Annotated in this window: 59 protein-coding genes and 4 pseudogenes (1 of these 63 running past the window's edge); 21 read left to right on the forward strand and 42 right to left on the reverse strand. The window is 35.7% G+C overall.

From position 1 onward, the window contains the following. Positions 1 to 124: 124 nt before the first annotated feature. Both ACTQ5K_RS10150 and ACTQ5K_RS10155 read right to left on the reverse strand, forming a co-directional pair. Entirely contained in the window at positions 125 to 589 is a 465-nt protein-coding gene (locus tag ACTQ5K_RS10150) for a hypothetical protein (RefSeq protein WP_109768765.1), read from the reverse strand. A gap of 280 nt (positions 590 to 869) precedes the next feature. Further along, positions 870 to 1445: a recombinase family protein gene (locus ACTQ5K_RS10155; RefSeq protein ID WP_026677826.1), complete on the reverse strand. Its 576-nt coding sequence runs from the start codon at positions 1443 to 1445 to the stop codon at positions 870 to 872. A gap of 318 nt (positions 1446 to 1763) precedes the next feature. On the opposite strand from ACTQ5K_RS10155, the gene ACTQ5K_RS10160 reads away from it, so the two are divergent. Further along, positions 1764 to 2588 (forward strand): hypothetical protein, encoded by an 825-nt coding sequence (locus ACTQ5K_RS10160; RefSeq protein WP_201781405.1) that lies wholly within the window; start codon positions 1764 to 1766, stop codon positions 2586 to 2588. Positions 2589 to 2602: 14 nt separating this feature from the next. Beyond that, positions 2603 to 3526 carry a multicopper oxidase family protein gene (locus tag ACTQ5K_RS10165; RefSeq protein ID WP_201781406.1) on the forward strand — a complete coding sequence of 308 codons (924 nt, stop codon included), beginning with the start codon at positions 2603 to 2605 and terminating at the stop codon, positions 3524 to 3526. 227 nt (positions 3527 to 3753) lie between these two features. On the opposite strand, the gene ACTQ5K_RS10170 is transcribed toward ACTQ5K_RS10165, so the two are convergent. Both ACTQ5K_RS10170 and ACTQ5K_RS10175 read right to left on the reverse strand, forming a co-directional pair. Then, positions 3754 to 4284 (reverse strand): DUF6944 family repetitive protein, encoded by a 531-nt coding sequence (locus ACTQ5K_RS10170; RefSeq protein WP_031538325.1) that lies wholly within the window; start codon positions 4282 to 4284, stop codon positions 3754 to 3756. Between the two features lie 298 nt (positions 4285 to 4582). Then, the gene (locus tag ACTQ5K_RS10175) at positions 4583 to 5188 is read right to left on the reverse strand and encodes a recombinase family protein (protein ID WP_031538326.1); all 606 of its coding nucleotides are present in this window, start codon (positions 5186 to 5188) and stop codon (positions 4583 to 4585) included. Between the two features lie 173 nt (positions 5189 to 5361). Between ACTQ5K_RS10175 and ACTQ5K_RS10180 the strand changes: the two genes are divergently transcribed. Together ACTQ5K_RS10180 and ACTQ5K_RS10185 are read left to right on the forward strand one after the other, a co-directional pair. Next, positions 5362 to 5676, forward strand: coding sequence for a helix-turn-helix domain-containing protein (locus ACTQ5K_RS10180; RefSeq protein WP_031538327.1), 315 nt, complete (start codon positions 5362 to 5364; stop codon positions 5674 to 5676). Between the two features lie 183 nt (positions 5677 to 5859). Next, the gene (locus tag ACTQ5K_RS10185) at positions 5860 to 6144 is read left to right on the forward strand and encodes a hypothetical protein (protein WP_031538328.1); all 285 of its coding nucleotides are present in this window, start codon (positions 5860 to 5862) and stop codon (positions 6142 to 6144) included. A gap of 137 nt (positions 6145 to 6281) precedes the next feature. On the opposite strand, the gene ACTQ5K_RS10190 is transcribed toward ACTQ5K_RS10185, so the two are convergent. From ACTQ5K_RS10190 to ACTQ5K_RS10225, 8 genes are all read right to left on the reverse strand, one after another. Next, the gene (locus ACTQ5K_RS10190; protein ID WP_441993901.1) at positions 6282 to 9230 is read right to left on the reverse strand and encodes a Tn3 family transposase; all 2949 of its coding nucleotides are present in this window, start codon (positions 9228 to 9230) and stop codon (positions 6282 to 6284) included. Positions 9231 to 9300: 70 nt separating this feature from the next. Beyond that, entirely contained in the window at positions 9301 to 9885 is a 585-nt protein-coding gene (locus ACTQ5K_RS10195) for a recombinase family protein (RefSeq protein ID WP_031538330.1), read from the reverse strand. A 204-nt stretch (positions 9886 to 10089) separates the two neighbouring features. Then, a complete protein-coding gene (locus tag ACTQ5K_RS10200) occupies positions 10090 to 11427 on the reverse strand; it encodes a glucose-6-phosphate isomerase (protein WP_031538331.1) in 1338 nt (445 codons plus the stop codon). 240 nt (positions 11428 to 11667) lie between these two features. Continuing rightward, positions 11668 to 12159, reverse strand: coding sequence for a hypothetical protein (locus tag ACTQ5K_RS10205; protein ID WP_031538332.1), 492 nt, complete (start codon positions 12157 to 12159; stop codon positions 11668 to 11670). A gap of 346 nt (positions 12160 to 12505) precedes the next feature. Next, entirely contained in the window at positions 12506 to 13399 is an 894-nt protein-coding gene (gene gnd / locus ACTQ5K_RS10210; protein ID WP_031538333.1) for a phosphogluconate dehydrogenase (NAD(+)-dependent, decarboxylating), read from the reverse strand. 198 nt (positions 13400 to 13597) lie between these two features. Beyond that, positions 13598 to 15070, reverse strand: coding sequence for a glucose-6-phosphate dehydrogenase (gene zwf, locus ACTQ5K_RS10215; protein WP_031538334.1), 1473 nt, complete (start codon positions 15068 to 15070; stop codon positions 13598 to 13600). A 96-nt stretch (positions 15071 to 15166) separates the two neighbouring features. Continuing rightward, positions 15167 to 15331: a hypothetical protein gene (locus ACTQ5K_RS10220; RefSeq protein WP_155986760.1), complete on the reverse strand. Its 165-nt coding sequence runs from the start codon at positions 15329 to 15331 to the stop codon at positions 15167 to 15169. A gap of 474 nt (positions 15332 to 15805) precedes the next feature. Continuing rightward, positions 15806 to 16171: a winged helix-turn-helix transcriptional regulator gene (locus tag ACTQ5K_RS10225; protein ID WP_031538335.1), complete on the reverse strand. Its 366-nt coding sequence runs from the start codon at positions 16169 to 16171 to the stop codon at positions 15806 to 15808. Between the two features lie 203 nt (positions 16172 to 16374). Between ACTQ5K_RS10225 and hxlA the strand changes: the two genes are divergently transcribed. The 5 genes and pseudogenes from hxlA to ACTQ5K_RS10250 all read left to right on the forward strand — a co-directional run bounded on the left by hxlA (position 16375) and on the right by ACTQ5K_RS10250 (position 23018). After that, positions 16375 to 17007, forward strand: a complete 633-nt coding sequence (gene hxlA / locus ACTQ5K_RS10230; protein ID WP_031538336.1) for a 3-hexulose-6-phosphate synthase — start codon at positions 16375 to 16377, stop codon at positions 17005 to 17007. 8 nt (positions 17008 to 17015) lie between these two features. After that, complete coding sequence (hxlB, locus tag ACTQ5K_RS10235; RefSeq protein WP_031538337.1) at positions 17016 to 17573, forward strand: 6-phospho-3-hexuloisomerase; 558 nt, start codon at positions 17016 to 17018, stop codon at positions 17571 to 17573. A gap of 358 nt (positions 17574 to 17931) precedes the next feature. Continuing rightward, on the forward strand, positions 17932 to 18918 hold the full coding sequence (locus ACTQ5K_RS10240) for a Gfo/Idh/MocA family protein (RefSeq protein ID WP_031538338.1): 987 nt from the start codon (positions 17932 to 17934) through the stop codon (positions 18916 to 18918). An 856-nt stretch (positions 18919 to 19774) separates the two neighbouring features. Beyond that, positions 19775 to 22223, forward strand: a pseudogene (locus ACTQ5K_RS10245) (Tn3 family transposase); the annotation flags it as partial. A gap of 354 nt (positions 22224 to 22577) precedes the next feature. Further along, positions 22578 to 23018 (forward strand): Hsp20/alpha crystallin family protein, encoded by a 441-nt coding sequence (locus tag ACTQ5K_RS10250; RefSeq protein ID WP_031538339.1) that lies wholly within the window; start codon positions 22578 to 22580, stop codon positions 23016 to 23018. A gap of 156 nt (positions 23019 to 23174) precedes the next feature. On the opposite strand, the gene ACTQ5K_RS10255 is transcribed toward ACTQ5K_RS10250, so the two are convergent. Both ACTQ5K_RS10255 and ACTQ5K_RS10260 read right to left on the reverse strand, forming a co-directional pair. Then, complete coding sequence (locus tag ACTQ5K_RS10255) at positions 23175 to 24908, reverse strand: IS1182 family transposase (protein ID WP_236691830.1); 1734 nt, start codon at positions 24906 to 24908, stop codon at positions 23175 to 23177. Between the two features lie 319 nt (positions 24909 to 25227). Continuing rightward, positions 25228 to 25446: pseudogene (locus ACTQ5K_RS10260) on the reverse strand (IS66 family transposase); the annotation flags it as partial. A gap of 22 nt (positions 25447 to 25468) precedes the next feature. Between ACTQ5K_RS10260 and ACTQ5K_RS10265 the strand changes: the two are divergent. Continuing rightward, a pseudogene (locus ACTQ5K_RS10265) lies at positions 25469 to 25603 on the forward strand (transposase domain-containing protein); the annotation flags it as partial. On the opposite strand, the gene ACTQ5K_RS10270 reads toward ACTQ5K_RS10265, so the two are convergent. Further along, positions 25560 to 25892 (reverse strand): DnaB-like helicase N-terminal domain-containing protein, encoded by a 333-nt coding sequence (locus tag ACTQ5K_RS10270; protein ID WP_031538341.1) that lies wholly within the window; start codon positions 25890 to 25892, stop codon positions 25560 to 25562. The pseudogene ACTQ5K_RS10265 and the gene ACTQ5K_RS10270 overlap by 44 nt on opposite strands. A gap of 738 nt (positions 25893 to 26630) precedes the next feature. Here ACTQ5K_RS10270 and ACTQ5K_RS10275 point away from each other — a divergent pair. The 4 genes and pseudogenes from ACTQ5K_RS10275 (at position 26631) to ACTQ5K_RS10290 (ending at position 28623) form a co-directional block, all read left to right on the forward strand. After that, positions 26631 to 26840, forward strand: coding sequence for a YuzF family protein (locus ACTQ5K_RS10275; protein ID WP_031538343.1), 210 nt, complete (start codon positions 26631 to 26633; stop codon positions 26838 to 26840). Between the two features lie 24 nt (positions 26841 to 26864). Next, entirely contained in the window at positions 26865 to 27755 is an 891-nt protein-coding gene (locus ACTQ5K_RS10280) for a manganese catalase family protein (RefSeq protein WP_031538344.1), read from the forward strand. Positions 27756 to 27773: 18 nt separating this feature from the next. Beyond that, positions 27774 to 28031, forward strand: a pseudogene (locus ACTQ5K_RS10285) (cell wall hydrolase); the annotation flags it as partial. A gap of 55 nt (positions 28032 to 28086) precedes the next feature. After that, positions 28087 to 28623: a DUF3888 domain-containing protein gene (locus ACTQ5K_RS10290; protein WP_031538345.1), complete on the forward strand. Its 537-nt coding sequence runs from the start codon at positions 28087 to 28089 to the stop codon at positions 28621 to 28623. A gap of 253 nt (positions 28624 to 28876) precedes the next feature. Here ACTQ5K_RS10290 and ACTQ5K_RS10295 read toward each other — a convergent pair whose 3' ends face one another. From ACTQ5K_RS10295 to ACTQ5K_RS10340, 10 genes are all read right to left on the reverse strand, one after another. Next, complete coding sequence (locus ACTQ5K_RS10295; protein ID WP_340906144.1) at positions 28877 to 29137, reverse strand: YetF domain-containing protein; 261 nt, start codon at positions 29135 to 29137, stop codon at positions 28877 to 28879. Positions 29138 to 29244: 107 nt separating this feature from the next. Next, complete coding sequence (locus ACTQ5K_RS10300) at positions 29245 to 29682, reverse strand: hypothetical protein (protein WP_160549868.1); 438 nt, start codon at positions 29680 to 29682, stop codon at positions 29245 to 29247. A 294-nt stretch (positions 29683 to 29976) separates the two neighbouring features. Next, the gene (locus ACTQ5K_RS10305) at positions 29977 to 30564 is read right to left on the reverse strand and encodes a YitT family protein (protein WP_116354726.1); all 588 of its coding nucleotides are present in this window, start codon (positions 30562 to 30564) and stop codon (positions 29977 to 29979) included. Positions 30565 to 31178: 614 nt separating this feature from the next. Further along, on the reverse strand, positions 31179 to 32039 hold the full coding sequence (locus tag ACTQ5K_RS10310) for a DUF421 domain-containing protein (RefSeq protein WP_235252726.1): 861 nt from the start codon (positions 32037 to 32039) through the stop codon (positions 31179 to 31181). A 16-nt stretch (positions 32040 to 32055) separates the two neighbouring features. Further along, positions 32056 to 32262 carry a DUF1657 domain-containing protein gene (locus ACTQ5K_RS10315; RefSeq protein ID WP_235252725.1) on the reverse strand — a complete coding sequence of 69 codons (207 nt, stop codon included), beginning with the start codon at positions 32260 to 32262 and terminating at the stop codon, positions 32056 to 32058. An 11-nt stretch (positions 32263 to 32273) separates the two neighbouring features. Next, positions 32274 to 32624 carry a stage V sporulation protein AE gene (gene spoVAE / locus ACTQ5K_RS10320; protein ID WP_235252724.1) on the reverse strand — a complete coding sequence of 117 codons (351 nt, stop codon included), beginning with the start codon at positions 32622 to 32624 and terminating at the stop codon, positions 32274 to 32276. Between the two features lie 2 nt (positions 32625 to 32626). After that, positions 32627 to 33640 (reverse strand): stage V sporulation protein AD, encoded by a 1014-nt coding sequence (gene spoVAD, locus ACTQ5K_RS10325; RefSeq protein ID WP_284561640.1) that lies wholly within the window; start codon positions 33638 to 33640, stop codon positions 32627 to 32629. Further along, positions 33640 to 34119, reverse strand: a complete 480-nt coding sequence (gene spoVAC, locus ACTQ5K_RS10330) for a stage V sporulation protein AC (protein ID WP_017695333.1) — start codon at positions 34117 to 34119, stop codon at positions 33640 to 33642. The genes spoVAD and spoVAC overlap by 1 nt, the downstream gene beginning before the upstream one ends. A gap of 17 nt (positions 34120 to 34136) precedes the next feature. Beyond that, the gene (locus tag ACTQ5K_RS10335; RefSeq protein ID WP_441993902.1) at positions 34137 to 34592 is read right to left on the reverse strand and encodes a YhcN/YlaJ family sporulation lipoprotein; all 456 of its coding nucleotides are present in this window, start codon (positions 34590 to 34592) and stop codon (positions 34137 to 34139) included. Between the two features lie 74 nt (positions 34593 to 34666). Further along, the gene (locus ACTQ5K_RS10340; protein ID WP_017695330.1) at positions 34667 to 34873 is read right to left on the reverse strand and encodes a DUF1657 domain-containing protein; all 207 of its coding nucleotides are present in this window, start codon (positions 34871 to 34873) and stop codon (positions 34667 to 34669) included. A gap of 287 nt (positions 34874 to 35160) precedes the next feature. Here ACTQ5K_RS10340 and ACTQ5K_RS10345 point away from each other — a divergent pair, with 287 nt between their 5' ends. Both ACTQ5K_RS10345 and ACTQ5K_RS10350 read left to right on the forward strand, forming a co-directional pair. Then, on the forward strand, positions 35161 to 35334 hold the full coding sequence (locus ACTQ5K_RS10345; protein WP_162837599.1) for a hypothetical protein: 174 nt from the start codon (positions 35161 to 35163) through the stop codon (positions 35332 to 35334). Between the two features lie 141 nt (positions 35335 to 35475). Further along, complete coding sequence (locus ACTQ5K_RS10350) at positions 35476 to 38472, forward strand: Tn3 family transposase (RefSeq protein ID WP_031538352.1); 2997 nt, start codon at positions 35476 to 35478, stop codon at positions 38470 to 38472. A gap of 178 nt (positions 38473 to 38650) precedes the next feature. On the opposite strand, the gene ACTQ5K_RS10355 is transcribed toward ACTQ5K_RS10350, so the two are convergent. From ACTQ5K_RS10355 to ACTQ5K_RS10405, 11 genes are all read right to left on the reverse strand, one after another. Continuing rightward, positions 38651 to 39112 carry a DUF421 domain-containing protein gene (locus tag ACTQ5K_RS10355; protein WP_226793820.1) on the reverse strand — a complete coding sequence of 154 codons (462 nt, stop codon included), beginning with the start codon at positions 39110 to 39112 and terminating at the stop codon, positions 38651 to 38653. 29 nt (positions 39113 to 39141) lie between these two features. Then, positions 39142 to 40722: a recombinase family protein gene (locus ACTQ5K_RS10360; protein ID WP_031540295.1), complete on the reverse strand. Its 1581-nt coding sequence runs from the start codon at positions 40720 to 40722 to the stop codon at positions 39142 to 39144. Between the two features lie 250 nt (positions 40723 to 40972). Next, a complete protein-coding gene (locus ACTQ5K_RS10365; RefSeq protein WP_155986800.1) occupies positions 40973 to 41119 on the reverse strand; it encodes a hypothetical protein in 147 nt (48 codons plus the stop codon). A 114-nt stretch (positions 41120 to 41233) separates the two neighbouring features. Beyond that, positions 41234 to 41545 (reverse strand): hypothetical protein, encoded by a 312-nt coding sequence (locus ACTQ5K_RS10370; RefSeq protein ID WP_031540297.1) that lies wholly within the window; start codon positions 41543 to 41545, stop codon positions 41234 to 41236. Positions 41546 to 41592: 47 nt separating this feature from the next. Next, positions 41593 to 41838, reverse strand: coding sequence for a hypothetical protein (locus ACTQ5K_RS10375; protein WP_026675560.1), 246 nt, complete (start codon positions 41836 to 41838; stop codon positions 41593 to 41595). After that, positions 41831 to 42253 carry a recombinase family protein gene (locus ACTQ5K_RS10380; protein WP_031536980.1) on the reverse strand — a complete coding sequence of 141 codons (423 nt, stop codon included), beginning with the start codon at positions 42251 to 42253 and terminating at the stop codon, positions 41831 to 41833. The genes ACTQ5K_RS10375 and ACTQ5K_RS10380 overlap by 8 nt, the downstream gene beginning before the upstream one ends. A gap of 55 nt (positions 42254 to 42308) precedes the next feature. After that, a complete protein-coding gene (locus ACTQ5K_RS10385) occupies positions 42309 to 42695 on the reverse strand; it encodes a hypothetical protein (RefSeq protein WP_031536981.1) in 387 nt (128 codons plus the stop codon). A 1066-nt stretch (positions 42696 to 43761) separates the two neighbouring features. Then, on the reverse strand, positions 43762 to 44583 hold the full coding sequence (locus tag ACTQ5K_RS10390) for a tyrosine-type recombinase/integrase (RefSeq protein ID WP_026675557.1): 822 nt from the start codon (positions 44581 to 44583) through the stop codon (positions 43762 to 43764). 186 nt (positions 44584 to 44769) lie between these two features. After that, positions 44770 to 45027, reverse strand: a complete 258-nt coding sequence (locus tag ACTQ5K_RS10395) for a hypothetical protein (protein ID WP_031536982.1) — start codon at positions 45025 to 45027, stop codon at positions 44770 to 44772. Between the two features lie 179 nt (positions 45028 to 45206). Further along, on the reverse strand, positions 45207 to 48158 hold the full coding sequence (locus ACTQ5K_RS10400; RefSeq protein WP_031536983.1) for a Tn3 family transposase: 2952 nt from the start codon (positions 48156 to 48158) through the stop codon (positions 45207 to 45209). A 1-nt stretch (position 48159) separates the two neighbouring features. Beyond that, entirely contained in the window at positions 48160 to 48729 is a 570-nt protein-coding gene (locus tag ACTQ5K_RS10405) for a recombinase family protein (RefSeq protein WP_031536984.1), read from the reverse strand. Between the two features lie 248 nt (positions 48730 to 48977). Between ACTQ5K_RS10405 and merR1 the strand changes: the two genes are divergently transcribed. From merR1 to merA, 5 genes are read left to right on the forward strand one after another with little or no spacing between them, the layout of a single operon-like run. Then, positions 48978 to 49376, forward strand: a complete 399-nt coding sequence (gene merR1, locus ACTQ5K_RS10410; RefSeq protein ID WP_031536985.1) for a mercury resistance transcriptional regulator MerR1 — start codon at positions 48978 to 48980, stop codon at positions 49374 to 49376. Positions 49377 to 49389: 13 nt separating this feature from the next. Further along, the gene (locus tag ACTQ5K_RS10415; protein ID WP_035416349.1) at positions 49390 to 49659 is read left to right on the forward strand and encodes a hypothetical protein; all 270 of its coding nucleotides are present in this window, start codon (positions 49390 to 49392) and stop codon (positions 49657 to 49659) included. Then, positions 49656 to 49958: a mercuric transport protein MerT gene (gene merT / locus ACTQ5K_RS10420; protein ID WP_031536987.1), complete on the forward strand. Its 303-nt coding sequence runs from the start codon at positions 49656 to 49658 to the stop codon at positions 49956 to 49958. The genes ACTQ5K_RS10415 and merT overlap by 4 nt, the downstream gene beginning before the upstream one ends. A 17-nt stretch (positions 49959 to 49975) precedes the next feature. Then, positions 49976 to 50314 (forward strand): mercury resistance system substrate-binding protein MerP, encoded by a 339-nt coding sequence (gene merP / locus ACTQ5K_RS10425; RefSeq protein WP_031536988.1) that lies wholly within the window; start codon positions 49976 to 49978, stop codon positions 50312 to 50314. A gap of 15 nt (positions 50315 to 50329) precedes the next feature. Beyond that, entirely contained in the window at positions 50330 to 51970 is a 1641-nt protein-coding gene (merA, locus tag ACTQ5K_RS10430) for a mercury(II) reductase (RefSeq protein ID WP_031536989.1), read from the forward strand. Positions 51971 to 52369: 399 nt separating this feature from the next. Here the strand turns inward: merA and ACTQ5K_RS10435 are convergent, their stop codons facing one another. From ACTQ5K_RS10435 to ACTQ5K_RS10460, 6 genes are all read right to left on the reverse strand, one after another. Further along, positions 52370 to 52852 carry a hypothetical protein gene (locus ACTQ5K_RS10435; protein ID WP_031536990.1) on the reverse strand — a complete coding sequence of 161 codons (483 nt, stop codon included), beginning with the start codon at positions 52850 to 52852 and terminating at the stop codon, positions 52370 to 52372. Between the two features lie 74 nt (positions 52853 to 52926). Further along, positions 52927 to 53328, reverse strand: coding sequence for a hypothetical protein (locus ACTQ5K_RS10440; protein ID WP_031536991.1), 402 nt, complete (start codon positions 53326 to 53328; stop codon positions 52927 to 52929). 273 nt (positions 53329 to 53601) lie between these two features. Continuing rightward, positions 53602 to 53814: a hypothetical protein gene (locus tag ACTQ5K_RS10445; protein ID WP_031536992.1), complete on the reverse strand. Its 213-nt coding sequence runs from the start codon at positions 53812 to 53814 to the stop codon at positions 53602 to 53604. 395 nt (positions 53815 to 54209) lie between these two features. Further along, on the reverse strand, positions 54210 to 55790 hold the full coding sequence (locus tag ACTQ5K_RS10450) for a DNA primase family protein (RefSeq protein ID WP_441993903.1): 1581 nt from the start codon (positions 55788 to 55790) through the stop codon (positions 54210 to 54212). A gap of 124 nt (positions 55791 to 55914) precedes the next feature. Then, positions 55915 to 56199 (reverse strand): hypothetical protein, encoded by a 285-nt coding sequence (locus tag ACTQ5K_RS10455; RefSeq protein WP_026675551.1) that lies wholly within the window; start codon positions 56197 to 56199, stop codon positions 55915 to 55917. 1041 nt (positions 56200 to 57240) lie between these two features. Beyond that, on the reverse strand, positions 57241 to 57671 hold the 3' portion of the coding sequence (locus tag ACTQ5K_RS10460; RefSeq protein WP_031536994.1) for a tyrosine-protein phosphatase. It continues 367 nt past the right edge of the window; only the last 431 of its 798 coding nucleotides appear in the window; its start codon lies off the right edge, out of view; the stop codon is at positions 57241 to 57243.

The following is a 57671-nucleotide window of genomic DNA, read 5'->3' on the forward strand; positions in this document are numbered from 1 at the left end:
ACCTTTTCTTATGAGACACCCAAAATAATTTTGTAATTAGTTTATTTTGTCACAGGAATTTAAACGTTGGAAATGGATCGAAAAACAAAAATGGAGGTCCGTTTTACATTTATTCCATTTAAACCTAAAATCTTACATAATTCTGCTGTAGCTGACTAAGTATATTTGATGTTAAAAAGACTCCAACAGGGGGCAAGGTACCACTAATTACGGGATATCCGGTAAGAGCTCTATCGGTTGTAGCAATCCATGTTCCGTATTCGCCTGCTTGTAAAGAAGGAGGTTTCATAATAAATCGTCCATTTAAAATAAAATGTCGAATTCTAATTGTAGCATCATCAATGATAGTTAATGTACCGGAGAACATAGCATAAGGTGAATCAAATCTTATCTGTTTAGTATTCTCATCCCAATATCCACTAATAGGAATAGGTGTACCACGAAAATTAACCGTACCAATTACCCTGTTATCTGTAATAGAGTTAATGTTGAGTACGCCCCAAACGATTGGTTTACCAGCTATAGCAGCATGGATACCCCATACTGATGGGAATGGAATACTAACCATTGTTTGCTGTGCAGTTTGCAATACTAATCTCCCCCTAAATTTAAAGTTTATGTTCTGAAGAATAAAGGATTAGATATCTTATTTACTACCCTATATAAAGGACCAATCCAGTATATGCACCACAAGCTGAATATGTTTACTTTTAACGGTTAGAAGCTCATCCTTTCGTTGAAAAATGCAGCTCATTCAAAAAATAGTTGTTAACTTTTAAGAAATCACTCGTGATGGAATCAAAAATCACGTGACAAAAAGTTATTTATTCAACTATATGGCCTTTTCTGGAATATGGGGTAAGGAAGGACTATTTGTTCTCTTCTGATAGCTTTCTATATAATGAAGCTCTAGACACATTTGTAATTTCGCAAATTTGATTTACAGTCATATTTCCTTCTTTATATAGCTTAACTGCATAATTCATTCCTGCGTGATTTTTATGATATTTCTTTAACCGACCTTTAAACTTTCCTTCTTTCTTAGCCAACTCAATCCCTTCACGTTGTCGCATACGAATAAGATCTCGCTCTAATTGGTTAACACCAGCCATTACTGTAATTAAGAATTGGCTGTATGGATTATCATCTGATAAATCTAGCCATGTATCTTTTAGTGATTTTAAGCTTGCTTTTTTTTTCCGTATGTTATCGATTAATTCAAATAGGTCTTGTGTGCTACGAGTAATTCGAGTTAAGTCTGTAACATAAATGATGTCATCTTCCTGTAGATCCTCTAACATTTTTTGAAGTTGCTCGCGATCCTTTGTTGCTCCAGAAACTTTTTCTTCGTATATAATATCCATTCCAATTTCATTTAGCTGCTCAAATTGCCTTGAAGGATTTTGGCTGGTCGAACTAACACGTATATAACCGATTTTCCGCAAAATATCACCTCGTTTTTGAGACAAGTCTTATGAGACGCTCTTAACTATGATTGTCACTTTAGACGTTATTTTGCACCAATTTTAATCGCTATTTTGCATTATAAGTAATAAAAAAGTTATCTTAAAATGATAGCTGATAAGTTAAAATAAAGTTCTTCAACTTAAAATTAAGTGGTTAAAACAACAGTTATGATATTCCATTAAAGGGCCAGATTGTTGAGGAACGTTTTCAAGTAAATAGATTATTCTAGTATGAATATACGCATGAAATGCTCCTTTCCTGCATATACCGTAGTGATATGAAGAGGAGAGGATGAAATGGTACAACCTTTAGATCCTAAAAGGATTCCTAAATTCGTAAATCAACTCGTTATCCCACCGGTATATATGCCTACTATTCTTAGACAGCCAATATCTGGTGAAGTGATCGGGCATGCGTATAAAATTGAAGCAAGTGAATTCCAGCAGCAAATCTTACCGCCTGGATTCGGTACCACGAAAGTTTTTGGTTACAGTGGTATGATACAGGACCCGTACACGGGAAGAGCGGTTTACTATAAAAGTGCTCCAGGTTCCACATTTGAAGCCATTCGAGGAATTCCTGTACATGTTCAATGGATAAACAACATTACTGGTCCCCATTTTCTTCCGGTTGATCCGACACTCGATTGGGCAAATCCAAATTCCATGTCAGTTCCTCTACCACCATTTCCATCATTTCCACCAGGATTTCCCCTAGCACAGCAACCAGTACCTATTGTCCCTCATTTGCACGGAGGAGAGCATCCATCTTATTTTGACGGTTATCCTGATGCTTGGTTTACTGCAGATGGAAGGACCGGTATGGCTTTCATAACTAATACCTATACATTCCCCAATGTACAACAGCCTACAGCTCTTTGGTATCATGACCATACCATGGGAATGACTCGATTGAATAATTACGCCGGGCTTACAGGGTTCTATTTGCTCCGTGATATGAATGACCCCATTGTCCCGTTTCTTCCTAGTAGAGAAAATGAGATTCCACTCAACATTCAGGACCGATCTTTTAATACTGATGGTTCTCTTTTCTATGATCATATGGGGGCTAACCCAAGTATTCATCCTTATGTGGTACCAGAGTTTTTGGAAACACGATAATGGTGAATGGTAAGGTGTGGCCGAACCTTAATGTCAAACCTCAACAATACCGTTTTCGTGTTCTGAATGGTTCAAATGCTCGTTTTTATCGTTTACAGCTTTCCAATAAACAGAAATTTATCCAGATTGGCACCGATGGAGGTTATTTACCTCAAGCTGTAGAACTTTCCTCACTTTTGATTTCACCGGCAGAACGAGCAGATATCCTTATTGATTTCTCTACTTTAGCTCCTGGTACAACCGTTATTTTAACGAATACTGCTAACGCCCCGTTCCCTGATGGAACACCGGCAGACCCACAAACTGTTGGTCAAATTATGCAATTTACAGTCATAAATGAAACTGTCTTACCGCCAAAGAAATTGCCACCTGTTCTTAACAGCATTCCTCAATTAAAGCCAACAAAAACGAGAACTTTGACTTTATTCGAACTGGAGGGTCCTAATGGTCCCTTGAAAGTTACGTTAGATGGCCAACTGTGGGGTAATCCCGTTTCTGAGCTGCCTCAGGCAGGAACGACAGAAGATTGGCAAGTTGTTAACCTTACCGATGACACCCATCCAATCCATCTTCATCTCGTTCAGTTCCTGCTCGTTAGCCGCCAGAAATTCCATTCTGACGCTTATTTGAAAGACTGGATGCAACTAAATCAAACGACGCCTCCTAGCACCCCACCTTATTTTGTTAAGCCTAAGACACCACCAATAGACGCATATTTACAAGGTCAACCTATTGCACCTCCACTCAATGAGAAAGGGTGGAAGGATACCATACAAATGAATGCGGGAGAAGTGACAACGATAAGAGTTCGGTTTACTTCCCAGGATGGCAGTCCCTTTCCATTCGACCCTAGCCTTGGGCCTGGATATGTATGGCATTGCCATATGCTTGAACACGAGGATAATGAAATGATGAGACCGTTAAAGGTATTGCCTTAAAGATCTAAAAAAATAAACATGGTCAAAATAAATTTTGTTCTTTGGCAAAGTAAGGTGAACTCGAAATATAAGTTATTCCGCTAGCTTACCAAAAGTAATTCCTGTAACTATTTAAGTAATAAATACCCAAAAAGGAGATAGAACTAGATTCGATATCCATATTTTATCTCCTTTATTATCCAAGCTAAATACGCTTTTCCATTACAATGTAAACTATATATTCAAAATTACTTACTTTGGCCTAAAGCTGAAATGATGGAACCGATGGCTTGGATCCAACTTCCGACCACATTCAGTTCTTGCCCCTCCCTGTTCCTTAGTTCGTTGATACCTGAAAGTGCTTGTAATGCATTACCAATTGCTTGTAGAAGGTTTCCATATATGCTGTAAAGCTCTTTTACAGTAGGTTCACGGCCTAGAGCATCAGCAAGAGATACTCCACCACCAACTGCTTGAAGTAAATTTCCTTTTATGTTTAATTCCTTTTTTGTTTTTTCGCTAAAATTTATTAATATCCCTACAATGACCGTTGAATTTCCTATTGCCTGAATTTCGTTGCCTATCTTTTCAAGGGTAAAGTTTTTTTCACTATCTGCTACTAATGAATTTCCGGTTGCTTGTAATACATTTCCCCATAGATTTAAATCTCCAAGCAGAGTATCGGAAATATTTTTGGAAGGTGTAGCTCCGATAGCTGAAAGGGTTGTTCCAATCGCTTGGACCCAAGAACCAAACGTTGCTTTCAGTTCATTATCCATAACTTGAACACCTTCTTTTAATTATTGTAAACATTTATAGTTTGCTTTGTTACAGATGTATCCAAAATTAGATAAATGGCAAAAAAAATAGTTTGTTGTAGGGAGAAAAATTTGGGGGTGTTTATGTATAGAAGTTAAGTTATTCAGCAATCGGGCGCTTTTCATGAGTAAAAAAAGCCTAATTTCTCACTTACAACACCGAGAAATTAGGCTTTTTTTATATTTGAATTTCCTTAATGTTGTAAATCCGCATTTCCTGACGCTACTACTATTAAATAGTTTAAGAACCCGTAGATTTCTATTCTGCGAGCTCCTTTTTAATCCTATAAACAGTTGATCGAGTAATGGCATTTTTTTCTGCGATTTGCTTAATTGGGGTTCCGGATTTCAACATTCTTACGACTTCTTGATAGACTAATCGCTTTTGTGGATTCTTTGCATTAGGTGAATAAAGTAACGGACGCCCTTTGTAAACTCCTTTTTCTTTGGCAATTTTTATACCTTGGGCTTGACGACGTTTACTTTCTGTCCGTTCCATTTCTGCAACCATCGCCAAAATCTGAACAATCAAATCTTTCATAAATCGGTCCAACAAGGGGTTTCCAATAGCTTCAGCTAAGATAGGCATACTCGTCACGATCAAACCTGCATTTTTATTTTTTAAAGTAGTAACCGTTTCAATAATCTCATTGTAGTTCCTTCCTAGTCGATCAATTGCTTCAACCATGAAATAATCTCCTTCACGAACAAAATCAAGAGCTTTTTGGAATTGCTCTCGATTATTTACTGCAGCACCAGATTTCTTCTCTGTAAATATTTTTTCTGCGCCAAAACTTTTCAAGTTTTCAATTTGCCGTTCCAAATTTTGATCTTCAGTAGAAACTCTAGCATAAGCAACTTTCATTTCGTAATTTTCTCCTTTTACAAATCTATTTAATAGACACCCTAATCATACACTTAAAACCTAATCTTAACAATAATGCTTAAGTGGTTGTTTAAGGTTTACCCTAAATAGACATTGAATAAAAAATATGAAACAATGGACAGGAATCCAAAAAAAGGGAGTGACAAAAGACAATGCAAAAAATAAATTCTTTAACTCAATGTACAGAAATACAACTAGAGGAAGCACACAGAAAATATTTAATTATCTATCCATATTTACAAAAGCCAAAATATTTAGAAAAGATTAGCGTTGAGGAAAACATTTCAATTCGCACTTTGCGTTATTGGATTCAGAAATATCAAGAACTAGGTTTAAGAGGACTGGTTCGAATGAAAAGAACTGATAAGAGCAAAGTGAAAGTTGACCTAGCAATCCAAGACCAAGTAAAAAAATATTCTTGTCCAACAAAGGTATTTCAATTACTTCCATTTACCGAAGAACACTAGCTTGGTGTGAAGATAATGATTTACAATCTCTACGAACTACGCAATTAATTGCTAATTGAAATTCCTTTATTTTTCTATTTTATTCAAGGTAAGTAATATTCAAAGGAAATGTATTACTACAGAACCTAAAGCATAGGTTTAATGTAAACCTTTCTAACAATGTCAGATAAAGGGGGCAATTATATGAATAATACCAATTCAAAGTCAGAACAAAGTGATCAATCGCCAATAAGTTCTAGCCTTAGACTTGCCCTAATAACTGCTATTCTTACTACTATTGAAGAAGGCATTGCAACTATAGAAGCGATAACAGTTATAGATGAGGAAATCATTAATTCAGAAAAAGAAAAACAAGATCAAAAAGAATTAGATGAAAAGTTTGAAAAGATGCAGCAGCAAATTGACAAATTAACAACTGAATTAACAAAAGTAACAAAAAAGGAAATGGGAACAAACAGAAAGCAGTAGGTTTTTATCACAAGATAGCAAGGAGTACTAATAATCAAATTATTAAAGGGGTACGACCGAGATACATGTAAAAAAGGGTCATAGTATGGTATTGTTTACCATTTATAACCCTTTCTTGCTCTTTACTTTCTTATATACTATACAGGAATATCTCCCTCGATTGGTTGTGGAATATTTTCTAAATCGATCATATAGTCTCCGAAACGTTTTATATGCCTAGTCAGATAAGGGCTAAGCATGACAATATCTTCTTTTGAAAATACATAGCCTTCTTTAGAAAGTTCCCACAAAATAAGTGTTATATCACATACATTTTGGAATATTACTGCGTTGGCAACTAAATCATTATATTTAATTCGCTTTTCTTGTTCTTCTGGATCATTTTCTGAAATGATCCCATCGCCACCAAAAAATAGCCATTTGGAAAAGCCGTTATATGCTTCGACTTTGTTTGTACTAGCACCAATTTGCTCTCTTAGTTTTATATCAGAAATATATTTAAGCAAAAATACAGTTCTTACAATCCTTCCTAATTCCCTAAAAGCTTGATATAATCGGTTTTTTCTACTATAGTTACTTAGTTTTCTAAGTAGTGTAGAGGGTAATATTTTACCAGCTTTTATAGAAAGAACCACTTGGAGCAGATCTTGCCAGTGTGTTTCAATTAGGTCCCAGTCAACGGTATCACTAAACAACTGATCAATGTGGTGATATTTTGTGTCCTTATCAGCCCTGTAAAATTTTAAATCCTTCCAATTTCGAATACGAGGCATTAAATTAATCCCCAATAAATGTGCAAGTGCAAAAACAGGCGTTGATTGACCTTGCGTATCAGCATGTAACGTATCGGGCTGAATGTCTGATTTATTTTTCAGCAAACCATCAATAATATAAACTGCTTCCCAAACTCCACATGGAATGAAGTGACTAAAGAGTGCAATATAAGTATCTGAAACATGATGATATGCAATCCCCCCATAACCTCCGTATCGAATGTGGTATTCAGAGATTAAGTTTTCTTCGTAGAGATCAAATTTTGTTCCATCTGCAGCAGCCGTTTTTCCATCACCCCATAGTCTAGGCAAACTAAATTGATTGTATTGATTTAAAATATTACGAATAGCTTCGTCTATTTTAGATGCATTAATATGTCGCCGATTTACAAATGAAATCATGTGTGGGGTTACTTCTTTTTTCATGTGCTTAGAAGTCTGTGTTGGTCCTAAATTACATCCGTATCCAAAAGAAGTAATGATATAACGTTCCATTGCATTTTCAAGCTTAGGATCTGAACCAGATAATGGTCCAAAATGCCGTGTCCAATTTGTCCAATGTTCTACATTACAAAGAATATCTAAGACATTTCGTTCAGGTAAACGTTGAGAAATAACTACCTCTAACGCCTTACTTGTCTGAGGTTGTTCTTTTCTCATTATTTTTCTCAACGTTGGTTCTCCATTTTCATTAATGATTACCTGGCCGTTATCAGGGTAGTTTAAATCTACTTTTTGTGCAGTATCTCCTAGCCAGAGCTTTAATTGTTGAACAAAATCCCCTGAATTTGAAGAAAAGCCAAGTTCCTTACAGTATTCATCTACCATAGGTTTACACTCATCCCAAGAAAGGAGCTGTTCACGGTAATCAGCAAAATTCTCTGATCCTTTTACACAAAGGTCTCCCGTTTTTAAATCGCTTGCAAGATAGGAAAAAATACAGATTTCAAGGTGTTTACGATGGATTAAGTTATTTTCTTTAGGTACATAAATCGTTTTTTTCCACTGTTCACTAGCAAATGAAAGATCCAAATCTATTTGTAGATTTTCAATTTTTCGGTTCTCATTATCACGTAAAAATTGTAAAGCTTCTAAAAGTGATTGATCCTGTGTGGTTGAATTAATTTCAATCATACTAATCAATCTAAAAAGAGTTTTCCTGTGGCTTTTATAGAACTTCCATAAAAGAGGAAGGTAGTTATTGCCATTATATGATGAAATTGATTCACAATCTTCTTTTAATGCGTCGATACCACCTCTTCTCCCTAATAACTCCCTTATTTTCTGACCAGTCAAGGTATCGTTCTCATTTATACTTGTGGCATTTAAGACTTCCGCCAAAACAGATATAAGATTTTCAGTTTTTGATCTATGTTTTTCTCGAAGAAGTTCTAGCTCCTCTTTGCCTTTGTTATGTATAGTTCTGACTCTTTTGAGAAACATCTCTACCAAACTATCTATAGCTGAAATTTTTGAGCGATAAATCATACAAAGTAGCAGCATATATCTTTTAGCTAAATTAAAGTCTTTTAATTCTGATGCATCAAGCGCTTTTGCTTCTAAAGCGAAGTGTTTAATTTTTAAATTTGGAATATCCTCTAGTAAGCTATCAATTTCTTCTATAAAATCAGTTAACAGAAGTAACCTATTTTGTATTTCTTTCATATGCGAAAGTGTTGCGCTTTTTGGAATTTCTTTTAATAAGTTATATTCAGAAGTCCGATTATCATTTTTAGTAACTAGTAATTGATCTAATTTTCGCTCAATTTCAGGAGTCAATTTTGAAAATACTGAATTAAATAACTGGTGATTCACTAATGTTCTTATACGACGAGCCAATCGATCTAATGTACTAAAAGCAGGTAATTCACACCTTTCTTTTATTAATATTTCAATGGATACGTTGATAAGATCGGCTGGATTGTCCATTACCTGTGTAGCCTTATAAATTGAAGTAGTTGCAATATGTAAGGCTTCTTTTCCATAAGGACGTACATTGAGGTAATCTCTAATTGCTTTTTGATGTCGGTAAATTGATTTACTATTGTAATTCGGTTCAACACTAGCAGAGAGATTCAAACAGGTCCGAATATGAATCATGATCTCTACAGGAATATCTTTCGGTAGAGGAAAGTAACCAAGTCGTTGGAAAGACTTTAACATAACTAATAGACTTAGAACTGAAACAGGTCCTCTAGCAACTTTATGCGCAAATTGGTTTTCTTCAGGTGTAGGGGAGTAAACATCACGAAGTTCTTTTGAAGTAGGACGTTTTTTAAATCTTGGATAAGCCGTACGTTCTATAGATGCCAAATTACCAACTCCATTCAAATTAAGTTGGGGGTGGTGACAGAGTAGCTGCCCTAGTCCGTCACATAATTCCCTAAAAATATAAGAGATTTTTAATTTGCTTCTCTAGTTTTCTTTTATTAATCGCTCGATATAATGATCCCTGTGAAAGTCCTGTACCTTCTACAATTTCTTTTACCGAGTATTCTTTACTGTCATACATCCTCAAGGCTATTTCAATTTTCCCTTGATCCACTTTAGGCCTTCCTAGTTTTTTTCCTCTTCTTTTACTCGCTTCTAACCCTTCTTTAACTCTTTCTACAATTAAATTTCTTTCTAACTCTGCGATGACACACATCATTTGAAACATGGCTTTTCCTGTTGATGTTCTTGTATCCATGTTCTCCTTAATAGAAACGAACTTTACACCAGTATCCTCGAATTGCTGAATAATAGAAAGAATATCAAGTGTTTTTCTCCCTAAGCGTGAAATACTTTCTACTACAACGGTATCACCTTTCCTTATTACATCTAGCAATGAGTTAAGTCCATCTCTATCCTTTGTAGTCCCAGTAAATTTCTCTTGAACCATTTTTTCACAGCCGTACTCAGAAAGTAATATAATTTGTCGGTCTAAATTTTGGTCAACTGTCGAAACTCGAGCATAACCGATTATCATAAAGAAGCCTCCTGCACAATTTAATAATCTAATTGTACAAGAGACATCATTTTTGTAAAAGTATTTGGTAAAACTTTTGGTAATTATTTTTGGTAACCTATAAAATTAGTAAAATCAAGCATCAGTATTTCTCATAAATATTGTTACAAAAAATATGGTTTTTGGTAACAATCTTTTTATTAATACAAAACCAATCAGATATAATTATTTTGATAAACGCTCCATGAGAGTAGCTTTTTCTGCTTCAAAACCAGGTTTGTCAAGTAAAGCAAACATATTCTTCTTGTATGCTTCGACTCCAGGCTGGTCAAATGGGTTAACTCCTAATAGATGGCCACTAATCCCACATGCCTTCTCAAAAAAGTAAACCATCTCACCGTAAGTGTATTCATTCATTTCATCCAGTTCAATCACGAGATTAGGTACTTCTCCATCTATATGGGCCATAAGGGTACCCTGAAATGCACTTTTGTTGACTTCATCCATCGTCTTACCTGCCAGGAAGTTTAATCCATCAATATTTTCTGGATCCTCCTGAATAGTCACTTCAATTCGAGGTTTCTTAATCTGTAAAACCGTTTCTAAAAGGTTTCGTCGACCTTCTTGTACATATTGCCCCATGGAATGCAAATCCGTTGAAAAATCAACGGAAGCAGGGAATAGCCCCTTTTGATCTTTTCCTTCACTTTCCCCAAACAGCTGCTTCCACCATTCCGATACGTAGTGAAGGGAGGGCTCATAGTTAACAAGCACTTCAATTGCTTTTCCCTTATTGTAGAGTACATTTCGGACCGCAGCATACTGATAGCTCTCATTTGTCAATAAATCAGGATTGTTGTATTTACGGGCTGCTGCTGCTGCCCCTTCCATCATATGATCAATATCAAGTCCTGCTACGGCAATTGGTAAGAGACCAACTGCTGTTAGCACAGAATACCTTCCACCAACATCATCCGGAATAACGAACGTTTCATATCCTTCTTCGTCCGCAAGCTTTTTTAATGCGCCTTTTTTCTGATCTGTAGTAGCAAAAATACGTTTTCTCGCCTCTTCTTTTCCGTATTTTTTCTCCATATAGTCACGGAAAATACGGAAAGCAAGGGCTGGCTCTGTCGTTGTTCCTGATTTAGAAATGACGTTAACAGAGATATCTTTCCCCTCTAATAGTTCAAATAAATGAGATATATAAGTAGAACTGATATTCTGACCGGCAAAATAAACATGTGTCTTATTGTTCATCTGGTTATGAAAGCTATGGGACAGAGATTCTATAGCCGATCTTGCCCCCAGGTACGAACCACCAATACCAATTACAACCATTGCGTCTGAATGTTTCTTGATTCTTTCAGCAGCTTGTTTAATTCTTTCAAATTCACTCTTATCATAGTTTAGTGGCAAATCGACCCAACCAAGATAATCAGAGCCGGGGCCTGTTTTTTCATGTAGCATTTTATGAGCCACTTTTACAAATTCACTTAGATTATCTACTTCACTCTTTTTCATAAATGCTAATGCATTGGAGTAATCAAACGAAATAGTCATACATTACTTCCCCTTTCAATCAAATTTAGCTTAGCTGCTTCAATCGGAGATCCTTCTCCGTAAAAAAGATCTCTCGGCATAGTAAAACGTTTCATGTTAGTGCATTCTCCTTTTCTACAGTATATAAGGGAAGTTTTTAAAAACACATTTAAACTCCCCCTTTTCAATTTTGAAAAATCCTTAGTGGGACCGTGTAATTATCAATAGCGTACATTAAAAGATAGTTAGTATTAAGAAAACTCAATGGTCCCTCTCTACATCGGCACTTAGTATGTCTTCTGTTTTGATTTCAAGTAATATTTCCAAGAATCTTATCGTTCCTAATACTTTTCGAGTGTCTCCCTCATTTTGAACATTCTCCATTTTCTTTTGTTGGATCAGTTCACTTATTACTTGCTTGAAAGCATTGGTTTTTATAAGCCATTCTCCAACCAGTAGCTTAGTTGAGTCTCTCTCGTGTTCGGTTTTGACAGCAAATAAACTTTCGGTATCTGTCTCTCTTAACGTGATTGAATTAAAATCTTCGCTCATTTGAATCCGAAAATAATTCCTTTCACTATCATAGTATTTTCCGTCCCTTAGAAGAAAATACTCTATCCCTAATACTATTTCATAAAAGGGCTCATTATCTGATGGAGAATGGAGTTCTTTTACTTCGATATTCTTCACCATGTCTAAATAGGTTTCTAAACCATATTGTGTGTTAATGATTTTTGCATCCAATACGTTCATGATGTCACACCTCAATATTGTTTTATTTTTTTGGCTCTGTTAAACTTGTCTGTTGGCTCCAGGTGCTCGCTTTCCGCGGGCGAGCCGGGAGCCTCCTCGGCGCTGTGCGGCTGCGGGGTCTCCCTTGTCCTGTTTTTCCCACAGGACGTTGAATCATCATCCGTGAATAGGCACCGCACGAGAAAATGTGAATGCATTTTCGAGGAGTCTCGCTCCTTCCGCTTCAATCAACATAGTTAGCACTATCAACGACTTAAGTAAATCTACCAATTTTTGGGATATACCAAACTAAAAATCCAATGAATTTCCGGCTCATTTTAACGAAAGACATATACAGCAGATGACTTTATGATTTTTCCACAGCATGTCCGCCAAATTCATTACGAAGGGAAGCTACCACTTTACCTGTAAATGTATCATTGTCTAATGAACGGTAACGCATTAGTAAAGACATAGCGATAACAGGGGTAGCTGTTTGAAGATCCAAAGCGGTTTCAACTGTCCATTTCCCTTCCCCAGAAGAATGCATAATGCCCTTAATTTCATCTAATTTTGCATCTTTAGAAAATGCGCGTTCTGTCAATTCCATGAGCCATGAGCGGATGACAGAACCGTTATTCCACACCCGTGCCACTTTTTCATAGTCAAAATCGAAATCGCTTTTTTCCAGGACTTCGAATCCTTCACCAATGGCGGCCATCATTCCGTATTCTATTCCATTGTGGACCATTTTTAAGAAGTGGCCACTACCAGATTTCCCAGCATATAAATACCCATTATCTACAGCTGTATCTCTAAAAATCGGCTCGACAATGCTCCATGCTTCAGGATCTCCACCAATCATATAACAAGCACCATAGCGAGCACCTTCCATCCCCCCAGAAGTACCGGCATCCATAAAGCTCACTCCAACTTTCTTCAACTGTTCGTAACGACGAATGGATTCCTTATAATGCGAATTACCAGCTTCAATGACGATATCTCCTTCACTTAGAAATGGTGTGATTTCACTAATAACTGAATCAACGACGGAGTGTGGGACCATTATCCAAACAACTCGTGGCTTTTCTAATGATTGAACAAGATCTTGTAAACTGGATGCTCCTTCAACTCCATATTTTTTAATTTCTTCAATAGTATTTGTATTTAGATCAAACGCCATTACACGGTGTTTATTGTCAATTAAGTTTTTTCCTAAGTTCATACCCATTTTCCCTAATCCAATTAATCCTACTTTCACTTGAGTTTCCTCCTTTAAATTACAAAAAATAGCGTGTATTATTATGCTACCCATTTGTTGTTCTTCATGGTCTCCTTATGGAACCATAAGGATTCAACAAATACTTTAAGTTCCTTGGGTAAATCGCGTAACAATTATCTGTCAAATCCAACCTCGGTTTGCTCTCTTCATACCAATAGCCTTCCAGGGAGGTGCGGATTAAACTCCCCCCCTGGTTTCCCACCATTTAAAACCATCCTCCTCCAATAATTGCGAAGCAGCTTGTGGCCCCATCGAACCGGCTTGATATAGGTGGAGTGGAAGGGCATTTTCCTCAAACGCCTCTAAAACGGGCTGTACCCATTTCCAAGATAATTCAACTTCGTCCCAATGAGCAAAGAAGGTAGAGTCCCCACGCAGAGCATCGAATATTAAGAGTTCATAAGCTTCTGGTATGTCTTTTGTACTTGCTGAGAAGTCAACAATTATCGGCTCCAAATTTCCATTTGTTAAATTTTTGCTATTTAATTGCATCGACACACCCTCATTTGGACTTACTTTGATAACTAATAGATTGGGTTCTGCAAATTGATTCTCGTTAGTATACACATTTTTCGTTGGATTCTTGAATTCAATCACAATCCGCGTCGACTTTTCCTTCATTCTTTTTCCTGTCCGGATATAAAATGGCACCCCATCCCAGAATGAACTATCAATCCATAAACGAGCAGCCACAAATGTATCGTTTGTGGAAGAAGCATTCACTCCAGGTTCTTCTAAATATCCGACTACAGGTTTACCCTTTATTTCCCCCGGTCCATATTGACCACGAACAACGTGGATACCTACAGTATCTTTCTGTACAGGCCGAAGAGAGTCCATAACTTTTCTTTTCACTGTACGGATATCGTTCGTGCTCATCTGTTTTGGCTGATGCATGGCCGTCATCATCAACAGCTGCATCATATGATTTTGGACCATATCACGAATAGCCCCTGCTTTTTCATAATAACTAGCTCTCTCTTCTACACCAACCGTTTCACTAGCCGTTATTTGCACATTGGCAATATACCGATTGTTCCATAGTGATTGCAGCACAGGGTTGGCAAATTCTAAAGCTTCAAGGTTTTGAACCATCGGTTTTCCAAGATAATGGTCAATCCTGAAAATTTCGTCTTCTTCAAAAGCTTTGCTTAGTTTTTCATTTAAATCTTGAGCAGATTTTAAATCACGCCCAAATGGTTTTTCGATCATTAATCGTTTCCATCCTTTTGTCGAGCCTAATCCACTCTCCTTGATGTTCAAAGCAATTACATCAAAGAATTCAGGAGCAACAGAAAGATAAAACATTCGATTCTCTTCAATACTCTGGTCTTTTTCATTTTGTTGAACGACTTCAACTAACTTCTTATACCCTTCAGCATTCGTGAAATCTAACTGGCAATAACGAAATGCCTTTACAAACTCTTGTTTTTCGGATTTATCATTTATCAAGTGTCTAGAAAAAGTGTATAGCGAGTCTGTTACATGGTTTTGAAAATCAACATCAGACATTTCGTCTATTCCTACACCAATGATCAAAAAAGAATCTGGTAATTTTTGATTCAAATATAAATTAAACAAGGCAGGGTAGATTTTTCGCTTAGCTAAATCCCCAGTTGCCCCAAATAAGACAAACGTCATAGAATCCACTTTTCATTCCTCCACTTTTTCAAAGCATTTTCAAATAGAAAAATGTCTGATTTTCTTCGTTTTCCCTACAAAACAACAAGGATTTTCGCTATTGCGTTATCCTACTTTTGGATGTAAGTTTCGTTTATTTCTCCCAGCTTGTCCGGTAATAATGATATCTCTTAATTGAGAATGTCCACATTTTGGACAGGTTTCATTATTTATGGTGATGATTAGACATCTTTCACAAACTTTTCGCTGCTTAGTTTTGAACCTTTCCATGCGGATCTCTCCTTTCGTAAAAAGCAACAACATGTATAAATTATTAAATGAAGTTTCACTTCATCTCACCATGCTTGTAGCAGTATTCCCTTAAGGTTTGGTAGTATTCTTTAAGCTCGCTATTACTTGAGCAAAATCAGTATATTACGTATGTTATATTTTTGAAAGTACGCACTTTATTAACATATAGATACATTGGTATAACATAGTGTTAAAAATAATACTATAAACTTGAATCCAATACCAAGAGTGAAAAGCCAAGGACAGCGATTATACAAGATTCGCTGCCCTTGGCTTTTTAGTAACTGATTCTTTTATTAAATGTTGTGTTTAAATGTTGTGTTTTTTCAACCTTTTAAATACGTAGAGATATAAAAAAACACGGACAGCATCTTTATTAAGATAGCTAACCGTGGTTTGTTAGTATATGAACTTTTTTACACTTTTTCGAACCCCTAGGAGAAACACTTTTTTCTACTGAATAGACGATTTGTTTTCTGTTTCTTTTTCCAATACATTCTCAATATAATCTTTACCCCAGTCATACATAGCATCCAGAATAGGCATCAGACTTCTTCCATACTCAGTGAGTGAGTATTCAACTTTTGGTGGAACGACAGGATAGACTTCACGATGAACAATCAAATGGTCTTCAAGTTCGCGCAATTGATTAACAAGCATTCTTTGAGTGATACCCGGCATGAGGGCCTTTAGTTCACCAAAACGTTTGGTTCCTTCTTTTCCTAGATGCCACAATACCAACATTTTCCATTTTCCACCAATAATCGAAAGAGTCAATTCTTTTTCACAATTAAACACTTTTTCCCCAAGATTCGGCATTCATTTCACCTCCAACCCTTATTATGTCCCATAGTATACTTTTTGTTACTATATGATAAAAAAGTGCATACTTTTAATTTAGTAACATACCCAGTATACTGAGTATCATACCGTTAGTAAATAGCTATCAATTGGATACAATAACACTGTGCAAAAGAAAGCTATACGGCACAATATACTATTATATAAGGAGCGAGTAATAAATGAAATTACAATTAGCATTAGATCTTGTAGATATTCCAGGAGCCATTGAATTGGTGAAAGAAGTAGAAAATCATATAGATGTTGTAGAAATCGGCACGCCGGTTGTGATTAATGAAGGCCTTAAAGCAGTAAAGGAAGTGAAAGCTGCCTTCCCTAACTTAACTGTATTAGCTGACCTTAAAATCATGGATGCAGCTGGATATGAAGTTAGCCAAGCATCTGCAGCAGGCGCTGACATCATCACCATTCTTGGTACAGCTGAAGACGAGTCCATTAAAGGTGCTGTAGAAGAAGCAAAAAAACAAGGTAAACAAATCCTTGCTGATATGATCGCAGTTAAAGACATTGAAGGTCGTGCGAAAGAACTGGATGAACTAGGAGTAGATTATATCTGCGTTCACACAGGTTATGACCTTCAAGCTGTAGGAAAAAATTCTTTCGAAGACCTTGCAACCATTAAGAGCGTTGTAAAAAATGCGAAAACTGCTATTGCAGGCGGAATCAAATTAGAAACACTTCCAGATGTGATTAAAGTACAACCAGATCTTGTCATCGTAGGTGGCGGTATCACAAGCAAAGACGATAAAAAAGCAGTTGCAGCTAAAATGCAAGAATTAATTAAACAAGGTTAATTATAACTATGAAAACTACTCAATATTTAGCTGAAGTCGTTCAAGAATTAAGTCGGACAGTCGACTTAATCTCTGACGAAGAAGCAGAGAAGTTGGTTAATAAGATTCTGGAATCCAAAAAAATCTTTGTTGCAGGTGCGGGCAGATCTGGATTTATGGGCAAATCTTTCGTGATGAGAATGATGCACATGGGGATCGATGCTTATGTAGTCGGTGAAACTGTAACAGCAAATTTAGAAAAAGGTGATTTGTTGATCATCGGTTCAGGTTCAGGTGAAACGAAAACCTTGGTTTCAATCGCTGAAAAAGCAAAAAGTTTAGGTGGGACGGTCGCAGCTGTAACGATTTCCCCTGACTCCACGATTGGAAAATTAGCTGATATTATCATTAAATTGCCTGGATCACCGAAAGATCAATCTGAAAGTGAATACAAGACCATACAACCAATGGGGTCACTTTTTGAGCAAACGATGTTATTATTTTATGATGCATTGATCTTGCGTTTTATGGAAAAAAAAGGCTTAGACTCTACTAAAATGTACGGCAAACATGCCAATCTCGAATAGAGTACACTTTAAAAAATATGGAAACATCGTAAAGACCGCATTTATTTCTTTTATGAATTGCGGTCTTTACTGCATATTACAAATAACACAGTCCATACAGGAAAGAAAAAATAGCCTCTGATTCAGTCCCTTCTATGGCCGGATCAGAGATCATTCTTGGGTGGGGCACAGCCAAGAATTTAGCCATCACTCACAGTATGAGCCCTATTTGGGTTATCACCAATATTTCACTGGTAGGCCCCATGTCTATATAAGTTTTTTTATGGGAAAATAAAATCCTATTGGCGATGAAAAACGCTTCATAAGTGTAGTAAACAAAACTCTTCGTTTTATAAAACAAAGGAATGAGGTTGAATAAATGGTTCGATTCGGCGTAATCGGTACTAATTGGATTACAGAAAGATTACTTGAAGCAGCAAATGATGTAGAAGATTTTAAACTAACTGCTGTTTATTCTCGCACGATTAGTAGAGCAGAAGAATTTGCAAGTAAATATGGAGTAACAAAAATATTTACAAACCTAAAAGAAATGGCAGTTAGTCAAGAAATTGACGCGGTGTACATTGCTACTCCCAATTCATATCACGCAGAACAAGCTATTTTATTTTTGCAAAATGGCAAACATGTGTTATGTGAAAAGCCACTGGCTGTTAATGCAACCGAAGTAGCGAGGATGATTCAAGCCTCAAAAGATCATAACGCCCTATTAATGGAAGCAATGAAATCAACATTACTTCCAAACTTCAAGGTCATTCAAGATAATTTACATAAAATTGGTCCTATCCGTAGATACTTTGCAAGCTATTGTCAGTATTCATCTCGTTATGATAAATACAAAGAAGGAATTGTCCTTAATGCCTTCAATCCAGAGTTTGCGAACGGTTCATTAATGGACCTTGGTGTCTATTGTTTGTATCCACTTATTACATTATTTGGTGAACCAAAAGAAGTGAAGGCAACTGGCATTATGCTTGATTCGGGTGTGGATGGTGAAGGTAGCGTCATCTTAAAATATGATGATAAAGATGCGATTGTGATGTATTCCAAAATAACGAACTCTTATTTACCAAGCGAAATTCAAGGCGAAAAAGGAAGTATCATGATTGATAAGATTCATACGGCTGAAAAAGTAGAAATTCACTACACTGACGGCACGGTTGAACAATTAACAGTCGACCAATCTCATCCAGCTATGTATTACGAAGTGAAAGAATTTATTGAATTAATCAACCGAGGAAAAACAGAGTCTGATACTAACTCATATAAAAATTCATACACCACGATACAAGTGTTGGATAAAGTGAGAGATGAAATAGGTCTTGTATATCAAAGTGATCATAAGTGAAAAAACACAAAAACCCCTACAGCGACTTGTATTATTCTCTTGAGAAATTACGAATCTGGCCTGTTTGTCGAAGAATAAAAGAAATCGTTTTAGAACTTACCTAAACTATTTTGCATCCATTCTTTTTTATAAGAGCATTATAGCATTTTCTACCCGGCTAACAAATTTTAAAGGACTTTTGCTTATTATGCAAAGGTTCAATGCTCATTTTTTAAGATGTGTTTCTTCTTTAATTTGTGATTTAGTTTAAGTATTCCTTAATAGGAGTAGCAACAATGACACTACCCCTATTAGGATCCTACCAACAACCGCACTTTTCTGACCCCACCCTACCCTACAGAGTAAAAAGGGTTGTAAATGTAAAAAAAATCCATGCTATGACCCTTTTTTACAAGTACCTCGGTCGTACCCCTTAAAGGTGCATTTACACAAGCTTCAGCCGACGAACAAAATTATGCAGTTTGATTTTTATATTTTATGAATGATCATTAATTTTGTAGAAGCCGGCAATCTCGTCGGTTTTTTTACTGAACATTTTGTGTCCGAAGCGCCGCCGATCAGTAGCGCTTCTTGTGTCTACTACGCATTATTTCTTGTTATGTATAATGAAAAATCTATTCAACAAATCGGGCGAAATAGTGGAAGAACTCTTTGTTTTTAAACGACTTTATTGTTATTTATTTTGAGATAAATGGGTACAGGATGAAGAAAGTTAAACAACTATTTTTTAACACCGTTCTACATTTAGAACGGTGTTATCTGTGTTTAAAGTATTAAGATTCAACAACTTGATTGTAAATGAACAGATGTGCAAAATAGCACTTAAAATAAGCGCAAATTACCTCCTAAAGTGACAGCAAGGGCAATGGCTGAAAAGAAACTGTTTAATACTGTTAGTCAATCTCTTACAAATGAACAAAAAGGAAAGCTTGAAGAGATCATTACTTCGCAGCATCCATCCGAATCCAATAAAACGATATTGGGTTGGTTAAAGGAACCGCCGGGTCATCCTTCACCCGAAACATTTCTAAAAGTAATAGAACGACTCGAATACATACGAGGAATGGAATTAGAAACGGTACAAATTAGTCATTTGCATCGCAATCGCCTGTTACAACTATCTCGCTTAGGCTCAAGATATGAGCCATATGCATTCCGTGACTTTCAAGAAAATAAGCGATATTCGATATTAACCGTCTATTTATTACATCTTACTCAAGAGTTAACGGATAAAGCTTTTGAAATTCATGATAGACAAATACTTAGTCTGTTATCAAAAGGCCGTAAGGCTCAAGAGGAAATTCAGAAACAAAACGGTAAAAAGCTGAATGAGAAAGTTATACACTTTACGAACATCGGACAAGCTTTAATCAAAGCAAAAAAGGAAAAATTAGACGTTTTTGAGGTTTTAGAATCCGTTATCGAATGGAATTCTTTTGTCTCTTCGGTCGAAGAAGCTCAGGAGCTTGCACGCCCTGCCGACTATGATTATTTAGACTTACTGCAAAAACGATTTTATTCACTTAGAAAATATACGCCAACGCTATTAAGGGTATTGGAATTTCATTCTACAAAAGCAAATGAACCACTTTTACAAGCTGTTGAGATTATCCGTGGAATGAACGAATCCGGAAAGCGAAAAGTGCCTAATGACTCACCTGTGGATTTTATTTCAAAACGTTGGAAAAAGCATTTATACGAGGATGATGGTACAACAATCAATCGTCATTACTATGAAATGGCTGTTTTAACAGAACTTCGGGAGCATGTTAGGGCAGGAGATGTTTCCATTGTTGGCAGCAGACAATATAGAGACTTTGAAGAATATTTGTTTTCAGAAGATACATGGAATCAAACGAAGGAGAATACAAGATTATCAGTTAGTTTATCATTCGAGGATTATATGACGGAGAGAACCAGCAGCCTAAAGGTTAAAGTGGTTAGCTACCAATTCCAACAAGTTAGACGGGGTTTCTCTTGAAAAAGGAAAGCTGTCAATTGCACGCTTAGAAAAAGATGTTCCAGAAGAAGCAAAAAAATTTAGTGCAAGCCTGTATCAGATGCTACCAAGAATAAAATTAACCGATTTACTGATGGATATTGCTTATATAACAGGATTTCATGAGCAATTTATTCATGCTTCCAATAATCGAAAACCGGATAAAGAAGAAACAATTATTATTATGGCTGCTCTTTTAGGAATGGGAATGAATATTGGTTTAAGCAAAATGGCTGAAGCAACACCCGGACTTACATATAAGCAATTGGCCAATGTATCACAATGGCGCATGTATGAAGATGCAATGAATAAAGCCCAAGCCGTATTAGTAAATTTTCATCACAAATTGCAATTGTCTTCTTATTGGGGAGACGGTACAACATCCTCGTCCGATGGTATGAGAATGCAGATAGGCGTTTCATCGCTACATGCAGATGCAAACCCACATTATGGAACTAGAAAAGGAGCCACCATCTATCGTTTTACAAGTGATCAATTTTCTTCTTATTACACAAAGATTATTCATACTAATTCAATGGATGCGATTCATGTTTTGGATGGTTTGTTACACCATGAGACGGATCTAAATATAGTAGAGCATTATACAGACACGGCTGGTTACACAGACCAAATATTCGGACTGACCCATTTATTAGGATTTAAATTTGCTCCAAGAATACGAGATTTATCAGACTCGAAATTATTTACAATAGATAAGGCAAGTGAGTATCCAAAATTAGAAGTCATTTTACGTGGACAAATAAATACAAAGGTCATTAAAGAGAATTATGAGGATGTTTTGCGATTAGCTCATTCTATAAGGGAAGGAACAGTTTCAGCATCCCTTATTATGGGGAAATTAGGTTCTTATTCAAGACAAAACAGCTTGGCTACAGCCTTACGTGAGATGGGCCGAATAGAAAAAACGATCTTTATTTTGAATTATATTTCGGATGAATCATTAAGAAGAAAAATACAAAAAGGATTGAATAAAGGAGAAGCCATGAATGGACTGGCAAGAGCTATTTTCTTCGGAAAACAAGGCGAGCTTAGGGAACGAACCATACAGCATCAATTGCAAAGGGCCAGTGCCTTAAACATCATTATCAATGCCATCAGTATCTGGAATACTTTACATCTAACAAAGGCAGTTGAATATCAAAAACGGTCAGGTAGTTTTAATGAAGAATTATTGCACCATATGTCACCTCTAGGTTGGGAACATATTAATTTACTTGGAGAATACCATTTTAATTCGGAGAAAATGGTCTCGTTAGATTCTTTAAGACCATTGAAACTTTCTTAACGTTGTTAAAACTGGGGGAATCGTCTTGAAAATGGGCTTAGCGTTGTAAATTCGCATTTTCCTGACGCTACCCCCAAATGAGGATTTATATAAAGAAGTAACGTTCGCTGCATTGTCTTCAATAACAGCTAAAGGAGGCTTTCTCGAGTTAGAATCCCATCTTGGGTCTAAAGAAAGGTCACAGCTTTTTGGATATGAGGTTAAAACTAATGACACTGAGGAGAGCTAATTAGGCTCTCCTTTTTCTGTAATAGGATGCTTTTCTAAAACTGACTCAGCTTATCCCTTAAATGAATAATTACATAGTAAATGGGAAAAATATATTTGTTAAAAATAACTAAGGAGATGATACAAATGGCATTAATACCTTATGATCCATTTAGACAATTAACTAACATTAGGAGAGATTTTGACAGATTATTCAATGATTTCCCTTTTCATTTAGACAATGAAATGAATCAATTGGGGAATATAAGAGTGGATGTTCATGAAACAGATAAAGAGGTAGTAGCAACTTGTGACATTCCAGGCTTACAGAGTAAAGAAGATGTAAACATTGATATTGAAAATAATGTATTGAGAATTAGTGGCTCAATTAACAGAACTAATGAGATTAAAGAAGAGAATATGCATAGGAGAGAAAGATACACAGGTAGCTTTCACAGAGCTATTACACTACCAACTCCTGTTTCTGAGGAAGGTATAAAGGCTTCTTATAAGGATGGTGTACTAGAAGTTATCATGCCTAAACAAACTCAAACAAATAAAAAGAGAATTGATGTGGATTTCCATTAAAAATGAGCAGTTTGCTACCTGTTATGAAAGAGTTTGGCAGGGATTACTTACAGGAAATTGCTGAGGAACAACCTGACCTAGTTGATTTGCTAATTTTAAGCTGCCATTTACCTCAGGCAAAGAAAAAAATTATTTTAAATGAGCTGACTAATAATATTAAAAATTCCTACCAGGGGCTGTCCGAAAAGTCCCTAAAATAAGGCAAGAGGAGAAAAAGGCTCGTTTTTCTCCTCTTGCTTTTCTATTCTGTTGTTTTATTTTTGAAAGTAGCTGGCGGATGCCCGCTACTTTCAATAGGTTGTGGGCCAATGCCACAATCCCAAACTCGGCATGAACCTTATCGAGCCCCCGCAACGAAAACCTGCGGAACGACCGATTGCCCTTAATATGACCAAACGCACTTTCTACTTCGATTTTCCGTCGAGCGTAGATTGCGGTCTTCTCTTCACATTCAAGGGCTGTTTTCGCTTTGGTTTTCATTTCTTCAAAAATCGTATTCCAGTGAATTTGCCGATTTCCCTTGGCTTTTGTGCACTGGGCCTTCAAGGGACAATCTGTACAGTCTTCGCATTCATAGATTTTGAAACTTTGTTCATAACCGTAGCGATTTTTTTTGGTTTGATATTTTTTAAAGAGAACCTTCCTTCCATTTGGGCAAATAAAATAATCGTCTTGTTCCATATAAGTCCAGTTTTTAGCGTTTTTGATATCATTTTTGAATTTACGTGTTTGTTCATGGAGGTAGGAACCATAAGGAATAAGAAAATCAAAACGTAGCTCTTTTTCTTCTCCTACCGCATAAACATAATTTTCTTCGCTTCCGTAACCTGCATCGGCAATGACGGTTTTAGGCATCGGTAATGATGTAGAGGCGAGCTTTTCCATATGTGGAATAAAACAACGTGTGTCAGTTGGGCGTTGATGAATCGAGTAGAATAGGATAAATTGATTTTCTGTCCCCATTTGAACATTGTATCCTGGTTTTAGCTGACCGTTTTTCATAGGATCTTCTTTCATTCGCATAAAGGTGCCATCTTTGTCCGTTTTTGAATAACTGTTTCGTTCGCCAAAGATTTCGTTCTGTTCCTTATATTTGGCAAGTCGCTCGATGAAATCCTGTCGGATTAACTTCACTGACTTCTTTAATGTACTACGTTCTTTTCGCTTTTCTTTACGGATGTGTGTACAAGATTCTATTTCGATTTCCTCTGTTAACGTTTCTACTTTCTCCTCGAGTTTCTCCGCTACACTTTCTAGAGTAGGTATCGTGTGGTCTTCGTTGAGAAGAACTTCTCCTTGGATCATACCAGCTTCCAATTGGGTTAGTTCCTGAATATGTTGAAGGGTTTCTTGAATTTTTTCTTTTAATTTAGCTTCAAATTTCTCGGTTGATTTCTTCCATACAAAAGTATACTTATTGGCATTGGCCTCGATTTTGGTCCCATCCAAAAAGTAGTTTTCCATTGTGATGTAGTTTTCTTCTATTAGTTTTAGAATCATCACTTCAAATAGCTCGTCTATCAAAACATTCAACCGTACTCCTCTAAACTCATTAATGGTACGGAAATCAGGTTGTTGCATCGCAGCTAGCCACATCGCTGGGATGTTTTCTGTAATCAGCTTTTCGATCCCACGGCAAGAATAAATTTTTTGAGAATAGCCAAATAGAATGATTTTAAGCATCATTTTAGGATGATAAGAGCTTCGTCCTCCACCTTTATAATGGGAGAATAGAATTTTGTCCGAAACAGCCTCTACCATTTCATCTATCACACGGGCCACATGATGAGCTGGAATGAAGGATTCTAAATCAAAAATTGCTTGGATTTGACGGTTGTTGTAAGGTTTGAACGTTGGGGATAATTGCCTTTTATTGTTTTTTTTCTCCATCTCATTCCCTTCTAGAACTGGAAGTAATGTCATTTGCGTGTTATAATTTTCAGTAGTAATCATTTGATTGCACAAAAAAATCATCCTTTCTTTTAATGTTGTGTGGTAACTTCATTTTACTAAAAAGGATGTTTTTTTTGTGCATTTTTTTAGAAAAAAGATAAAAAAAGGGGTCCGAAAAATTAGCTTTTACTCACTTTTCGGACAACCCCTTTTCTTTTGTAAGCCCAAACTATAAAAAATAAGCATACCTTAACCGTACGCATCATAAATCACCGTATATCATGATTTTTTTAATCAGATATACGGTGATTTCATTTTATCTGCCACATTCTGCTTGAATCATTTTTGACCAAGGCATATATTGATTTAAAATTTCCGAATGTGGATAGATATCAAGATTCGGAAAATCTGTCAGTAACTTCAAGAGATAACGATAGAAATCCACTCCGTTTGCTTTTGCCATTTCTGCGATACTTAAACAGATGGCGTTGGCTTTTGCACCAACTTCACTGACGGAAAAGAGCCAGTTTTTTCTTTTATGTGTTTAAGTACATAAAAGGAAAAACTGGATTTTTGCAAACACTCCGAAAGGAGCGAAGGCTAGTGCTGTGACTTATAGTATTGTAGAAACAGCCAAAGAAAATGGGCTTAATCCTTATCAATACTTGATGTACATTTTCGAGAAGCTTCCCAATGAGATGCGAGTAATGAGAACGCCATTGATCGGATTTTTAAAGCCTGATTTTCTACTTCTGTCAAAAATGTCTCGTCATATTCAAATTCCTGTACCTCCGATAAATATCTTATATTTTTTGCTGCTTCAATTCCTCGCCTACGCAAGGATTTCGATTTTACCAAATCACAATAATAAATGGTATTCGCTGTAGTTGGTACTGAGCCAGCTAATTGAGTAAGATAGGTTACGCCGCCCACATCCTCCAGTATCCCTTTTTGATTTAGTTGTTCGGAAACAGTGACCACATCAATATCTTTATAGCCACCCTTTATACTCTTTAATTCTGGTTTTAATTCTTCCTCTGGAATAAGTAATGATAAGGTTTTGAATAGTTTGTCATCACCTTTGTTGCTTAACTCTGCTGCTAATTTATTTACATACCAATTAGGTGCTCCTGTCGCAATTAATCATATCGGCACATGTTTCAACAGATTTTTCAAAGCGATAAATAAATACAACTTCAATATATCTTTGTCCATCTTTCGAGTGCGGCTTAATGACTTCTAATTTTTGAAATAGGCCCGAGATTTACTGGTGTTCCATATAATTATAAATTGTTATACACAACTTCCAGTAGCTTGATAATATTGTCTTGACGTTGAAACAGTTCGTCCTGACGTTGAAATAGTTTGTCAAGAGTTTTCGTTATACTTTGAATGGCATTACCTGTGCCATAAAGTTTATTCTTGAACTCTACAAGCCCTTGCTTTATCTTTTCAATTTTATTGTCAATTACATCGGCGTATGCGAGCCATAGTATAAATTCGTACATAAAAGGATTAGATTAGTCATTCCTAGGTCCAGTTTAAAAAATTAGGTATTGCTAGGCCTAGTTTCGTATTGCAAAAAATGTGCTATTGCCGTTTATTATTTTCAGGATAGTATTTAACAACAAGAGTCAAATTGAACAGTTGTTTTTCAGTCTTTTTTCATATCGAGAAACATATACTCAGTAAGAATGACTTTAGAATAGGAGGATCTAAATGACAAACAACAACCTGTTAAGCTTTTATGATCCATATGTTTATCAGACATTAACAACCATTGTTGGTAAAATTGTTACTGTTCAAACCATAAGAGGTAGCGTTCGTGGCTCCTTGAAAAATGTATTGCCAGATCACATTGTTGTCGAATCTAACGGAACTCCCTTTTTTATTCGTACCCAGCAAATTATTTGGGTTTTTCCTGGTTAACAAAAAGGAAGTGGAGGGGAAATAATGTTTAAAAGAATAAATAAATTGGCAATTGAACTTCCTATACCCGCACACGGCGATATGAATGCTGCAGCAGCAGTACAAGAACTCTTGGGTGGCAAGTTTGGGGAGATGTCTACCTTAAATAACTATATGTTTCAGTCTTTTAACTTCAGAAATAAAAAAAAGCTAAAACCATTCTATGAGTTAGTGGCAAGCATTACAGCAGAAGAATTTGGTCATGTAGAACTTGTTTCTAATACGATTAATTTGTTATCGGTAGGTAATACTTTTCCAGGGAATCCGGATATCACTCCACTTCAAAATGGGAAGGATGCGAGAAACACCCACCATTTTATTTCTACAGCTCAAACGGCTATACCAGGTGATTCAATGGGAAGACCTTGGACTGGTGATAATGTTTTTAATAGTGGAAATCTGGTTTTAGATTTAACACATAACTTTTTTCTAGAGATTGGTGCACGTACACATAAAATGAGAGTTTATGAGATGACTGATAACCCAGTTGCTAGAACCATGATTGGGTATTTACTTGTTCGTGGAGGAACACATATCCTCGCCTATGCGAAAGCAATCGAAATTGCTACAGGGGTAGACTTGACGAAAATGCTTCCAGTTCCAAATCTTGATAACTCAAAATTTGATTATGCCAGACCGTTCATAGAAAAAGGCTTAAGCAATGTGCTATTCACATGGAGCGAAACAGAATACAGGGATATCGGAATGATTTGGAAAGGAACAAATCCGGAAAATGGGCAACCACTTGAAGTGAAAATTGGTACTCCTGAAGGCGGACCAATTCCAAACTTAGAGGAGTTACCTGAAGAATTTGCTCCTGGTATTACTAGGGACGATTATGAATTAATCAAAAAACGTCTAATGGAAAATTTATAATAGATTTTTTGTAGGAAAGTTTTTCAACGACCTGGAGGATTTGAAGCAACTATAAGAGGATATTTTTACCAAGAAGCTAGAGAAACAGAAATTAGGTTAGCAAGGAGACTAATTAAAGGAGAACGATTTCATCCAGCGACATACTCATTATGGTTCTTTAAACCAGAAGGTAGTTGCCCTGCACAATGGTATAATCAATGGAATGCTGGGCGCTATAAATCACACTGTTTTTACTCTCCTACAGAATCATCCTGCCCCGATGTTTATCGAACATAATAGGTTAATATATAATCTTTAAATAAATTTACACTTACAAATGAACAAGTTATGTATGGGGGTACCCCTTAATAAAAAAGAAATCCTTAATGCCACAAAAACATTTTATGGAAAACCAAAGCTTTTCTATCATGATGGAGGAATTATTGATATTACCCAAAATATACGGGATGATTATTATGATGTAACGGTCCAAATTACTACGTTTGAAGGAGCACATAATCCACCATATGGATTTGATACAATCACTTTAAGGATTCAAAGTTTCGAAGTGATAAACTATGAACACAAAGATGTATCGAATATCGGAAAGATACCATTGAATACACTAAAAACATCAACCTACTTAACTACACAGCACTTGATTAATGGGGAAAGCAATTTTGGCTTGGAGGTATTGATATTTCCAAGCCCATTTCTTATTTATCAATCTGGCACTCAACTTCTGTTCCATCTAGAAAAGTTACAATCACTTTTTCCTCTTTATACACCGTCATCTTTTCTACTAGTTTTAAGAATAAATTCATATAGAAAAGCAGGGCCTGACCCCCAGTGCGCTAACGCTTTAGTACGATGGGGGTCAGGCCCTTAATTCCCAAAACTATTTTACTTTCTGTATTTCTTTTTCTGTGATGTAATCGTCTACAGGATTGGTAGCTTCATATAGGGGTAGCGTCAGGAAAATGCGGATTTACAACGTTAAGGATATCAAAATATAAAAAGTCTAATTTCTCGGTGTTATAAGTGAAAAATTAGGCTTTAGTTACTTCATTAAAGCGCCTGATTGTTGAAGACTAAAGTTTATATTCATCAAGAAAATTGATGTGCTCTTATCCTAACAAATTTTATTTAGGACTTACATGTATGCCTTCACTCTCTCGCCAATCTGCATAGAGTATACGCTTTACATTATTATATCCATTAGTAGTTAATTGGTTATCTAACCACTGTTGATCAAATCCGAGTTCATGTAAATTATCCCATAAAATTTCCCCATCTATTTTTAACGATGTTGGGACGTCTACTGGACTTTCTGGAAGATTGAGATCTTGCTTGTCTGGTTTTTGATACTTGGAATTTAATAATAGTGTTGTGTAAATAACTATTTATAAAGAGTAAAAAATGAACAAACGCCAACACCTTGAACATAGGGTTTGGCGTTTTCTCTATACGAATTACAAATAGGCCATTGACCCCTCTCTATTTGGGATGGCTAGACTTCCATTTTATAGTCTAATAAAATTTTCCTTAAATCCTGTCTCGGTATTTCCAAATTAATTGTCACCCGTATAAGTTCGTCCTCTTTATCACTTTCCCGATCCGACAATTCGATTTCGCGATCAGATTGAGTGGACAACTCCACACCTTCCCTCACATCGGAATTAACGTCTTCTTTACCACTTATTGATTCTCCATACAACATTTCCCACTGTTCATATAAGTTTTTTGCTGTGTGATATTCATCAAGATCAGCTTCTGTATCTATCTGTAATTTTTCTTTCAACCCACGACATGACTCTTCCCATTCCTCTAAGGTCTTCAAATCAAATAATTTTGAAAACCTTGGTTTCATTCTTTCCCAATGCAAATAAATGTTATCACACCATTTCAGCAACTCTTCACGATATTGTATTTCTTCTACTTCTTCCACTCCTCTTCATCTCCCGACCATAATTTTCATCCATAATATTCAAAAAACAATCGACATGTTTAAAAGTACAAATAGGTAAATTTCGTTAATGCTTCTGGTTATGAAAAGGTAAGTGGCCTCCGGTAATTGATAATAGACTTATCAAAAGTAAATTATTCAAAATGACACAAACCTTTTATTAAAACATCCTTGTTAGTGATTTTTACCTATTTGATAATAACAATTTCATCATATGCTCCGCGATTGTCCAATGACTAGACAGTTGCCTAATTGTTATTAATTGGAATTACTTGGTCAATAATCATTGCTTTTAAAATTCCAAGTGCAAAGGCTTGTAGTTATTCCACCAGATGAAATAGTTATAGCCGAAAGAAAGAAAGTTTCTGTTGAAACGAATAAACCCCCAAGACAAATAACAAAAACATCCATAATGAGAATGATGATCCCAACATTAATTTTAATGAATTCAGAAAAGTACTGGGCTAATAAATCTGTTCCACCTGTGCTTGTCTCGAAGCGAAGCATAAGACCAATGCCAAAACCAATGAATACACCACCTGTAAATGAACTAAGAATTGGTGAAAATTTTATAGGAACTTGATTAACGTTATGAAAAAGGTCAATAAAAAATGATGATAAAAGCATACCGTGCAAACTATTAAAAAAATATGAACGATACTTAAACCAAGCTAGAGCAAAAATGGGGATGCTCAATACCATTATCGTGAACCCGGCGTTTGTATTTAATAAATAACTAATAATTAAACCTAGGCCAATAATTCCGCCATCTAAAACTTTGTTTGGTATTAAAAAAGTATTTATTCCCAACGCTATTGACATGCTGCCTACAAGAATAGCAACTGCTTTCATAAAATATGGCATTTATTAAGAACTCTCCTGTCTAAATGGACGTGTTCTATGTATATGCCAAAAACGTTAGCATTATAGACAACTTTTACTTCACTGAATATAACTTCTGAAGTGCAAGTAGACGCAACATAAGCGCAAAAAAACGATAACTAATAACCCTAGCCCTTGTAGGTCAAGTAACCCTGTTTAAAGGAAAATGTCTATTAATGATACAAAAAAACTACCCGAGGTGAGGCAGTTTTTGCAGATAGACATTAAATTTATTCAATTATAATATATGATATAGGTGCATTCCCAGTTTACTCCCTTTATTTTACACTAGGCGATAACATAAATACGATTTTGATACTTCTGCTCTTTCCCTACTAACGAATAGGTATCACGACTTCCTTCTAGAGTATTTACATCATTTGTAGCAGAATATTTAGTTGAAAAAATTTCCTAGCGTTTTTAAATTTAACGGCTGAAGAAAAACTTTCTATATATACATATACCCGAATCAATTTTAAAAAAATATTTTTCCAAAGATTTTATTTTCAAGATTCGACTTAATGATATTATATAAAAAAATGGTACTACTTTTTTGTTATGTGTCTTAAGATCATCCAAGATAGCGAAATAAACCATTATCCTTTTAAAATAGGCATCACTTTATCAATAGCTTCTTGTAGTTTTTCACTATTTTTACTATACATTTGCTTAGCTTCTTTTGATTCGGTTCCAAGAGCAAACAGCTCTAAGTCTGCTTGGCACTTTTTCATGGTCGAAAGAATTAAAGGTCTTTCTTGAGGAGATGCGACTTGTAATTGATCGTCAAACAGGTCAACTGTTAACTCTCCATAGGAATTAACTTGTCCAAGAAAAACATTTTCTACCGTTACACCAAGTTTTTCTAATTCAGTGTGTAACCAAGCACGGCTTCGTCCAATCGTCGCAAGTGGTTCATCCATTATCACACCATCCATAATAACAGTCTGAGACTCTTTAATTGAAGCAACCGTCAAGTTTAGATCCTTTGCTGTTAATGGTTGGTTCTCTTTTTTTAACATAACGGATAAATCTCCCGTTGCCTCTAATACAGCAAATTCTACATCAGCTACCTGATAAACATCCTTCTTACGAAGTAATTCTAACAATTCATCTGTCGTGTATCTTTCTTTTTTCAAATTATCTTCCATGATTTTTCCATCTTTAATGAATACAGATCCTTTGCCTTCTACAAAATCACGGAACTTTTTACTTTTTAGAGCAATAAGACCCACTATATAGGGGATAGCTGCCATAACTAGAATGGCTAATCCTCCTATAATGATACTATGTCTTACCTCAAGGATAACGATTGCTGCGATTCCTCCTATCGTAATACCTGTTACATATTCGAAGAAGGAAAGTTGAGATAGTTGCTTTTTTCCTAAAAATTTGGTAATAAAAAACAAAACAACCATAAACAAAATGACTCGAGAAATAACATTTAGCCAAAGAGGCATTAGTAGACCCCCTATATTAAAATCCTTTATATTGGAATTCTTCTCGTTCCAATTCTCCAACTCTTTTTTTCAAATCTGTCACAAGTTCGTTCACTACCATCATGGTTTCATGTAAAGTTTTCTTGGATTCGTTTTCTTGTGTTCGTATGGCTAAACTGGATAGACTAGCTTCTACCCCTTTTAGACTGGAAAAACACTGTTTAACATCTGAACCTACTGTCATCCAAATTCTCCTTATCCTTTTGGTTTAAAAATTAAAGCTCCTAACATGCCGAAAACAATGGCAGCTGAAATACCAGAGCTAGTTACTTCAAACATTCCTGTCATCACACCAACTAACCCATGTTTTTCGGCTTCTTGCATCGCACCATGTACAAGAGAATTCCCAAAGCTGGTAATCGGAACAGTAGCCCCTGCCCCAGCAAAATCAATCAAGGGTTCATATAAACCAACCCCATCTAAAATGGCACCCACCACTACAAGGGTACTTAACGTATGTCCCGGTGTAAGTTTGAATACATCAAACATAATTTGCCCAATTACACAAATTAAACCTCCTACTGTAAAAGCCCAAAAATAGGTCATATTTATTGTTCACCTCCATATTCAATCGACACTGCATGGGCAATACAAGGAATGGTTTCATTTTGCTGAAAGGACAATGGTGAGAGTAGAGCACCTGTAGCTACGACTAACATTTTTTTAAATTCTCCTTTTTTCATGCGGTTTAATAAATGACCATAAACGACCGTTGCTGAACAGCCTGCACCACTTGCTCCTGAGAGAACCGGCTGCCCCTCCCGATAAATCATAAGGCCACAATCTTGGTATTGTTCTTCACTAATAGGAGTTCCATGCTTTTTAAATAGATCCATGGACACTTCCTGTCCGATTTGGCCAAGGTCACCGGTTACAATTAAATCGTAATAAGATGGCTCAACATTTCGTTCCTTTAAATGGGCTTCAATGGTATCAACCGCAGCTGGCGCCATAGCTCCTCCCATGTTAAATGGATCTGTCAGACCCATATCAATCACACGGCCTATTGTAGCAGAAGTGACACGAGGTCCATCCCCAGAATCACTTAATAGGGCCGCACCGGCACCAGTAACAGTCCATTGTGCCGTAGGAGGTTTTTGTCCACCATACTCAGTTGGATACCGAAATTGTTTTTCAACAGCTGTATCATGACTAGATGCTCCTGTTAATAAATATTTAGCTCCTTTTGTATTCACAATATAAGCACCTAGAGCCAGTCCTTCCATAGACGTAGAGCAGGCACCGAATAAACCAAAATACGGAGATCCAATTGTTCGACTGGCAAAACTTGTCGGAGTTATCTGGTTGATCAGATCCCCAGCTAGGATAAATTGAACTTGATCTTTTTGGATGCCCCCTTTTTCCATGGCTTTTTGACAGGCTTCTTCAAAAAGGACTTTATGTGCCTTTTCATAGGAATCCTGTCCAAGCCATAAATCAGCATGAAGGAGATCGAAATCTTCTGCGATCGCTCCGTTTGCTTCAAATGGTCCTCCAACTGTTCCAGTAGAAAGTATCACAGGTTTGTGTTCAAAGATCCATGTACGATGACCTGCAAGCATTATAAACCACCCCACTGGATTAAAATGGTCTTGATGAGGGCAATGACAAAAGCAGAAAAAACACCAAATAAAATAACCGCCCCTGCTAATTTAAACATGTTGCCGCCTACGCCCAGTACAAATCCTTCGGAACGATGCTCAATGGCAGGTGATATGACCGCATTGCCAAAACCAGTTACGGGTACAGCTGTTCCAGCCCCTCCAAATTGGGCCATTCGATCATATACACCAAAACCAGTAAGAAGCATCGTAATAAAAATTAACGTACCCACTGTCGGATTTCCGGCCGTTTGCTCAGTAAAATCAAAAAAATAAATGTAAAAGTCAGAAATACACTGACCGATCAGACAGATAAGTCCACCAGTTATAAAGGCCTTTATACAATTTTTAACAACCGGTCTTTTAATCTCTCGTTGTTTTTGCAATTTTTGGTATTCCTGTTGCACAGGAGTGAGTTGTTTCTTTTGATTATTAGACATAACTCGTTCCTTTCTCTTTATGTTTGTTCCTTCATAAGACTTTTCAGTTTATTTAAATCCTTTTTTAAGTTTTTCTCATTCGTATCGTTTTTTTTCAGTCTCTGTTCTATGTTTTCAAGTTCCCAGAACATTTTTTTATCACTCGAAACAAATACTTTATGATCGGGATACATTTTTTTTAAGTCAGATTTAACTGACTTCTCGATATTTTTTAATCGGAAACGGTTGAAATTTCCGATTTTTATCGCTACTAAAAGCTCATTATCTGTATTCACAGCCTTTACATCCGAAATTTCTTCCTTAGTGATAATCTTTTCTTTAGCATGATTGGCAACAGATTGATCAATTGGTTTACTTGTATGTACTTGTGAAATACTCAAATCATTATTATTATCTAACTGATTTTGGTTCCCGTTACACCCTGAACCCATTCCGATAAGGATTAAAATGAAAAATAATATTTTCACTTTCATGAAATCACCTCCATGTTTTACCAGTATAGGGATGCAAAAGGTTGGCCTTTCAACCAACCTTTTCGCCATACTCATTATTGTTGTTTGTATTGAGGTTCTTCTTGTTCGATTTGTTGAACACGTGGTTCAACATTATCAATAACGGATTGGGTTTGTGTAGCAGCATCTTGATAAAGTTTCTTAGCTTGTTGATTATCCGTACTGAGAGCAAATGTTTCAAAGCTAGCTTGAGCGCTTTTTAATCCAGCTAAAGCTGTTTTAACGTCATTTATGACTGTCATGAATAACACCTCCTATGATTTGACAGTAATATGGTGCTAAATAAAATATAAATTTATTCATTTATTTTTAAAATTTAAATATGAAATATTTTAAGGTTTTTGGTAAATCAAGCTTTTTTAAAAAAGTGATTAAAGTTCAGTTGATTTATTCATGGGTTACTGTGAGTTTTAGTCCAAACATAGACATATATGCTTTTTGTTTTGGAAATGGAGTAATAGTTGCAGGTTTGTGTTATTAAATTATTTAACATAAGAAAGTGGAAAATTATCAAAGGAGAATAGGAAGTATGTATAAAGATTATAGTGAAATGGTTTTAGGACCAAAACCACGAGCTAGACAAAAGAATTTTTTTGGAAGTTTAGAGGATAGTTTTAAAAATCCTATTATACATAAGGAAATTCATCGCGATAAAGTTTATGTTCCCTTAGATCTAAGTAGGGTTTGGGACAGGATACATTAAAATAAGCATTTTCATTTGTATAGCAACTTCTAGGCTTAGTGACAGGGTTGCTGCTCTAGACCGCAAAGTAGAGTTTTCACCCTCTATTCAATAGATTACACTCAAAATAGTGATTATTCTAATGTTAGGGGAAGGATATTTATGAAACGAAATTGGAATGAAGATGAGCTGCTAGAACATTTTGTAGTAGTATCAATTGAAAGAAAACTGATTGGTAATAAAACAGGGGCAAGTCGTTTAGGATTTGCAGTATTATTAAAGTACTTTCAACAAGAGGCTAGATTTCCTTCTAAGAAACAAGATATTCCCAAAGTGGTAGTTGAATTTATAGCACAGCAATTGGGGTTATCTTCAGTGCTCTTTGTGGAATATCGTTGGGGCGCAGATGAAAGAAACTTTACTTATTATCGAAAACAAATTCGAGAATTCTTCGGTTTTCGAGAACTTACAGCAAAAGATAACGAACTTTTGACAGAGTGGTTACACGGTCAAGTTCAATTTACTCATGATATCGACTACTTAAAAAATCAGGCATATAGCTTATTTCGTAAGTGGAAAGTCGAACCTCCTTCGATTGGAAGCTTGAATCGGATGATTGATTCTGCCATTGACACTTTTGAAAAGAATTTATATCAATCGACTTATCATCAGCTGTCTCCTAGGACTTGTTCTCGATTAGATGCATTACTGGAATCTCATGCGGATGAGGAATCGGAAGAAGGTTTTGAAGAAGAGTTTCATGAGAAAGTGGAATCTGACATTTTAACTTTTCGGCACCTTTTATCTTCTCCTCGTAAACCAAGTGTAAGCACCATGGAAATGGAAGTTAAAAAACTATTAGCGATCAAGCATCTACACATTCCTCCAGGATTATTTCATCATTTGACTCCGAAATTAGTAAAGAAATATCGACTTCGTGCAGCTACGGAGACCTTAACGGAATTGCGTGCACACCCAGCACCCATTCGTTATACTCTACTTGCCATCTTATTTTCGCATCGTCATGGGGAAGTCATTGATTATTTAGCTGATTTATTGGATGAAATTACGCTTAAGTTCGGAAATAAGGCCAAGAATACAACCCGAAAAGAAGCAGTAAAGGAATTAGAAAGAATCCAAGGGAAAAATAAACATATTGTCAACTTATTAAAAGCGACGGTAGATCATCCAGAAGGCGTTATTCAAGATACTCTATTCCCTATTGTCAGTCCTTCCACGATTCAAGATATTATAAAAGATATGACAAAAAATAATCGGGAATACAAAGAAAAAATCTATACAAAGATGCATGCCTCTTATCGCGGATATTATCGACATGCTTTCTCTAATATTTTAATGAATCTTACCTTTCGGTCCAACAATAAATTTCATCAACCTGTGATTGAAGCCATTCAACTCATTCGAGAATATGGAGAAAGTGGGCAACGTTTTTTCGCTGCTGGAGATGAAGTGCCTATTGAAGGCGTAATTCAGCCCAAATGGAAAGATGTCATTATCGAGATAGACAGCAAAGGCATAGAGAGAGTGAATCGAATCAATTATGAAATTGCAGTGATCCAATCGCTTCGTACTCGTCTTCGTTGTAAAGAAATTTGGATTGAGGGTGCTGATCGATATCGAAACCCAGATGAAGATCTCCCCCAAGATTTTGAAGAGCACAAGGAAGAATATTTTCAAGCACTGAAAGCACCACTTGATGTAGAGCCTTTTATCGAAGATATTATACAGTTGATGAAAGATAAGCTCCAATTACTAAATCAAGGGTTAGAGGTTCAAAGTAACGAACAAGTCGCGATTACTACTAGAAATAACAAGGGGTGGATTCGAGTCACTCCACTTGAAAAGCAAATTGAACCCCCACATGTGATGAGGATTAAACAGGAGATTAAGAATCGTTGGTCTGATATCAACCTATTGGATTTATTAAAAGAAACAGATTTTCATACGGAGTTTACCCAGCATTTTAAGACCACTGCTGATAGCGAGATTTTAGATCGAGAAACCATCCAACGACGGCTTCTTCTCAGTTTATTTGGATTAGGAACGAATACAGGTTTGAAAGCTGTTTCTGCTGGAAACCACCTAGATGGTTATCGGGAGCTTCGGTATATCCGTCAAAAATTTATTCATAAAGATCATTTACGAAAAGCCAATGCAGAGGTTACCAATCATATTATCTACCATCGGCAGAAAGAAGTATGGGGAGAAGCTACTACTGCATGTGCTTCCGATTCAAAACATTTTGGATCTTGGGATCAGAACCTCCTTTCCGAATGGCATCCTCGTTATAAGAGGCAGGGGGTTATGATTTATTGGCATACGGATCGAAAATCGGCATGTATTTATTCTCAGCTTAAGTCCTGTCTCTCTTCCGAAGTGGCCGCGATGATAGAAGGGGTCCTTCGTCACTGCACAGATATGAAAATCGATCGAAATTATGTCGATACACACGGACAAAGTGTGGTTGCTTTTGCTTTTTGTCATCTGCTTGGTTTTAAGCTGATGCCACGTTTCAAAAATATAGGTTCTCAAAAGTTATATCGTCCAGAAGCTGGCATGAATGATGAATATCCTCACCTGCAACCGGTTTTAAGTAGACCAATTAACTGGGATCTTATTGGACAACAGTATGAACAAATCATTAAGTATGCAACTGCTCTACGTTTGGGTACTGCTTCTGCCGAATCCATATTAAAGCGATTTACTAGGGATACAAAACATCCAACATATCTAGCTTTATGTGAATTAGGGAAAGCGATTAAAACGATCTTTTTATGTGATTATTTACACTATGAAGAGATTCGCAGGGAGATCCATGAAGGATTAAATACAGTGGAACAATGGAACTCGGTGAACACCTATATTTTTTATGGAAAAAATAGTGAAATTCGTTCCAATTCTATAGAAGATCATGAGGTGTCTGCCTTATCACTTCAATTGCTGCAAAATTGCTTAGTCTATATGAATACCTTAATGGTACAAGAAGTACTTTATGACAACAACCAATATTGGTTGGAGAAAATGACTCCAGAAGATTTTAGGGGATTAACACCTTTATTTTATCATCATGTCAATCCATACGGAACTTTTGAACTCAATATGAATCAGCGAATACCTATTAAGTTGAAAGTGTCGTAGTTTTGATCATTTTGATCGGTGACAAAAACCAGCTAATATCCCGTCAAGATATTAGCTGGTCTTTTGTAATGAACACTTAGATGCGGAAAGAGCGCAATCCTTACTCCAGAAAAGCGCCCGTTGAAGACTAAAGTTTATATTCACCAAGAAAATTGATATGCTCTTATCCTAACAAATTTTATTTAGGACTTACATGTATGCCTTCACTCTCTCGCCAATCTGCGTAGAGTATACGCTTTACATTATCATATCCATTGGTAGTTAATTGGTTATCTAACCACTGTTGATCAAATCCGAGTTCATGTAAATTATCCCATAAAATTTCCCCATCTATAATTAACGATGTTGGGAGGTCTACTGGACTTTCTGGAAGATTGAGATCTTGCTTGTCTGGTTTTTGATACTTGGATTTTAGTAATAAACTTAATTGCCCATTAGCTTCCAATATACCGTATTTGACTTCGCGAACTGAAAAGACATTATTTTGACGGAGTATACTCAATACTTGATTTACATCCAATTTGTTCTTTGTAAGTAACTTTCTGTCCATAACACCATCTCGAATGATTATGTTAGGATTGCCTAATAAGAGAGAACGTGTCGATTTATTTTTTAGAGTCATAAACTCTATTCCCAACATAAGAAACGTCCACAATCCGATGGCGTTATTTATGATACGGTTCTGCGTCCTTCATTATTTGGTAAAGCATTCTTTAAAGACAAAGCACTGTCTTCTAAAAACCAGAAGACAATGCGCTTTATTTCCTTTCTGTTTGATTCAACTTCAATTTTCTTAATAAGTGATTTTATTAAGATTTTCTTATTTTCATTGCTTGCACCAGTAAATAAAGCGTTGAAGTTTTCTAGGGCCTCTTTTACAATCTTTTCATCAACAGAGTAGGATGAAGTAACTTTACCGTACTTTTCTTCTAAATCGCTGACAATACCCTGTAATCGATCTACTTCATCCTCAATTTTCCCAGATAACCTTCCGTATGCTTTTGCAGTAATTTCTTTATTGCGATATTCTTCGTCAATAGCGTCCAATTCCTTCTCTTTTACTCTCAATTCCTTTTTATAAGCAACTATTTGCTCTTGAAGTTTGTCTGTATCTGTATGTTTTTCTTTATTTATTTTATCGATAATGTCATTTACGATTCCAGATTTAGAGATTAGACCATTAATATAAGATAAAACTTGTTCTTCGATCAGTTCTTTCTTAACTAAATTGGAGCGGCAGACATCTTTACCCTTTGTATGATAGTTTTGACACATGTAATAAAAATGATATCCTGAACCATTTCTTTTCTTTGACTTACTCATAACAGTTCCAGCCCCGCAGGTGGGACAACGTAATATCCCTGAAAGTATAAACTCACTCTTAATATTTTTGGTATTTGTAGAAGCGTCTCTGTTTACCTTATTAACTTCTTGTACCCTATTCCATAAACCTAATTCGATTATTGCCTCATGTACACCTTCGGCACTGATTGGATCTGTCTTCCCACTTCTCCGTTTCTTTTCCCACTCTCTATGAGTTCCCCAATTTAATTGACCAATATAAGTTCTATTTTCCAAAATTGTTTTTACAGCATTTATACTAAAACTGTTATTTTTCTTAGATTTTTTTCCCTCACTATTTAGTACATTTGTAATCGCTTTGTACCCATAGCCGTTTGCCCTTAATTGAAAAATCTGTTTAACTATTTCACATTCTTCCTCATTAATTACTAAACTTTTCTCTACTACATCGTATCCTAAAATGATACCACCGTTCCACATACCTGATTTTGCACGTTTTTCCATGCCACTTGACACACGCTCTATAATTAGTGACCTTTCATACTCAGCAAAAGTACCTAGCATAGAAATAAACATATAACCGTTGGCATTACTACTATCTATATCACAAGTAGATACTAATAGTTTCATATTTCTTGGATGGAGTTCATTATCAATTAAATCTAAAACATCCCTGTTCTTCCTTGAGATCCGGTCCACTTTCCATACTAAAATCGCATCAAAATCACCATTTCTCATATCAGAAAATAACCTTTGAATTTCAGGTCTGTTGAAATTTTTACCTGAATAGCCACCATCAGTGTACACACCTACTATTTTATACCCTTTCCTTTCGGCATATGCCCTTAACTCATCTTCTTGCCCTTCCAATGAAAAACCTGTTCTTTTTTGCTCCTCAGTACTCACCCTTTTGTAAATCACAACTCTTAATTTTTTATTGTTTTCCATATATATCTCTCCCCTCATTCAAATCACTTTTACTTACAAAATTATTCATAGTATCGTTACCATAAGATTTAATAACTTGACATCGTATCTTTTTCATAATTTCAACGGGATTTGTTTTTTTCTATTTTTCTTCATATCCAATCCTCATATAAATTACAGGTTTCTTTTTTGAATTTTTCACTTATGATATCCCCCTTTAAGATTTGGGCAAGCAGCAGCTTGCCCATGTTCACATTGAATTATAGCGTCGTTACTTTACTTCTTTTTTAGATAATGAATAATTTAAAATAAGTTCCGCAAGAACTGATACTAGTTCTCTTTTTTTCAATTCTTCTTCACTAGGAATATGAAACTTTTCCTTATCACTTTTCAATTCTTTTGTTGTTTTCTTGTCCATTATAGATTCCTCCCTTTTTCAGGAAGGGTTATAGTGTGAAGTAAATATTATAGAGACACCCTCCTACTGTTAATATTGAAATTGATTATAGTTGCTTATAGAAACTAATTAACCTTACCCCTCAGAAACCATATCGGGAAAATATTTGTCTATTAATTCGTATTCTGAACGTTTTTCTAGCCAGTTGTATGTTTGAAGTGAATTTAGAAGAATAATAGTTTCTATTCCCCAAGTATTTCTACCATCTGTTTCACTGTAGCAAGTAAGTGGTCCACCCTCTACATGTAAAAAGAACTGTCCTATTTTAGTTACATATAGATCTTCATAGATATGATTAAAGTCACCTCTTGTAAGCCCATTACTATACTCAGCAATTAGTGTCGCTGTTTCTGTATTATAAATTTTTTTATTGATTATTTTTTTCATTAAACCATCTCCTTTTCTTATACTTGTATGTGAAGCCATAGTTCATTCTAATGTGGAAATCGAGGAACATTCTCTAGGAACATTAAATCGACAAATTCTGAGTTAATCCTTAATGAATCCTTACTTAAAGGTTTTAATACTACATACCACATAATGCATTCTGGATTTTCTTTATCATAAATTTCAGCAAGGATATAAACTACCTCACCTTCTTTAAAGCAAACATCAGCACCCGCTATTTGAATCCCGAAACTTGAATTAATTACTCCAACATGAAATTTATCGTTATTCATATAAATAACCTCTTTCTAGTCTAGGTAGTTGAAAATCTCTATCTGCGAAATCTTTAAAAAGGTTTTCAAAATAACTTCTTTCAATATTTATTGATGAAAGTACAATCAACTCAATCCCTTTTTCCTTCAATAATTTTAAGAAATGATAAAGTTCTTCATTGTCTCTACTCAATTCATGCAAATATGAGAGTATGATATAGTCAATTTCTCCACTATCGACGTAATCGATTAGTTTACAACCACCATTACGCGTTACTAATGGAGAATATCCACTTTCTCGATCATCAAGAATCTTTTCGACTAGAATTCCTTTATTGGTGCAATAATTTACAATTGCATTACTTCGTTGCAAACCTCCATCTTCTAATGAAGCAAACCTTACATATCCTACTGCTGTTTTTAACTGTTCCAACATAAAAACTCCTCCTTTTTTAAATCTATATTTTTATTCAAAATCCATCTTGAATCTCTTAGAAAGGTATTCCATCAAATTCGTATGCTTCCTCAGGAATCTCTGGACTATTTACATAAAACATTGAGATTTTTCCAAAGTGAGGAACTTCCAATAAATCATCATATCCATCATCATAATAACTCTCTGAAAGTACTGGTAATAGAACATGGTCAATCCTTCTGTCTTCTGATACTCTTCTTTTAAAATCCTTGAAAGTTGGTCTATATGCAGCGTTGAGTAATTGATATTCAGTTAATTCTTCACTAATATCGTGATACACAGCATGTAACGAGTAGTTCTTATTATTGCAATATTCGTAAAGCGCTTTGTACATATCACTTATAACTTGCCAGTTTGATTCATTTAAATTAACCATAAAGTAACCTACTGCTATTTTTTTCACTAAAATTCCCCCTTTTCATTAAGGAGATTCCGTGGTAATATATAATTACCATAAATAGAATCACCTATATAACACCAAATAATAGTTTTGCTTAGAGTTGCCCACGCCAATGACGCAACAATAAGTAACGGTTAGTAGCAATCATGTTTTACTTTTATTAACCACCTCCTTTAAAGTGCAATTACCTTACTTTTAGGTAGTATAGCACCTTTATCAAAAGACCAAATCGGTATGTCATAAGATATCTGTGACGAATTTATTTGGGCTATCGTCTCCTATTACTGATGGTTACATACTCTTCTATAATATCGAGTCCACCTTCATATATTTCTCCCTCACTTATAATAATGTTTTCTACCGCGCTAGCAACATTATTATATAATTCAACTGTTTTATCTCATTGATCTCCCATATGTTGTAACATCTTAGTTGCCTTAATTGTTATACCTAGAAGCGTTTTTGAATTTTGATCATCAAAATTCATATAAATTGTTGGTTTTCCCATTAAAACTTCCCCCTTTTTAAATCCCTAAATTTTTCTCATATAACAAATCCCCTTGCAAAAAAATTGTTAATAGATAATTTTCTAACTTGATTTTGATTATAAAAGACCCTTGATACGCTTGTAAACCCACTTCTCTATGATTTGAATTGGCGGCAAAATCGTAGATAAATATTTAATTATATTAAAATAATATACAAGTTAGATTAAAAATGCATTATCTGCATAACCCTGCCTTTTTATCTATGAAATGATATTATTGTTCGTTCATAGATAACCTTTCACAAAATTGTCACATTTTGATATTTAATAAAAATGGTCAAACAGCAAAAATTACTGTTTGACCATTTTATGTCCTAGAAAGGGCTAGCAAAAGAAATTTGTCTAAGTTACACCTTGGAGAGGAACACATTCAGGATTTTAAAGGGGAATAATTGTCCTGATATACCTACACTTCTATATGAAATAGCATAACCCTTTATTTATGGCAAAGTATTATAGTAATTTTATTAGCCATTATAATAATTGATCTCAAATATTAATGATTAATAAAACTAGTAAAGGTCACCTAGTCCAAATTTCTTCTACTGCAATCTGTTTGTCCTCAGGAGTAGGAGCAGAATATCTAAGTATCATGTCAGCGCTTGAATGTCCACTTAAAGATTGGATTACGCTGATATCCTGTCCACTTCGAACTAATCCTGTTATAAAAGTATGTCTTAAAGCATGAACATTGAAACCCTGCTTTTCTATTAAATATTGCACTGTTCTAACACTTATTCTTTTACCTCTATTTGATAGAAATAGTGCTTCTTCATTGTCAGACCTTTCTTCAAGATATTTAACTAATGCTCTTCGTGCTTCTTTATTAAGTGGAACTGTTCTCTGTTTGTTTCCTTTTCCTTTAATTACAGTAACCTGACCTTTTCTCTCACTTACTTCGATATCTGATATATCTAAGGCAACCAATTCAGAAAGCCGTAAACCTGTATTTAACAATACTTGTAGAATAGCCATATCTCTTTTATTCTCAGTTCTATCAATTTCTCGTATCAACCTATTCAATTCTAACCTGTCTAGTGCTTTAGGGGCCTCATTTTTATAGTTAGTAGGTTTAACAACCGAAATATCTTCTATTGTATTCACTTGTTGAGACCATTTGCTATACTTCTTAATCGCATTCCAAATTTTATTTACTGTTGCTGGGCTCTTGCGTCTACTCACTAAATAATCAATGTATTGTTGAACGTCGCTTCTCGCGTAATTTGATAAATCTGCTCCAGCCCCTTCCAACCAATCACTAAATTGCTTAATTGAGTGAACATAAGTCTTAATTGTCTGTTCTGATTTTCCTCTCAGTGCTTCTTCTACAAATTGGTTAATCATATTCTCTCCTCCAGATTTTTTGGCATAAATAATTCTATGCAATATTTTTTTACTGTTATTTGCCATAATTCATTTCCTTTTTACTGTTATTTTGTTAACTAATTGCATGGAATACCTATTCTATGCAAATATTCTACGAAATTGCTATAGAAAAAATAATGTCCATATACAAACTGAAGCACAGCTTCAGTTTGTATATGCAAAAAATGAAATAACAAAACTACCAAATATCCACATTGAGCAAAAACCAATTAACATACCAAACGTGATTTCTCCAACCATCTTATTCTTTTGAAGAAGCCATTTGATAATTACACAGCCAATCAATAAAATAATCACAGAAAAGAATGACCAGCGGAAAGCAATTTCTAACCAACTGATAAATTCTCCAAATAGTTCTTTAGCTTCTAAAATATCTTGCTGAAGATCAACCCAATTTTTCATTTGTAAGCACACTCCTTTTTTGAATTATATAGTTCATCTTGTTTGTTTCTTTTCTAAAACCTTCTATAATAAGTTTTACTTGGGGTCCTACCAACAAAACGCGGAAAACATACGCTAAGAGAAATTCCGAGGTAAAAAGGCCGATTTTTCCTACGCTAAGGAATCATCGGCCTTTAATATTATTGAAGAAGAGGGCGTAGGGAATGTAGACTTGTTACTTTTCTTGCATCAAAGTTGTATTCACCAAGAAAATTAATGTGTTCCCATCCTAATGGAGAAATATGTTTAAGTAAGTCTTCTCTCAAATTCCCTTTTTCCTTCAATAGTTTTGTTGCTTCTGTAAGATAAACGGTATTCCATACACTAATGGCATTAATTAGAATGTTTAAAGCACTTGCACGTTGTAGCTGGTCTTGTATTCCTCGTTCCCGCAACTCACCTCGTTTTCCAAAGAATAAGGCTCTCGCTAACCCATTCATCGCTTCTCCTTTATTTAGTCCCCGTTGAATTCGACGGCGTAGTGTTTCGTTAGATATGTAATCCAAAATAAAAATGGTCTTTTCGATTCTCCCCATTTCTCGCAAAGTAGTTGCAAGTTTATTTTGTCTCGCATACGACCCTAATTTCCCCATCATAAGTGAACCGGACACTTTTCCTTCTCGAATAGAATGAGCTACACGTAATACGTCATCGAAATTCTCTTGAATAATTTTTGTATTAATACGACCACGGAGTATATTTTCTAATTTATGGAATTCACTTGGCGTTTGGATCGTGAATAGCTTAGAGTCAGCTAAATCACGTAGCCTTGGTGCAAAACGAAATCCTAGTAAATGACTCAATCCAAATACTGAGTCGGCGTAGCCAGCTGTATCTGTAAAATGCTCTTCAATATTTAAATCTGTCTCATGATGAAGTAATCCATCAATAACGTGGACAGCATCACGAGCATTAGTATTAATGACTTTCGTATAAAAACTTGAAAATTGATCACTGGTAAATCGATAAATGGTTGCCCCTTTTCCAGACCCATAGTGTGGATTGGCATCGGCATGTAACGATGAAACACCAACCTGTACGCGCATTCCATCAGAAGAAGAGGTACTTCCATCTCCCCAATAGGAAGCTAGTTTAAGCTTATGTTGAAAATTTACTAATGTCGCTTGTGCACGACTTATAGCATCATCAAATAAACGCCATTGTGCTGCATTAGCCATTTGATGATAAGTAACTCCTGGTGTCGCTTCTGCCATTTTAGTAAGTCCTATGTTAGTTCCCATCGCCATGAGAGCAGCCATGAGAACAACTTTTTCCTCTCCCTTTGGCGGGCGATTGGTTGAGGCATGTATCAACATTTCGTCAAATCCTGTCCAGTGTGCTACCTCCATTAAAAGATCAGTGAGCTTTATTCTTGGCAACATATTATATAAAGACAGGCTAAAAGCTCTCGCTTCTTCGGGTGTATTCTTCTCCAAACGGTCCAATCGGATCTTAGCCTTTTCGATAGTTACTCCTTCTAAAGAATCAAGATTATTTGAAACCCATGTAAGGCGTTGAGCTAGTGACTTTCTTCTTTCCTCAAGATATTCATCTGCCGATGAACGAACGGCTAGTTTAGTATCCGTAAGACGAGTTGTTGTCCAATCTTCTTTAGGAACAAGATACTCTTCAAAATCTTTATGAAGTCTACTACCGACTACGGATATGTCGCCTGAACGAATATGATTTTTCAACTCTGTTAGTGCAGCCATCTCGTAATAGTGTCGGTTAATTATTCCATCATCACCATAAACATGCTTCTTCCAACGTTTAGGAATAAAATCTACCGGGGCATCATTTGGAATTTTTCTTTTACCAGATTCATTCATTTCATTTAGCGTCTTTAAGGCTTGCAATAGTGGCTCTGTACCTTGTGTAGAACGAAATTCAAAAGACTTAAGAAAAGTAGGAGTATATTTTCTTAGATAAGAAAAACGATTTTCTAACAAATCTAGATAATCGTAATCCATCGGTCGGGCTAATTTTTGAGCTTCTTCGACGGAAGAAACAATTTTATCCCACGGCATAATCTTTTCAATAGCATTAAATGGATCAAGCCCTTCATTTCGTGCTTGGATAAGTGCTGAACCAATATCTGCAAAATGTACGACTTTTTCATTCACTGCTTTTCCATTTTCTTTTTGCATTTCTTCTTGTGTTTTACGTCCTTTTGATTGCAAGATCATCATTTGTCGATCATGAATTTCAATTGCTTGGTCAATTAAATCCTGACTATGAGTCACAAGATATGCCACGAGAATTGCATATTTCTTTTTTTCTTTAAACCTTCGAAATGAGTGTGGTTCATACCTTGCTCCAATACGAGATAATTGAAGTAAACGATTGGGATGGATATGTTCTGAATTTATTTCTAATTTTAAATCTCGAATATATTCTAAGCGCTTTATTACTTTTAAAAAGGCTTCAGGTGAAGAGTGTCCGGGAAGTTCTCTAAGCCATGCTAAGGGGGTTTTTCTATTGTCTACAAATGGATCTATAAGTTTATCTAACTTTTGTTTTTGCCATTTAGATAGAGTACAAGTTAATGATTTAAAAATTCTTTCCTCTGCTCGTTGACGAGTTTCCCAAACAAGTCTTTCTATAGTAGTCATACCAGGGAGAATAATTTTCTGATTCCGTAGTTCTTCTTGTGCTGTACGAAGAAGATACATTGAATTTCCATTTTGAAGGGCATGATTCAACAGAAACTGAGCTACCTTGCGGTAGTTCCCTAGGGAAAAATTTTGATAACCATAAACTTGACGGATTTCTTCCATATGCTCATGTTTAGTTGGCTCTCGTTGGGCATATAAAGAAAATGAATTAGGATTAACATTTATTTGTCCAGCTATGTATTGGATTATGTAATCTGGTATAGGTCCAACATCTGAAAGGGACCATCCTGGGTAGCGTAGAACACATAATTGAACAGCAAAGCCTAAACGATTATGATCTCTTCTGTGTCGTTTAATAATTTCAAGGTCATATTGTGAAAAAGTATAATAAGTTTCTAGTTCACTTTCGCTCATATCAGCTGGAATTCGTACAAATTCCGTTCTTTGATCTTCTGTTAGTAATTCTTTCCCTCTCATGCTACAACTCCTTGCTAGATATCTTTTTCTTTTCTAGATAACGATATAAGGTTGTCGCTCCAATCCCTGTTGCCGTCTTAATTTGAGATAAAGAGTAATCTTTGCTTTCGTACATTTTTATAGCAAGTTCTATTTTCTTTAAATCAACCTTCGGTCTGCCTCCGTTTCTTCCTCTAGCTCTAGCAGCCGTCAATCCATCTTTCGTTCGTTCACTAATAATATCTCGTTCTAATTCTGCTATGCTGGCCAACATTCTAAAAAAGAATCGTCCCATAGCAGTTGTCGTGTCAATCTTGTCTTGTATGGAGACAAAATGAATACCCTTTGATTCAAAATGTTCCATAAGCTCAATTAAATGTTTGGTACTACGACTGATACGGTCTAATTTATAGACAACTACCGTGTCGCCTTTACGCAAAACTTTAAGAAGCTCGTCAAGCTGCGGACGGTTTTTTCTCTTGCCTGACTCCTTTTCTTCAAAAGTCTGGTCCACTCCGTAGTGAGTCAATGCATCGAGTTGTAACGATAATGACTGATCTTGTGTACTGACACGTGCATATCCAAATTTCAACAAGAATTCCCCCTTTTTTAATGTCCTAACTATACCAAAAAGGGGTTTGTAATAGATATATTGGTATTTAGATTTTGGTCATATTTTTGGTTATGCATTTTAAGTAGTTTTTGAGGTTTTAGAGAAGTTCTCTGTTTTTAACCAAAAACGGTCGTTTTCGGCATTGGAATCATTTAATTGAAGGGAGTAATATATATATTGACTATGTACTATGGTACAGGGTTTATACTTTATATGAGGTGAGATAAATGCAATTTCGTATTGGAGAACTGGCTGAAAAGTGCGGCGTTAATAAAGAGACCATTCGATATTATGAACGTTTAGGGTTAATTCCAGAGCCTAATCGTACCGAAAAGGGATACCGAATGTATTCACAACAAACGGTCGATCGATTGAATTTCATAAAGAGGATGCAGGAACTAGGCTTTACGCTAAATGAAATTGATAAGTTGCTAGGAGTCGTTGATCGCGATGAAGCAAAGTGCCGTGATATGTATGATTTCACCGTTCTTAAGATAGAGGACATCCAGCGTAAAATTGAAGATCTCAAAAGAATTGAACAAATGCTGATGGATCTTAAAGAAAGATGTCCCGAAAACAAAGATATTTACGAATGTCCCATTATTGAAACACTGATGAAGAAATAAGAGGTGAAACAGGATGAAAAACACAATAAAAAGTTCAGGTTGGTTTCTTGTCGCACTAATCACATGTCCGTGCCATTTGTTTTTACTGCTTCCGTTGTTTGCGGGAACGGCACTGGGCTCATACTTCACGGAATTTAAAGATGTTATTTTCATCGTGATGGGTCTGTTATTTGTTTTCACCCTTTTCAAAGGATGGAGAAAACTGAACCCAGAAATTAAAAATGAAACAACGAAAGAAACAACAACGCATGATTGTTGCAGTATGAAGAGGTTTAAATCATGAAGGAAAAAGTGTCACAGTTAGCCACTATATTTTCAGCTTTTGGTATGGCTGCATGCTGCTTGGGTCCACTGATTTTTATTCCTCTTGGATTAACTGGATTTGCAGGAGCAATCGCCTTCTACTCATTGAAGTATCGGTTATTGTTCAGCATCGTTACCATCATCCTTCTTGCATACTCCTTTTACATGGTTTACGGGAGAAAAGGCAAAAGGAAGAGTTCTATCATCGGCTTATGGATCACGACGTTTTTCGTTTTCTGCATGTTTCTTTTTTTATTTCTAGTTGAAGGTGGACTATAAAAAATGAGGTGCTTTATATGAGCGTAAAAATAATTAGGATTATGATGCTATTATCCCTTCTGTTAGTGGTTAGTGCGTGTAGCAACGAAAAAGAAGCACAAAATACTATAGATGCTAAGAAGGAAGTAAAAGCTACCATTGAAACAACTAAAACAGGGACATTCACGGTTTTGGGGATGGATTGTTGTCCGCCGTCTGTTGTAGAAAGCGTCCTGGAAGAGATAGATGGCGTTAGCAAAACAGCCATTAAAGTCAGTGGAAGCAAGGGCGAAGTAACGGTTTCCTTTAATGATAAGAAAACGGATTTACAGGCAATTAAGACGGCAGTTTCGGATTTCGGGCTTGGAGTCGAATAAAAGGAGGGAGTTAACATGAAAAAATATCGAGTGAACGTTCAAGGAATGACTTGTACGGGTTGTGAAGAGCATGTAGCTGTTGCTCTTGAAAACATGGGTGCAAGAGGGATTGAAGTAGATTTTCGCCGTGGCGAAGCTGTATTTGAGCTACCAAATGGCTTAGAGGTTGAAACAGCGAAAAAAGCGATTGCTGAAGCGAAATATCAACCAGGCGAAGCAGAAGAAGTACAATCGCAAGAAATGATGCAGTTAGGTGATGAAGGTGATTATGACTACATCATCATCGGTTCTGGTGGGGCTGCCTTTTCATCTGCCATCGAAGCCGTGAAATACGGAGCAAAAGTGGCAATCATTGAACGTGGTACGGTTGGTGGAACATGCGTGAACATCGGCTGTGTTCCTTCAAAGACTTTGCTTCGGGCTGGCGAAATCAATCATCTGGCAAAAAATAATCCATTCATCGGATTGCACACGTCAGCTGGTGACGTTGATTTGGCACCATTGATCAAGCAGAAAAATGAACTGGTGACGGATCTTCGAAACTCAAAATATGTGGATTTGATTGATGACTACGGCTTTGAATTAATCAAAGGCGAAGCGAAATTCGTAGATGAAAAAACCGTTGAAGTCAATAGCATTCAGTTGTCAGCCAAACGATTCTTAATCGCGACAGGTGCTTCACCAGCAGTGCCAAACATTCCTGGACTGGATGAAGTCGATTATTTAACAAGCACAACTCTGCTTGAATTAAAGAAGGTTCCTAAGCGTCTTACGGTCATCGGTTCTGGCTATATCGGGATGGAATTGGGACAACTCTTCCATAATCTAGGCTCAGAAGTCACATTGATGCAAAGAAGCCCGCGTTTGTTAAAGGAATACGATCCTGAGGTTTCAGAAGCAATCACGCAAGCCTTGACAGAACAAGGGGTCAACTTAGTGACGGGAGCATCTTTTGAACGAATCGAACAAGATGGAGACATTAAAAAGGTCCATGTTGAGGTAAATGGCAAGAAGCGAATCATTGAGGCAGATCAATTACTGGTTGCCACAGGAAGAACACCAAACACGGCAACCTTGAATTTACAGGATGCAGGCGTTGAAGTAGGCCCCCGTGGTGAAATCGTAATCGATGAGTATTCAAAAACAACGAATTCACGCATCTATGCAGCAGGAGATGTCACGCTTGGTCCTCAATTTGTATATGTAGCAGCTTATCAAGGTGGAGTTGCGGCAGGAAATGCTATCGGTGGACTGAACAAAAAGCTGAATTTAGAAGTGGTTCCGGGGGTTACATTTACAGCTCCAGCAATTGCAACGGTTGGTTTAACGGAGCAACAGGCGAAAGAGAAAGGATATGAAGTGAAAACATCCGTTTTGCCGTTAGATGCCGTTCCAAGAGCACTGGTTAATCGGGAAACAACAGGTGTGTTTAAACTGGTCGCGGACGCGAAAACGTTAAAAATATTAGGGGCTCATGTGGTTGCAGAAAACGCAGGAGACGTGATTTATGCAGCGACATTAGCTGTCAAATTCGGTTTAACCGTAGAGGATCTTCGCGAAACCCTTGCACCATATTTGACAATGGCAGAAGGACTGAAGCTGGCTGCTCTAACGTTTGACAAAGATGTATCCAAACTATCTTGTTGTGCAGGATAACTATCTTTTAATATCAAGCCGATGATTCCTTAGCGTAGGAAAAATCGGCTTTTTTCATGTCGAAATTTGCTTAGCGTATGTTTTCCGCGTTTTGTTGGTAGGACCCCTACTTTAGTTATTTATTTTTTTCGTCTCGTTCAATTAATTATTTGTTGTTATTTCTTCATTTCCCCCAAAATCGGTCAGTTGATTTTTTTTATCTGCAAAATGATTAAATGTTAAGCGATTTCTTGCACGACCTATTTTTTTCATTTTTTTCCTTATCAATATCGCTCATTTTTACTCTGTAGCATTTTTTTCGGTTGAATTTTTTTTTCACCATTAGCAAAGCAATAAGGGACATATTATAAATAAAAAAGTATGTCTACTTCCAACAATACTGTTAGGAGACATACTTTTTTAAACTTTAAACCACATACGCTTATGACCATTTTCATCAATAAACACTTTATTATATTTCTGTTCTCTTTCTTTTAGCAATTTTTTTATGTCAAGCATTGGCAAACACCAAGTATATACTCCACTAAGACAAACAAAGAATGTCACAATACCATAAGCCAGAATACCTGATAATAAATAAACGATTATGCCAAAGATTAATACAATTATACTAAATATAACAATCGATAATGTATCCCAAAATCTTTCCTTTTTCTCACTAGGATTTTCGGCACTTCCAAAAATAATTACAGAATAAAATATGTGATAAAATATTCCACTGCTTACAAATGCTAATATGAATAAGGAATAATAGAAAACTATATCAATTTTTAATGTGAAATGATTAATAGGATACAACATGACAGAACTAATTCCACCAATTAGCAGCGTCCAGAATATAAGAAATGCCAAATATCTTATTCTCGAATTAATCTCTTTCAATTTTAGGTCACCCCCAATTACTAATTACATACATTATAGCGCGTCTTAAAGATAATATCAGGGCCAACTATAAACTAACCTATCAAAAAATTGAATAAATAATCTCTTTCTTCTTTCGAACACATAAAAACAAAAATATCATTAATAGATCGAATAAAAGTAAACTGATAAAAACCTGTTTTATCGTTTCTAGCAAGTGAAAATGTACAATCTTGTAACAGTAACCTCTTCGCCTCTTTTAAATCATAATTATAGAAACCATTCAAAATGTTTGTATATTCTATATCTGATAGGAGATAAACATTCGGCTCTTCGCCTAGGCTTCTTCGCTCCTCTATAAGTACTCCTTCCAACTCCTCATCCCTATCGTTATATATGTAACCCTTTACTTTCAAACCGTATCTTGCATGAAATAAGTTTAACTCCACTAACTTCTCAACAACTATATTTCTTCTAATTTCTACTTTTTGATTCATCAAAATCCTCCCCTTTCATTTTTAAATTGATTGTTAAAAACTGACCAGACCTTAACGGAATTTTCATATACCTTTCTATTAGACATAACTTATAACAACCCTTGTTTAAAAATAAAAAAACAGCAGGGACTAGTCCCTACTGACATGGATGTAACTTTCGCGCTAACTTGATTAATTTGTATCGAACATCTGGCTCTAGTATATACTCTTCCAAAATCGGACAAAGCAGCAAAATCATTTGGTTAAAATCTTTAAAATCTTGGTTAAAACACATTACATTATACTTTTCAATTTTTGTCTTTCCCTTTTTTTGCCTGCCACTCTGTAATCCTCTTTAAGTACATATATGAAATAGAAGAATGGTTCAGTTTCATCTGGCAATAAAAAGCATTTCTTAAATCTTGCAATGAAGAAATTGTACTGAAAATGGTTAAACGTTATTAGTTCATAATCAGCCTTCTTACGAAGTATATCCTTGTTTTTCAAGAGAATCCCTCCAAGTATCTTTAGTGTAATCTTTCTACTTATACACTTAAACAAACACTTGTTCTTACCTTTATTTTGGAAGGAATCACAAGAAGCATTGAACCACTTTTGGATGTTTTGTTGAACTAGTTTTAAGCCTTGCGATTCTATTAGTATCAATACTTGAGCCGTTTGAACTACTATTTACCTAAATGACCATTTTGAAAAGCATTACAAAACTACAAGAGATTATTTGTATACACCTCACATATACTACTGTTTTAATAATTAAACTGGTTCATTTGGCTCAACCCTTTTCTCGCTTGCAAACACTTGGTTCATTATTGGCTCAAGATTGGTTCAACTTGGGTTCTATTTTTACAAAATTAAAGACGGGTTTAATACCCGTCTGCAATTTAAATTTCATCAAAATCAAGTAGTTTTAAACCCTTCCAAGACTTAGTCCTTCTACTGTTATTCATTTGGCTACGTTTAACCAGATTACCATATATACTTTCAATTTTTTTATTAAACTTTGTTTGACTTCCCGCAATGTGTCCATTTTGTTCACAGAAATTTTGCCATGCTGTAAACAGATTAATACGCGCTGTCTCAGCATCTGGATTAAATTCGCAATGTTCATTCATGAATTTCATTACAGGATTATTCTCTTCTCTGTATCTTTGGACTAGTTCACTAGATTCCCTACTTTCTGTAAACTTAAAATTATTTTCATGTATCAATCTTCTTAGTCCGTCTAGAATCCAAAGCAGGATAGCGTCCTTCTCTTTGTATAATTTTTCCTTCAGGTGAGGGTCTTTTTTTGCAGGTACATGCTTAAAAGGGATAATACTTAACCTGTTGTAAAAAGCATCACTAGTATCTTTACTGTAATTATCCGGTAGACCATTTGTGGAGAAAACAAACTTTGCTTTATTATAAAACTCAAATACTTGTCCATATGGTCTTCGTGCAGATATCCTATCATTCCCGGTAGCCGCTTTTAAATAGTCATTATCTTTAATTCCTTTAGCGGGTAGATCAGCAAATATATTGACAACCTTCCCAAACAATTCTGCTTGTTTGTACTCATTATCAGACAAGTCTTGTAATGGAATGTGTGATTTAGCATTATCGGTTAAGAGATTCTCTAGAGTTGCTGTGATAAAAGTACTTTTCCCTGCATCTCCCGGTCCATCAAATATGAAAATCATCTTTTTGGAATCTGTTAATGGAGTTAAACAATACCCTACCATTTCCTGCAGCAGCATTTGAAGTTCTTTATCCGGTACTGCACTATTAATAAACTTATTGAAGTTTTCTCCATTAGCGTTCGGATCATAGTTTGCTTGTATTTGAATTGTAGAATAGTTATCTATTGAGTGACCTTTAGTAAACTCCCAAGTTTGTAAATCAAATGTTCCATTTAGAAGATTTAACTTAAAGGGATACTTATTTATTTCGTGCGGAAACTTATTAATTCGACTATCTATCTTCCACAATTGAACAACATCATTTATAACCTGGGACTTAGCATATTCAGGTGTTAATAACTCTTTTACTATCCCCTTATCCTCATTCTCATTCGCTGGTCTATACACCCCATTATCAAAAAAATATAACTTTCCCGTTGAATTGATGACAGGAACATTTTTTATGAGGTATTCCGACAAAAAACCTCGATGTATATAACTAAAGCCTTTATCTGATTTCCTTAAAAATGGGCCAACAAGTCGAACTTCATTATCTATGTATTCTACCTTAAATCCTTTCGGTCCAATATATTCATTTCCGTCTTCGTCGTATAAGACACTCTTCCAGATAGGGAGATTTTCTGTGTCTTTTATTGAGACTTGTTTTAAATCCTTTTTTTCATATTCTTCAACTTTTTTATTTAGTTCCTCAGTAGAAACTGTTATTTCTTGATTGTTTTCTCCATCAATATTACTCCAATTTGGTGGTGTAACTTTGTTTTTAAATTCTTTAGATGTAGCCATATTACATCACTCCCCTTTCCTCATTACACAGGGTTTAGGAGTGTATATTGTGTTTTATATGTATGCTTTTTATTGTGTTGTGAAGACCTGTTAGATGGCTTAAAAATACATGCATGTTGGTAGTTTAATCTCTTCTAAGTTCAACTCCTTCAGGAGCCTTAACAATTGTCCAACCTTTAATTAGAAATAAAGGTAATTTATTTGTGGTACCATATCTGCTAACCTTTTCAAATTGATAATAATCCCCCACTTTTTTTCTTAATATGAAATACTCTTGACCATTATATTGATTAGATTTAAAGAAATTAACTAGATACCCTTCCTTATACAAATCAATTTTATTCTTTCCCCATAATTTTTTTGCTTCCACTACTTCTCCGGTTTTAAAATTTGGATAATACTTTGGCAATGCTCTCACCTCCTTTTTACTTTACAACGTTTCTATTAAACAAAGATAGATGCTCACCTGCTAATTCTTCATATAAAAATTTATTTCTTTAATATTTAAATTAACTTTATGGATATATTGATACTAAGGGTATTTTACTGAGGGGGACTATTTGATAGCTATTTTGTACGGAAATAAAGGGAAATTTCGAAGCCTTTTATAATAATTCTGTAGATTCTTGTTTTTCTCAAATACCACACCAACCTGAAGTACTTATGTTAAAACCGAAAGCAAATACAGTCACAGAAAGAGATCATATACATATAGCAAAACTTGTAGATTACTCCCAATTAGAAATTACTAACAATAACCAGATAACTAGAGGCAAAAACATTGAATTTGTTTGGATTATCTGACTTCCATCATGGTTATATGGATGTTGGGGTTATTAGCGACTTTCTGTCTATACTTGAGGAAATTACATAAAAAATTCCAACAAAATTTAGAAATCAATTGTGTAAATGTAAATGTCTGTATCAAAATGTACATTTTTGCTTATATAAGCATGTACACTTTTGACCGTTATACGGCTCTCTATACAAGTGAGTGCATAATTACAACTTGACACGGAGCCTCTGCGGGCATGATTATGCCGCTAAAAAGCCAGCAGTAACAAGGGCTGGCAAGCCAACCAAGGCTATCATACCCGCCACTCCATGTAAAGTTGTAATATACAGGGAAAATCAAAAATGTACATCTTTAAACGAGCGTTTTTGTACATGCTTAATTCAGCATTTGTAGTGTAAAAAAACATAACACCTTTTGTTTATAGAGACAATCTACCCTAAATAACCTTTAAGTACATTTTTTACAGATTTTCACTGCGCAGTATCGTTGTACTGCGCAGTAAGAACAGTTATAAAGACAGATATTACTGAAGCATCTAAAAGTGAATGATGATTTAAGTGAGTTCCCTACTAGGCAAAAAAAAACAGAAGAGTTTGCCGTTTTTTTTACAATCGTTTCAAAATATTTCTTGAATTCATCAGTTATCACTCATTTCTATTCTATACTTTTAAGGACTAGATTCTGCTTCAGTCTATCCAAAATCTCTACCTCTAGTTGGCAAGCCTCCATAAGATAGGTTTCAACGGTTCCATATCGCTCGTTAATATTGGCATATAGTTGCTCGAGCACTTCGGGATGCGCCTTTAATATGAATTCTATACGCTCTGAGGACACTTGGAAAAGTGTCATCCATCTCATAACTTTTATAAATTTATCTAATCGATGTTTGAAGTAATCGTTGGTTAAGAGATATTCTTCCAATACCCTTTGATATGGAACCCCAACTAAGGACTGAATGATTGATGCAATAATCCCTGTTCGATCCTTTCCAGCTGAACAATGGATGAGCACCGGCCAATTTTTATCATCAGAGATTAAGGTAAATACCTTTTTTATTTGTGGAGTTTGATAGAATGCAATACTAT

This window comes from Niallia sp. Sow4_A1 (assembly GCF_052116745.1).
In the GTDB taxonomy this organism is placed as follows: Bacteria; Bacillota; Bacilli; order Bacillales; family Cytobacillaceae; genus Niallia; species Niallia hominis.

Coding starts and splice junctions, on each gene's coding strand:
- ACTQ5K_RS10350 (WP_031538352.1), top strand. CDS start 35,476: ATGAAACGAAATTGGAATGAAGATGAGCTGCTAGAACATTTTGTAGTA.
- ACTQ5K_RS10220 (WP_155986760.1), bottom strand. CDS start 15,331: ATGGAAAGGTTCAAAACTAAGCAGCGAAAAGTTTGTGAAAGATGTCTA.
- ACTQ5K_RS10390 (WP_026675557.1), bottom strand. CDS start 44,583: ATGATTAACCAATTTGTAGAAGAAGCACTGAGAGGAAAATCAGAACAG.
- ACTQ5K_RS10275 (WP_031538343.1), top strand. CDS start 26,631: ATGACAAACAACAACCTGTTAAGCTTTTATGATCCATATGTTTATCAG.
- merA (WP_031536989.1), top strand. CDS start 50,330: ATGAAAAAATATCGAGTGAACGTTCAAGGAATGACTTGTACGGGTTGT.
- ACTQ5K_RS10250 (WP_031538339.1), top strand. CDS start 22,578: ATGGCATTAATACCTTATGATCCATTTAGACAATTAACTAACATTAGG.
- spoVAC (WP_017695333.1), bottom strand. CDS start 34,119: ATGTCTAATAATCAAAAGAAACAACTCACTCCTGTGCAACAGGAATAC.
- ACTQ5K_RS10365 (WP_155986800.1), bottom strand. CDS start 41,119: ATGGACAAGAAAACAACAAAAGAATTGAAAAGTGATAAGGAAAAGTTT.
- ACTQ5K_RS10415 (WP_035416349.1), top strand. CDS start 49,390: ATGAAAAACACAATAAAAAGTTCAGGTTGGTTTCTTGTCGCACTAATC.
- merP (WP_031536988.1), top strand. CDS start 49,976: ATGAGCGTAAAAATAATTAGGATTATGATGCTATTATCCCTTCTGTTA.
- ACTQ5K_RS10315 (WP_235252725.1), bottom strand. CDS start 32,262: ATGACAGTAGGTTCAGATGTTAAACAGTGTTTTTCCAGTCTAAAAGGG.
- ACTQ5K_RS10225 (WP_031538335.1), bottom strand. CDS start 16,171: ATGCCGAATCTTGGGGAAAAAGTGTTTAATTGTGAAAAAGAATTGACT.
- ACTQ5K_RS10340 (WP_017695330.1), bottom strand. CDS start 34,873: ATGACAGTCATAAATGACGTTAAAACAGCTTTAGCTGGATTAAAAAGC.
- ACTQ5K_RS10195 (WP_031538330.1), bottom strand. CDS start 9,885: ATGATAATCGGTTATGCTCGAGTTTCGACAGTTGACCAAAATTTAGAC.
- spoVAD (WP_284561640.1), bottom strand. CDS start 33,640: ATGCTTGCAGGTCATCGTACATGGATCTTTGAACACAAACCTGTGATA.
- ACTQ5K_RS10310 (WP_235252726.1), bottom strand. CDS start 32,039: ATGCCTCTTTGGCTAAATGTTATTTCTCGAGTCATTTTGTTTATGGTT.
- ACTQ5K_RS10360 (WP_031540295.1), bottom strand. CDS start 40,722: ATGGAAAACAATAAAAAATTAAGAGTTGTGATTTACAAAAGGGTGAGT.
- hxlB (WP_031538337.1), top strand. CDS start 17,016: ATGAAAACTACTCAATATTTAGCTGAAGTCGTTCAAGAATTAAGTCGG.
- ACTQ5K_RS10205 (WP_031538332.1), bottom strand. CDS start 12,159: ATGAACGTATTGGATGCAAAAATCATTAACACACAATATGGTTTAGAA.
- ACTQ5K_RS10400 (WP_031536983.1), bottom strand. CDS start 48,158: ATGAGAGGGAAAGAATTACTAACAGAAGATCAAAGAACGGAATTTGTA.
- merR1 (WP_031536985.1), top strand. CDS start 48,978: ATGCAATTTCGTATTGGAGAACTGGCTGAAAAGTGCGGCGTTAATAAA.
- ACTQ5K_RS10370 (WP_031540297.1), bottom strand. CDS start 41,545: ATGAAAAAAATAATCAATAAAAAAATTTATAATACAGAAACAGCGACA.
- ACTQ5K_RS10290 (WP_031538345.1), top strand. CDS start 28,087: ATGGGGGTACCCCTTAATAAAAAAGAAATCCTTAATGCCACAAAAACA.
- ACTQ5K_RS10255 (WP_236691830.1), bottom strand. CDS start 24,908: ATGGAGAAAAAAAACAATAAAAGGCAATTATCCCCAACGTTCAAACCT.
- ACTQ5K_RS10440 (WP_031536991.1), bottom strand. CDS start 53,328: ATGAATCAAAAAGTAGAAATTAGAAGAAATATAGTTGTTGAGAAGTTA.
- ACTQ5K_RS10335 (WP_441993902.1), bottom strand. CDS start 34,592: ATGAAAGTGAAAATATTATTTTTCATTTTAATCCTTATCGGAATGGGT.
- ACTQ5K_RS10450 (WP_441993903.1), bottom strand. CDS start 55,790: ATGGCTACATCTAAAGAATTTAAAAACAAAGTTACACCACCAAATTGG.
- ACTQ5K_RS10175 (WP_031538326.1), bottom strand. CDS start 5,188: ATGAAAGTTGCTTATGCTAGAGTTTCTACTGAAGATCAAAATTTGGAA.
- ACTQ5K_RS10355 (WP_226793820.1), bottom strand. CDS start 39,112: ATGTTGGGAATAGAGTTTATGACTCTAAAAAATAAATCGACACGTTCT.
- ACTQ5K_RS10170 (WP_031538325.1), bottom strand. CDS start 4,284: ATGGATAATGAACTGAAAGCAACGTTTGGTTCTTGGGTCCAAGCGATT.
- ACTQ5K_RS10395 (WP_031536982.1), bottom strand. CDS start 45,027: ATGAAAAATTGGGTTGATCTTCAGCAAGATATTTTAGAAGCTAAAGAA.
- ACTQ5K_RS10185 (WP_031538328.1), top strand. CDS start 5,860: ATGAATAATACCAATTCAAAGTCAGAACAAAGTGATCAATCGCCAATA.
- ACTQ5K_RS10305 (WP_116354726.1), bottom strand. CDS start 30,564: ATGCCATATTTTATGAAAGCAGTTGCTATTCTTGTAGGCAGCATGTCA.
- ACTQ5K_RS10380 (WP_031536980.1), bottom strand. CDS start 42,253: ATGTTGGAACAGTTAAAAACAGCAGTAGGATATGTAAGGTTTGCTTCA.
- ACTQ5K_RS10280 (WP_031538344.1), top strand. CDS start 26,865: ATGTTTAAAAGAATAAATAAATTGGCAATTGAACTTCCTATACCCGCA.
- spoVAE (WP_235252724.1), bottom strand. CDS start 32,624: ATGACCTATTTTTGGGCTTTTACAGTAGGAGGTTTAATTTGTGTAATT.
- ACTQ5K_RS10375 (WP_026675560.1), bottom strand. CDS start 41,838: ATGAATAACGATAAATTTCATGTTGGAGTAATTAATTCAAGTTTCGGG.
- ACTQ5K_RS10240 (WP_031538338.1), top strand. CDS start 17,932: ATGGTTCGATTCGGCGTAATCGGTACTAATTGGATTACAGAAAGATTA.
- hxlA (WP_031538336.1), top strand. CDS start 16,375: ATGAAATTACAATTAGCATTAGATCTTGTAGATATTCCAGGAGCCATT.
- ACTQ5K_RS10345 (WP_162837599.1), top strand. CDS start 35,161: ATGTATAAAGATTATAGTGAAATGGTTTTAGGACCAAAACCACGAGCT.
- ACTQ5K_RS10200 (WP_031538331.1), bottom strand. CDS start 11,427: ATGACTATTTCGTTTGATTACTCCAATGCATTAGCATTTATGAAAAAG.
- ACTQ5K_RS10180 (WP_031538327.1), top strand. CDS start 5,362: ATGCAAAAAATAAATTCTTTAACTCAATGTACAGAAATACAACTAGAG.
- merT (WP_031536987.1), top strand. CDS start 49,656: ATGAAGGAAAAAGTGTCACAGTTAGCCACTATATTTTCAGCTTTTGGT.
- ACTQ5K_RS10160 (WP_201781405.1), top strand. CDS start 1,764: ATGGTACAACCTTTAGATCCTAAAAGGATTCCTAAATTCGTAAATCAA.